This window comes from Cryobacterium sp. TMT2-42-4 (genome assembly GCF_004402645.1).
Classification (GTDB): Bacteria; Actinomycetota; Actinomycetes; order Actinomycetales; family Microbacteriaceae; genus Cryobacterium; species Cryobacterium sandaracinum.
The window spans coordinates 1-57,325 of sequence record NZ_SOFT01000033.1 but is presented as its reverse complement, the minus strand read 5'-3'; the positions used below and the strand labels follow the sequence as shown (position 1 = coordinate 57,325).

55 protein-coding genes, 2 tRNA genes and 1 riboswitch (1 of these 58 cut by a window edge) are annotated in these 57,325 nt (G+C 65.4%); of the genes, 27 read left to right on the top strand and 30 right to left on the bottom strand.

The window, feature by feature from the left end; translation table 11 throughout:
• On the top strand, positions 1-265 hold the 3' portion of the coding sequence (locus E3O18_RS11110; protein WP_174722058.1) for a globin. Its footprint begins 116 nt before the window's first position; only the last 265 of its 381 coding nucleotides appear in the window; its start codon lies off the left edge, out of view; it ends in the stop codon at positions 263-265.
• 26 nt (positions 266-291) lie between these two features.
• Here the strand turns inward: E3O18_RS11110 and E3O18_RS11105 are convergent, their stop codons facing one another.
• From E3O18_RS11105 to gabT, 3 genes are all read right to left on the bottom strand, one after another.
• Positions 292-1,650 (bottom strand): NAD(P)/FAD-dependent oxidoreductase, encoded by a 1,359-nt coding sequence (locus tag E3O18_RS11105; RefSeq protein WP_241976949.1) that lies wholly within the window; start codon positions 1,648-1,650, stop codon positions 292-294.
• A gap of 59 nt (positions 1,651-1,709) precedes the next feature.
• Entirely contained in the window at positions 1,710-3,173 is a 1,464-nt protein-coding gene (locus E3O18_RS11100; protein WP_134393938.1) for an NAD-dependent succinate-semialdehyde dehydrogenase, read from the bottom strand.
• A 164-nt stretch (positions 3,174-3,337) separates the two neighbouring features.
• Positions 3,338-4,699, bottom strand: a complete 1,362-nt coding sequence (gene gabT, locus E3O18_RS11095) for a 4-aminobutyrate--2-oxoglutarate transaminase (RefSeq protein ID WP_134418105.1) — start codon at positions 4,697-4,699, stop codon at positions 3,338-3,340.
• Between the two features lie 144 nt (positions 4,700-4,843).
• Here gabT and E3O18_RS11090 point away from each other — a divergent pair, with 144 nt between their 5' ends.
• A complete protein-coding gene (locus E3O18_RS11090) occupies positions 4,844-6,409 on the top strand; it encodes a PucR family transcriptional regulator ligand-binding domain-containing protein (RefSeq protein ID WP_134418104.1) in 1,566 nt (521 codons plus the stop codon).
• 70 nt (positions 6,410-6,479) lie between these two features.
• A complete protein-coding gene (locus E3O18_RS11085) occupies positions 6,480-7,559 on the top strand; it encodes a nitronate monooxygenase (protein ID WP_134418103.1) in 1,080 nt (359 codons plus the stop codon).
• An 85-nt stretch (positions 7,560-7,644) separates the two neighbouring features.
• Here E3O18_RS11085 and E3O18_RS11080 read toward each other — a convergent pair whose 3' ends face one another.
• On the bottom strand, positions 7,645-8,322 hold the full coding sequence (locus tag E3O18_RS11080; protein ID WP_134393942.1) for a hypothetical protein: 678 nt from the start codon (positions 8,320-8,322) through the stop codon (positions 7,645-7,647).
• Between the two features lie 78 nt (positions 8,323-8,400).
• Here E3O18_RS11080 and E3O18_RS11075 point away from each other — a divergent pair, with 78 nt between their 5' ends.
• The gene (locus tag E3O18_RS11075; RefSeq protein ID WP_241973545.1) at positions 8,401-9,276 is read left to right on the top strand and encodes an acyl-CoA thioesterase II; all 876 of its coding nucleotides are present in this window, start codon (positions 8,401-8,403) and stop codon (positions 9,274-9,276) included.
• 104 nt (positions 9,277-9,380) lie between these two features.
• Positions 9,381-9,794, top strand: a complete 414-nt coding sequence (locus tag E3O18_RS11070) for a Rieske (2Fe-2S) protein (protein ID WP_134418102.1) — start codon at positions 9,381-9,383, stop codon at positions 9,792-9,794.
• A 22-nt stretch (positions 9,795-9,816) separates the two neighbouring features.
• Here the strand turns inward: E3O18_RS11070 and E3O18_RS11065 are convergent, their stop codons facing one another.
• From E3O18_RS11065 to msrA, 5 genes are all read right to left on the bottom strand, one after another.
• Entirely contained in the window at positions 9,817-10,311 is a 495-nt protein-coding gene (locus E3O18_RS11065) for a thioesterase family protein (protein ID WP_104103299.1), read from the bottom strand.
• Positions 10,312-10,319: 8 nt separating this feature from the next.
• Entirely contained in the window at positions 10,320-12,002 is a 1,683-nt protein-coding gene (gene ettA / locus E3O18_RS11060) for an energy-dependent translational throttle protein EttA (RefSeq protein ID WP_134393944.1), read from the bottom strand.
• Positions 12,003-12,007: 5 nt separating this feature from the next.
• Entirely contained in the window at positions 12,008-12,541 is a 534-nt protein-coding gene (locus tag E3O18_RS11055; protein WP_241978176.1) for a hypothetical protein, read from the bottom strand.
• Positions 12,542-12,651: 110 nt separating this feature from the next.
• Positions 12,652-13,134: a single-stranded DNA-binding protein gene (locus tag E3O18_RS11050; protein WP_134418101.1), complete on the bottom strand. Its 483-nt coding sequence runs from the start codon at positions 13,132-13,134 to the stop codon at positions 12,652-12,654.
• Between the two features lie 395 nt (positions 13,135-13,529).
• A complete protein-coding gene (msrA, locus tag E3O18_RS11045; RefSeq protein WP_134393946.1) occupies positions 13,530-14,051 on the bottom strand; it encodes a peptide-methionine (S)-S-oxide reductase MsrA in 522 nt (173 codons plus the stop codon).
• Between the two features lie 17 nt (positions 14,052-14,068).
• Between msrA and mgrA the strand changes: the two genes are divergently transcribed.
• The 4 genes from mgrA (at position 14,069) to E3O18_RS11025 (ending at position 17,126) form a co-directional block, all read left to right on the top strand.
• A complete protein-coding gene (gene mgrA / locus E3O18_RS11040; RefSeq protein ID WP_134393947.1) occupies positions 14,069-15,076 on the top strand; it encodes an L-glyceraldehyde 3-phosphate reductase in 1,008 nt (335 codons plus the stop codon).
• A 5-nt stretch (positions 15,077-15,081) separates the two neighbouring features.
• Positions 15,082-16,038, top strand: a complete 957-nt coding sequence (locus E3O18_RS11035) for a DMT family transporter (RefSeq protein ID WP_166784621.1) — start codon at positions 15,082-15,084, stop codon at positions 16,036-16,038.
• 76 nt (positions 16,039-16,114) lie between these two features.
• Positions 16,115-16,354 (top strand): hypothetical protein, encoded by a 240-nt coding sequence (locus E3O18_RS11030; RefSeq protein WP_134393949.1) that lies wholly within the window; start codon positions 16,115-16,117, stop codon positions 16,352-16,354.
• Positions 16,355-16,427: 73 nt separating this feature from the next.
• A complete protein-coding gene (locus E3O18_RS11025) occupies positions 16,428-17,126 on the top strand; it encodes a hypothetical protein (protein ID WP_134393950.1) in 699 nt (232 codons plus the stop codon).
• Positions 17,127-17,187: 61 nt separating this feature from the next.
• Here the strand turns inward: E3O18_RS11025 and nadE are convergent, their stop codons facing one another.
• Positions 17,188-18,009 (bottom strand): ammonia-dependent NAD(+) synthetase, encoded by an 822-nt coding sequence (gene nadE, locus E3O18_RS11020; protein WP_104103276.1) that lies wholly within the window; start codon positions 18,007-18,009, stop codon positions 17,188-17,190.
• 596 nt (positions 18,010-18,605) lie between these two features.
• Here nadE and E3O18_RS11015 point away from each other — a divergent pair.
• Positions 18,606-18,953, top strand: coding sequence for a hypothetical protein (locus tag E3O18_RS11015; RefSeq protein WP_134393951.1), 348 nt, complete (start codon positions 18,606-18,608; stop codon positions 18,951-18,953).
• 828 nt (positions 18,954-19,781) lie between these two features.
• Here the strand turns inward: E3O18_RS11015 and E3O18_RS11005 are convergent.
• Positions 19,782-20,768: a hypothetical protein gene (locus tag E3O18_RS11005; RefSeq protein WP_134393953.1), complete on the bottom strand. Its 987-nt coding sequence runs from the start codon at positions 20,766-20,768 to the stop codon at positions 19,782-19,784.
• A gap of 410 nt (positions 20,769-21,178) precedes the next feature.
• Here E3O18_RS11005 and E3O18_RS11000 point away from each other — a divergent pair.
• From E3O18_RS11000 to E3O18_RS10975, 6 genes are all read left to right on the top strand, one after another.
• A protein-coding gene (locus tag E3O18_RS11000; protein ID WP_134418100.1) for an IS3 family transposase occupies positions 21,179-22,578 on the top strand; the annotation gives its coding sequence in 2 pieces (ribosomal slippage) (positions 21,179-21,506 and positions 21,506-22,578; 1,401 coding nt in all).
• 92 nt (positions 22,579-22,670) lie between these two features.
• Positions 22,671-23,417, top strand: coding sequence for a hypothetical protein (locus tag E3O18_RS10995; RefSeq protein WP_134396240.1), 747 nt, complete (start codon positions 22,671-22,673; stop codon positions 23,415-23,417).
• 326 nt (positions 23,418-23,743) lie between these two features.
• Positions 23,744-25,174, top strand: a complete 1,431-nt coding sequence (locus E3O18_RS10990) for an AAA family ATPase (protein ID WP_134396241.1) — start codon at positions 23,744-23,746, stop codon at positions 25,172-25,174.
• 13 nt (positions 25,175-25,187) lie between these two features.
• A complete protein-coding gene (locus tag E3O18_RS10985) occupies positions 25,188-25,892 on the top strand; it encodes a hypothetical protein (protein ID WP_134396242.1) in 705 nt (234 codons plus the stop codon).
• A 563-nt stretch (positions 25,893-26,455) separates the two neighbouring features.
• Positions 26,456-27,829 (top strand): glutamine synthetase, encoded by a 1,374-nt coding sequence (locus E3O18_RS10980; protein ID WP_134418098.1) that lies wholly within the window; start codon positions 26,456-26,458, stop codon positions 27,827-27,829.
• Between the two features lie 121 nt (positions 27,830-27,950).
• Positions 27,951-28,283: a LuxR family transcriptional regulator gene (locus tag E3O18_RS10975; protein ID WP_134418097.1), complete on the top strand. Its 333-nt coding sequence runs from the start codon at positions 27,951-27,953 to the stop codon at positions 28,281-28,283.
• 62 nt (positions 28,284-28,345) lie between these two features.
• Here E3O18_RS10975 and fdxA read toward each other — a convergent pair whose 3' ends face one another.
• From fdxA to E3O18_RS10960, 3 genes are all read right to left on the bottom strand, one after another.
• Positions 28,346-28,669, bottom strand: a complete 324-nt coding sequence (gene fdxA / locus E3O18_RS10970; RefSeq protein WP_134418096.1) for a ferredoxin — start codon at positions 28,667-28,669, stop codon at positions 28,346-28,348.
• Between the two features lie 111 nt (positions 28,670-28,780).
• A complete protein-coding gene (locus E3O18_RS10965) occupies positions 28,781-30,760 on the bottom strand; it encodes an aconitate hydratase (protein ID WP_134396246.1) in 1,980 nt (659 codons plus the stop codon).
• Positions 30,761-31,261: 501 nt separating this feature from the next.
• On the bottom strand, positions 31,262-31,690 hold the full coding sequence (locus E3O18_RS10960; RefSeq protein ID WP_134418095.1) for a GNAT family N-acetyltransferase: 429 nt from the start codon (positions 31,688-31,690) through the stop codon (positions 31,262-31,264).
• Positions 31,691-31,874: 184 nt separating this feature from the next.
• Between E3O18_RS10960 and E3O18_RS10955 the strand changes: the two genes are divergently transcribed.
• Entirely contained in the window at positions 31,875-32,471 is a 597-nt protein-coding gene (locus E3O18_RS10955) for a hypothetical protein (protein WP_134418094.1), read from the top strand.
• Between the two features lie 464 nt (positions 32,472-32,935).
• On the top strand, positions 32,936-35,209 hold the full coding sequence (katG, locus tag E3O18_RS10950; protein ID WP_198410918.1) for a catalase/peroxidase HPI: 2,274 nt from the start codon (positions 32,936-32,938) through the stop codon (positions 35,207-35,209).
• A 527-nt stretch (positions 35,210-35,736) separates the two neighbouring features.
• On the opposite strand, the gene E3O18_RS10945 is transcribed toward katG, so the two are convergent.
• The gene (locus tag E3O18_RS10945; protein WP_134394823.1) at positions 35,737-36,051 is read right to left on the bottom strand and encodes a metalloregulator ArsR/SmtB family transcription factor; all 315 of its coding nucleotides are present in this window, start codon (positions 36,049-36,051) and stop codon (positions 35,737-35,739) included.
• A gap of 96 nt (positions 36,052-36,147) precedes the next feature.
• Between E3O18_RS10945 and E3O18_RS10940 the strand changes: the two genes are divergently transcribed.
• Both E3O18_RS10940 and E3O18_RS10935 read left to right on the top strand, forming a co-directional pair.
• The gene (locus E3O18_RS10940) at positions 36,148-37,200 is read left to right on the top strand and encodes an SDR family oxidoreductase (protein WP_134418091.1); all 1,053 of its coding nucleotides are present in this window, start codon (positions 36,148-36,150) and stop codon (positions 37,198-37,200) included.
• A gap of 165 nt (positions 37,201-37,365) precedes the next feature.
• The gene (locus tag E3O18_RS10935; RefSeq protein WP_134418090.1) at positions 37,366-38,169 is read left to right on the top strand and encodes an alpha/beta hydrolase; all 804 of its coding nucleotides are present in this window, start codon (positions 37,366-37,368) and stop codon (positions 38,167-38,169) included.
• Between the two features lie 39 nt (positions 38,170-38,208).
• On the opposite strand, the gene E3O18_RS10930 is transcribed toward E3O18_RS10935, so the two are convergent.
• The 8 genes from E3O18_RS10930 to E3O18_RS10890 form a co-directional block, all read right to left on the bottom strand.
• Entirely contained in the window at positions 38,209-38,679 is a 471-nt protein-coding gene (locus tag E3O18_RS10930) for a GNAT family N-acetyltransferase (RefSeq protein WP_134418089.1), read from the bottom strand.
• Positions 38,680-38,864: 185 nt separating this feature from the next.
• Complete coding sequence (locus tag E3O18_RS10925) at positions 38,865-40,145, bottom strand: MFS transporter (protein WP_134418088.1); 1,281 nt, start codon at positions 40,143-40,145, stop codon at positions 38,865-38,867.
• A gap of 549 nt (positions 40,146-40,694) precedes the next feature.
• Positions 40,695-41,261, bottom strand: a complete 567-nt coding sequence (locus E3O18_RS10915; RefSeq protein WP_241978175.1) for an NUDIX hydrolase — start codon at positions 41,259-41,261, stop codon at positions 40,695-40,697.
• 582 nt (positions 41,262-41,843) lie between these two features.
• Entirely contained in the window at positions 41,844-42,245 is a 402-nt protein-coding gene (locus E3O18_RS10910; protein WP_134394817.1) for an AbiV family abortive infection protein, read from the bottom strand.
• Between the two features lie 566 nt (positions 42,246-42,811).
• On the bottom strand, positions 42,812-43,999 hold the full coding sequence (locus tag E3O18_RS10905) for a site-specific integrase (protein WP_134418087.1): 1,188 nt from the start codon (positions 43,997-43,999) through the stop codon (positions 42,812-42,814).
• Positions 43,999-44,235, bottom strand: a complete 237-nt coding sequence (locus E3O18_RS10900) for a helix-turn-helix domain-containing protein (RefSeq protein WP_134394815.1) — start codon at positions 44,233-44,235, stop codon at positions 43,999-44,001. Before E3O18_RS10900 ends, E3O18_RS10905 begins: the two co-directional genes overlap by 1 nt.
• 168 nt (positions 44,236-44,403) lie before the next feature.
• A tRNA-Arg gene (locus tag E3O18_RS10895) sits at positions 44,404-44,479 on the bottom strand.
• 41 nt (positions 44,480-44,520) lie between these two features.
• Positions 44,521-44,781, bottom strand: a complete 261-nt coding sequence (locus E3O18_RS10890) for a thioredoxin family protein (RefSeq protein WP_104103273.1) — start codon at positions 44,779-44,781, stop codon at positions 44,521-44,523.
• A 91-nt stretch (positions 44,782-44,872) separates the two neighbouring features.
• Here E3O18_RS10890 and orn point away from each other — a divergent pair, with 91 nt between their 5' ends.
• The 5 genes from orn to E3O18_RS10865 all read left to right on the top strand — a co-directional run bounded on the left by orn (position 44,873) and on the right by E3O18_RS10865 (position 48,374).
• Positions 44,873-45,493: an oligoribonuclease gene (gene orn / locus E3O18_RS10885; RefSeq protein WP_134394814.1), complete on the top strand. Its 621-nt coding sequence runs from the start codon at positions 44,873-44,875 to the stop codon at positions 45,491-45,493.
• 42 nt (positions 45,494-45,535) lie between these two features.
• A tRNA-His gene (locus tag E3O18_RS10880) sits at positions 45,536-45,611 on the top strand.
• A gap of 160 nt (positions 45,612-45,771) precedes the next feature.
• Positions 45,772-46,656, top strand: a complete 885-nt coding sequence (locus tag E3O18_RS10875) for an ABC transporter substrate-binding protein (RefSeq protein ID WP_158250309.1) — start codon at positions 45,772-45,774, stop codon at positions 46,654-46,656.
• Between the two features lie 42 nt (positions 46,657-46,698).
• The gene (locus E3O18_RS10870) at positions 46,699-47,049 is read left to right on the top strand and encodes a metallopeptidase family protein (protein WP_134418086.1); all 351 of its coding nucleotides are present in this window, start codon (positions 46,699-46,701) and stop codon (positions 47,047-47,049) included.
• 23 nt (positions 47,050-47,072) lie between these two features.
• Entirely contained in the window at positions 47,073-48,374 is a 1,302-nt protein-coding gene (locus tag E3O18_RS10865; RefSeq protein ID WP_134418085.1) for a hypothetical protein, read from the top strand.
• A 44-nt stretch (positions 48,375-48,418) separates the two neighbouring features.
• Here the strand turns inward: E3O18_RS10865 and E3O18_RS10860 are convergent, their stop codons facing one another.
• The 5 genes from E3O18_RS10860 to E3O18_RS10840 are packed head-to-tail and all read right to left on the bottom strand — an operon-like array spanning position 48,419 to position 52,262.
• A complete protein-coding gene (locus E3O18_RS10860; RefSeq protein ID WP_104103259.1) occupies positions 48,419-48,679 on the bottom strand; it encodes a hypothetical protein in 261 nt (86 codons plus the stop codon).
• Between the two features lie 9 nt (positions 48,680-48,688).
• Positions 48,689-49,330, bottom strand: a complete 642-nt coding sequence (locus E3O18_RS10855) for an ATP-binding protein (RefSeq protein WP_241976583.1) — start codon at positions 49,328-49,330, stop codon at positions 48,689-48,691.
• The gene (locus E3O18_RS10850; RefSeq protein WP_134394810.1) at positions 49,317-50,099 is read right to left on the bottom strand and encodes an energy-coupling factor transporter transmembrane component T; all 783 of its coding nucleotides are present in this window, start codon (positions 50,097-50,099) and stop codon (positions 49,317-49,319) included. The genes E3O18_RS10855 and E3O18_RS10850 overlap by 14 nt, the downstream gene beginning before the upstream one ends.
• Positions 50,096-51,619, bottom strand: a complete 1,524-nt coding sequence (locus E3O18_RS10845) for an ABC transporter ATP-binding protein (RefSeq protein ID WP_134394809.1) — start codon at positions 51,617-51,619, stop codon at positions 50,096-50,098. Before E3O18_RS10845 ends, E3O18_RS10850 begins: the two co-directional genes overlap by 4 nt.
• Before the next feature lie 10 nt (positions 51,620-51,629).
• Positions 51,630-52,262, bottom strand: a complete 633-nt coding sequence (locus E3O18_RS10840; RefSeq protein ID WP_134394808.1) for an ECF transporter S component — start codon at positions 52,260-52,262, stop codon at positions 51,630-51,632.
• A 37-nt stretch (positions 52,263-52,299) separates the two neighbouring features.
• Positions 52,300-52,409, bottom strand: a riboswitch (TPP riboswitch).
• Positions 52,410-52,769: 360 nt separating this feature from the next.
• Between E3O18_RS10840 and nhaA the strand changes: the two genes are divergently transcribed.
• Positions 52,770-54,143, top strand: a complete 1,374-nt coding sequence (nhaA, locus tag E3O18_RS10835; protein ID WP_134394807.1) for a Na+/H+ antiporter NhaA — start codon at positions 52,770-52,772, stop codon at positions 54,141-54,143.
• Positions 54,144-54,462: 319 nt separating this feature from the next.
• Here nhaA and E3O18_RS10830 read toward each other — a convergent pair whose 3' ends face one another.
• The gene (locus tag E3O18_RS10830) at positions 54,463-54,795 is read right to left on the bottom strand and encodes a hypothetical protein (protein ID WP_134343105.1); all 333 of its coding nucleotides are present in this window, start codon (positions 54,793-54,795) and stop codon (positions 54,463-54,465) included.
• 69 nt (positions 54,796-54,864) lie between these two features.
• A complete protein-coding gene (locus E3O18_RS10825) occupies positions 54,865-56,085 on the bottom strand; it encodes a DNA polymerase IV (protein WP_134394806.1) in 1,221 nt (406 codons plus the stop codon).
• A gap of 218 nt (positions 56,086-56,303) precedes the next feature.
• On the opposite strand from E3O18_RS10825, the gene E3O18_RS10820 reads away from it, so the two are divergent.
• Positions 56,304-56,867: a TIGR03086 family metal-binding protein gene (locus E3O18_RS10820; protein WP_134394805.1), complete on the top strand. Its 564-nt coding sequence runs from the start codon at positions 56,304-56,306 to the stop codon at positions 56,865-56,867.
• The last annotated feature ends 458 nt before the right edge of the window (positions 56,868-57,325 follow it).

The window sequence follows — 57,325 nt, the reverse complement described above, 5'->3', positions numbered from 1 at the left end:
TGACCTGGGCCCGGCCGCCGAGCGTCTGACCATGTTCCTCGAGCAGTTCTGGGGTGGCCCGACCACCTACAGCGAGCAGCGCGGCCACCCGCGGCTGCGCCAACGGCACCAGCCCTTCAAGGTGAACCCGGATTCCCGCGACCGCTGGCTGAACCACATGCGCGCCGCCGTCGACAAGGCCGCCTTACCACCGCTGCAGCGCGACCAGCTCTGGGACTACCTCGAGCGCGCGGCCTTCGCGATGCTCAACACCTTCGACGAGTAGCAGCGCACCCGCTCTCGGCGCCTGCTTTACGAGTCGAGCTCGGCGACGATCTCTGCGGCCGCTGCGCGTCCCATCCGAATTGCGCCGTCGACGTGCTGGTAGCCCTTTCCGGCGAGGTCGCTGCAGGAGAACAGGATCGGGCCGACCGGTGTGCGCAGGTCCGCGCCGAAGCGAGCCAGCCCGCCCAGGTCGAAGCTCGCCGCGTAGGCGCCGCGGGTCCACTCTTCCGTGCCCCAGTCGCTCTCGTAGTAGACGACGGGGGACAGTGCCTTCTCGCCGAAGTAGTGCGAGAGCGAGGTGAGGATGCGCTGCTTGCGCTCCTCCGCCGAGACGGTGAACACGCCGTCGGCGGCCTCGTCGGAGACGAAGCCGACCAGGGTGCCGCGCGGGTCGTTGAAATTGGTATTGTCGTAGGCCTCGTGGGAGAGCTCGTAGGGGCTGAAGGCCGTGCCGGAGAGGCCGTCCTCCCGCCAGAACGGGGTCTCGTAGACCGCGTGCACCTTGATCACGAAGCCCATCGAGAGGTGCTGGTGCATCATCTGCTGGCGGCGCGGCAGCGGCGGATCGAAGGAGATCCGGGTGTAGAGCACGGGAGGAACGGCAACGATCACGCGACGCGCACGCACCTCGAGGTCGTCGGTGAGCACACTCACGCCGGCGTCGCCCCAGCGCACTGTGCGGGCGGCCTGCCCGAGGAAGACGTCGTCACTGAGGTTCTCGGCCAGCAGGATCGGCACCCGCTGCAGCCCGCCCACGACCCGTTCGTCGAGGATGAAGTCGGCGTCGACGAGGTTGCTGAAACTGCCGGCGCTGGCCGCCATCAGGAGGGCCTGCAGCGTGGAAAAAGCGTGCGCCGGCTTGGTCAGCATGGCCCCGGCGATGAAAAGGCTGATGTTGTCGCGGGCCTCCTGGTCGTCGGTCTCCTGCTCCAGCCAGCGCCGGAAGGAGATCTGGTCGAGCTCCACCGCACGCGGGTGTGCCCAGGGACGGTCGGGGTCCATCTGGTCCACGAGCTCGTCGAGAGTGGCGATCAGGGCCACCATCTCGCGCTCGGTGTCGGCCGAGACCGGGAAGATCTCGCCCTCGAACCGGGTTCGCTCCCCCGCGGCGTTGATGTAGACGCTTTCGCCCTCGCGGTACCGCGCGAAGGTCTCGAGGCCCAGCTCGGCGATGGTCTCCTTGAGTGCGTCCTGATCGGGCGAAACCCACTGGCCGCCGATCTCGAGCATGGCACCGTCGATGTCGTCGGTGTGGAGGCGGCCGCCGACGCGGTCGCGCGCTTCGAGCACGGCCACGGTCAGGCCGGCCTTCCGCAGCTCGGTCGCCGCGGTCAGGCCGGATGCCCCGGCGCCGATGATGACGATGTCACGTTCGATGATGCTCACGGAGTGCTCCATTGCGTTCTGGTGGTGGGGAAGCAGGTGAAAAATAGGTACGTCGCCGGTCAGGAGACCGGGATGAGGGTGTACTTGGTGGACAGGTACTCCTGGATGCCCTCGAGCCCGCCTTCACGGCCCAGACCGGATTGCTTGACACCGCCGAACGGTGCCGCCGCGTTGGAGACCAGGCCCGTGTTCAGACCCATCATTCCGGTTTCAAGCTTGGCGATCATCCGCTGCCCGCGGGCGAGGTCCTGGGTGTAGACGTAGCTGATCAAGCCGTACTCGGTGGAGTTGGCCAGGCGCACGCCCTCCGCCTCGTCGGCGAAGGTGACGATGCCGACGACCGGGCCGAAGATCTCCTCGGTCAGGAGCGCGCTGGCCGGGGCCACGTCCGTCAGCACGGTGGGCTCGTAGAAGGAGCCGGCGCCTTCGGGGCGCTTGCCGCCGGCGAGCAGGGTGGCTCCGTGGGCCAGCGCGTCCTGCACGAGGGCGTCGGTGCCGGCGACGGCAGCCTCGCTGACGAGCGGGCCGATGGTGACGCCGGCTTCGGTGCCGCGGCCGATCTTCAGCGCGCCGACTCGCTCGGTCAGGCGGCGGGCGAACTCGGCGGCGACGGACTCGTGCACGATGAAACGGTTGGCCGCGGTGCAGGCCTGCCCGATGTTGCGGAACTTGGCGAGCATCGCGCCCTCGACGGCCTTGTCCAGGTCGGCGTCTTCGAAGACGACGAATGGGGCGTTGCCGCCGAGCTCCATCGAGGTGCGCAGCACACCCTGGGCCGCCTGCTGAATGAGCTTGCGGCCCACGGGGGTCGACCCGGTGAAGCTGAGTTTCCTCAGCCGGGGGTCGGCGATGATCGGCCCGGCAACGGCGGACGAGGTCGACGTGGTGATCACATTGACGACGCCGGCCGGTACTCCGGCGTCTTCGAGCAGCTGTACGAAGAAGAGGGTAGTCAGTGGGGTCAGCTCGGCGGGCTTCACGACGACCGTGCAGCCGGCGGCGAGCGCGGGGGCGATCTTGCGGGTGGCCATGGCCAGCGGGAAGTTCCACGGAGTGATCAGCAGGCACGGTCCGACCGGATATTGCGAGACAACCATCGTGCCGGTTCCCTCCGGGTTCAGCCCGAAGCGACCGCTGATGCGCACGGCCTCCTCGCTGAACCAGCGCAGGAACTCACCGCCGTAGGTGACCTCTCCGTTGGCCTCGGCGAGAGGTTTGCCCATCTCCAAGGTCATCAGCAGCGCAAAGTCATCGCGGCGCTCCTGCAGCAGGTCGAAGGCACGGCGCAGGATCTCGGCCCGCGCACGCGGCGCGGTGGCCGCCCACGACTCGGCCGCCTCGACGGCCGCATCGAGGGCACGGATGCCGTCGGCGGCATCCGCGTTCGCGATCCGTTTGAGCACAGCACCGGTCGCCGGGTCGGTGACCTCGATGGCCTTACCGCCACCCTGCTGCCAGGTGCCGTTGATGTAGAGGCCGTCCGGGACGCGGGCGAGCAGTTCGGTTTCACGAGTGGACACGATGAGTCTCTTTCCGATGCGATACGGGAGATGCGAATGAGATTTTTATCAGGGGTGAAGGCCGTGCAGAAAGGGCGTTTCCGCCACCCTCCCCGCGGCGTTCCCCCAGTATGACTGATCGCCCTGTGCCCCCGTCGGGTTCGGGCAGGAGACCGCGGAGCCAGGGCTCAGGCGGCGGCGAGCACACTCGCCAGCACCTGCAGGCCCTCGACGAGGAGGTCGTCGGAGATGCTCAGAGGCGGCAGGAAGCGGATCACGTTGCCGTAGGTGCCGCAGGTGAGCAGCACGACGCCCCTGACGTGGGCGGCGGCCACGACGCGGCCGGTGAGGGCGGCATCCGGGACTCCGGTCACCGGGTCGACCAGTTCGATGGCGATCATGGCGCCTCGCCCGCGCACATCGCCCACACGCTTGTCGACGGCACGGATGGCGTTCAGCCGTCCGGTCAGGATGGCGCCGATTTCACGGGCGCGCTGGGCCAGGTTCTCGGTCTCATAGCTGCGCATGGTGGCCAGGGCCGCGGCGCAGGCGAGCGGGTTGCCGCCGTAGGTGCCGCCGATGCCGCCGACCTGCGGCGCGTCCATGATCTCGGCGCGGCCGGTGACGGCGGAGAGCGGCAGGCCGCCGGCGATGCCCTTGGCCATCACCATCAGGTCGGGCACGATGCCCTCGTGGTCGCTGGCGAAGAGGTCGCCGGTGCGGGCGAAGCCGGTCTGCACCTCGTCGGCAATGAAGACGACCTCGTTGGTGCGGCACCAGTCCACCAGGGTGGGAAGGAAGCCCGGTGCGGGCACGATGAAGCCGCCCTCACCCTGGATCGGCTCGATGATCAGGGCGGCCAGGTTGTCGGCGCCGACCTGCTTTTCTATCTGGGAAATGGCGCGCCGGGCGGCCCCGACCCCGTCGAGTCCGGCGTCACGGTAGGGGTACGACGTGGGTGCCCGGTAGATCTCCGCGGCGAAGGGGCCGAAGCCGTTCTTGTACGGCTGGTTCTTCGCGGTGAGGCCCATGGTCAGGGTGGTGCGGCCGTGGTACGCGTGGTCGAAGGCGACGACGGCCTGCTTGCCGGTGTAGTGCCGGGCGATCTTGACGGCGTTCTCCACGGCTTCGGCGCCGGAGTTGAACAGGGCACTGCGCTTGGCGTGGTCGCCCGGGGTGAGCCGGTTGAGCGTCTCAGCCACCTCGATGTACGAGTCGTAGGGCGTCACGGTGAAGCACGTGTGCGTGAACTGGGCCAGTTGGGCTGCCACGGCGGCCACGACCTCGGGGGCGCTGTTGCCGATGCCGGTCACGGCGATGCCGCTGCCGAGGTCGATCAGGAAGTTGCCGTCGACGTCGACAAGCACACCGCCGCCGGCCGCGACGATATAGGCAGGCAGGGTCACGCCCACCCCGGCGGAGACGGCCTCGACCTTGCGACGTCCGAGCTCTTGAGACTTCGGCCCGGGGATGGCGGTGACCAGGCGGCGTTCCTGGGGAAGGGACGGTCCACCGACCGGGATCACAGAAAGGGCGTCTACGAGGGTCATTGCTGCTCCAGTTCGCTGGCTGTTGCATCGGCGCGGGGCCGGCGACGATACCGATTCCAGAAGGCTACTCAGGGCGGCCACCCGCGACATCCGGCACCGTGTACAACGCCCGGGTGAACTTTCGCCACGTTGTACACTCGTCGCATGGCTCCGAACCTGGCCCCGCCGCTCCTGCCCACCGTGCGCCGCCTGCTGGCCCAGCCCGGCCTCCAGCTGCGCCTGCTCACGGCCGAGCCGCAGCTGCCGGCACACGCGCTCGACCAGCCCGTGGAGTGGGTGCACGGCTCCGACCTGGCCGACCCGACGCCGTTTCTCTCCGCCAGCCAGGTGCTCCTCACCACCGGCACCCAGTTCGCCGACCCGATGACGGATGCCGACTACCGCGACTACGTGCGCCGGCTCACGGCCCGCTGCATCGCCTGTCTCGGCTTCGGCACGGAGGTCGTGCGCGCCGGCACGCCGGAGGCCCTCGTTGCGGCCTGCCTTGCCGAGGGGCTGCCCCTGATCGAGGTGCCCTATGACACTCCGTTCATCGCGGTGGCGCGTGCGGCCGGCGACCTGGTCGCCGAGTTGCGCTACGCCCGCAACACCTGGGCGCTGGACGCCCAGCGGGCCATCTCGCACGCGGCCCTCCGACCCGACGGCCTGAGCAACATTCTCAGCGAGCTGTCCCGGCAGCTGGGCCACTGGGTCGCGCTCTTCGACGCGAGCGGCGCGCTCGACCGGGTCTTCCCCCGCGACGCGTTCTCCGGTTCCGCCTCCTCCCCCGCGCTGCCGCAGGTGCAGGCGGAGGCCGGCCGGCTGCTCCGCCGAGGGCAGCGGGCCGGCACCACCCTCGACGAGGGCGGCGAGACCCTGACCCTGCAGACCCTAGGGCGGCAGGGCCAGCTGCGCGGGGTGCTGGCCCTCGGCGGCGTCACCCTGCTCGACCAGGCCAGCCAGCAGGTGGTGACCAGCGTCATCGCCCTCGCCGGGCTCGCACTCGAACAGAACAGCGCTCAGGGTCGCGCCCGCGGCCACCTGCGGTCCGGGCTGCTGCAGGCGCTGCTCGGCGGCGACCTGCCGCTGGTGCAGAGCATCTCCCGGGAGCTTTGGGGTGCCCTCCCGGCCGAGCCGGTACGGGTCGCCGTCGTCTCCCCGCCGCCCGAACGCTGGGACGCTCTGGCCGAGCTGCTCGAACTGCGGGTCGAGGAGCGCCCCGGGCACCTGTTCTTCGCCCGCGACGGCGGCCAGGTGCTGCTCGTCGTCGATCTCGCCGCCGATCCGGTGCTCGCCGAGCTGGTGGGCCTCGGCCTGCACGTGGGCGTCTCCGACCGGAGCGCCTACCGTGCCCTGCCGCACGCGGCGGCCCAGGCCCGACAGGCGCTCGAGCGCGCCCACGAAGGCGCAGCGGGCATCGTCGAATTCGAGATGATCTCACGGCAGGGCGTGCTCGCGTTCCTGGCCCGAACGGATGCCTCGGAGGTCGGCCGCGCCACCCTCCGGCCGGTCTCCGACCACGATGCTGCCCACGGCACGGCGCTGCTCCCCACCCTGCGGGTGTGGCTCGAGCACAACGGCCAGTTCGGCCCGGCCGCGTCGGAGCTCGGCGTGCACCGACACACCGTGCGCGGCCGGATCAGCCACGCCGAGCAGTTGCTCGGGCGGGACCTCGGCGCGTTCCACGCCCGCGCCGACCTCTGGGCGGCGCTGCTGGCGTCGGCGGGATAGGCCCGAAACACCGAACGCACGAGGCGCCTCGCACACTGTGACGTACGCACCCACACACCGGAAAGAGACAATGTTCAGCCTGAAGGACCTTCGCATTCCGATCATCGCGGCACCCATGGCCGGTGGCGCGTCCACCCCGGCCCTGGTGCGCAGCCTCAGCGCGGGCGGCGGCCTCGGGTTCCTGGCCGCTGGGTACAAGACCCCGGATGCGCTGGCCCGGCAGATCGCCGACGTGCATCAGGGCTCGCGAACGCCGTACGGCGTGAACGTGTTCGTTCCCGGGCCGCCACTGACCGACCGGGCCGGAGTCGATGCCTACCGCCGGAGCCTGACAGCGACCGCGCTGGAACACGGCGTGGAATTGCCCCCGACACTAACCGCGGACGATGACTGGTTCTCCGCCAAGGTGGCCCTTCTCATCAGGCACCGAGTCCCCGTGGTGTCGTTCACCTTCGGGTTGCCGCCGGCCGAGGCCGTGGACGGTTTGCACGCCGTCGACGCGTGCGTGATCGCCACGGTCACCTCGGTTCGGGAGGCGGTACTCGCGGAGGAACGCGGAGTCGATCTGCTCTGCGTTCAGGGCCCGGAAGCAGGCGGACACCGGGCGACCTTCACGACGGCCGAAGAACCGGAGACCACCCCCCTGATCGAACTGGTCCGCGCCATTTCGGACCTGGCGGTTCTGCCGCTCATCGCGGCCGGGGGCATCCACTCCGGTGCTGGGATCGCGACGCTCCTGGCGGCCGGCGCGGACGCCGTGCAACTGGGTACGGCGTTCCTCCGCACCGCGGAGTCCGGCGCCCATCAGGCGCACAAGGACGCGCTCGTCGACCCGAACTTTGATCGCACCGTGGTCACGCGCGCGTTCTCCGGGCGTCCGGCACGGGGTCTGCGCAACGCGTTCATCATCGAGCACGACGCCACCGCGCCCCGGGCTTATCCGCAGGTGAACCATCTCACCAGTGGCCTCAGGGCGGATGCGGGTCGACGCGGCGACGCCGACGGGCTCGCCCTCTGGGCGGGCACCGGTTTCCGCTTTGCCCGCGAGGAACCGGCGGCCGACGTGCTCACCCGGCTGTGGCAGGACGCCCGCGTGTCGCCGAGTCAGCGCCCGGTGTCGAACCAATTCGACGGAGATTTTGATGTTTGAGCCGATTCTCGGCCAGTTTAAGGCCGATCCGGGCAAAATCTCCGTCGAATTCGTTCGGGGCAGGGTGCGAACACCCAGCGAATAGTCAGCGGCTCAGCGACCAGGGCTTGCGACGCACGAGGATGTGGCCGCGGCTCGTGCTCAGCCGGGTCCACAGGCCCGTCTCGAACAGGCGCACGGGCTCGTTTTTCGGCAGGAAACCGAGGCTGACGGCCGCGAAGGCGGCGCCGGCCGGCACGATTTCCAGGCCGGGGATCGGGCGGCTCCAGACTTCGGAGCGCACCCGCTGCACGATCTGCCCGCCGGTTCCCGCCGGGATGACGGCGGCGACTTCCTCGATGCCTGCCTGCGCCGCACCGTCGAGCAGGACGGCATCCGTTTCACCGAGCAGGGTCCAGCCGCCCTGGGGCGGCGAGATACCGGCCCAGGTCACCGTGGTCACTTCCAGCGGCACGGTTACGGTCACTGTCGCCTCGTCCTCCCGCACGGCCGCGGTGAGGCGGGCGAGGCGGTCCAGCAGGGAGCGCACGGGAACGACCGCGTCGAGCTCGACCGGGGCGGTGAGCGCGAAGGTGCGCAGGCCCAGCACGGTCGGGCTGGAGTCGAGGAGACCGCGCGGATAGAGGATCGCGGTGTAGACGGCGAGCACCCCCGCGGCCTGAATGAGGCGCACGGAACCGTCCTCCACCCGGCTGGCGCGGGACAGGTAGACCTGGAGGTCGCGAAGGGACAGGGACTCTGGGAGAGAAAATGACTTACTCATCTGCTCCTAAACTACCAAGGTACGGCGCGCGTCACACCGGCGCGCGCGTCTGCACCGCCACGCGCCTGAGGAGGCCACATGGACTTGCCGATGGAGGGCCTTCTAGCCGCCCTGGACCTCACCGACACGGGCGCCCGCACCAGCGAGGACATCTTCACCGGGCCGTCGCAGTGGATGCCGCTCGGCCGCGTTTTCGGCGGGCAGGTGCTCGCCCAGTCATTGGTCGCCGCGATGCGCACGGTTCCCGACGACCGCCATGTGCACTCGATGCATGGCTATTTCCTACGCCCCGGCGACGTGGGCCAACCGATCACCTTCTCCGTCGATCGCATCCACGACGGCCGCTCCTTCTCCACCCGCCGCACGCAGGCCTATCAGGACGGGCACCCGATCCTGTCGATGATCGCCTCGTTCCAAGACGATGATGAAGGCCTCGAGCACCAGATCGAGATGCCGACCGATATGCCCGACCCGGAGTCCTTGCCGACGGCGGCGGATGCCCTGGCCCAGGTCGACCACTCCATCGCCCGCTACTGGGCGAACGAGCGTCCGTTCGACATGCGGCACCTGCCGTCACCGATCTACCTCAAGGTGGACGGCGAGCACACCTCTCGCCAGGCCGTGTGGATGAAGACCATGGGCCCGTTGCCCGACGACCCTGACCTGCACCGCGCCGCGCTGGCATACGCCAGCGACTACTCGATCATGGAGCCTGTCATGCGCCGCCACGGCGTGGCCTGGGCCACCCCCGGGCTCAAGGTTGCGAGCCTGGACCACGCCATGTGGTTCCATCGCTTCGGCAGGGTCGACGAGTGGATGCTCTACGTACAGGATTCCCCGACCGCCCAGGGTGGACGCGGGCTCTCCACCGGCAGCATCTACAGCCGGGCGGGCCTGCTTCTCGCCACGGTCGCCCAAGAGGGCATGCTGCGCGTACCCACGAACGCGGAGTAGCCTCCTTCACATGGTCTGAGCGTCTACTGAGCAACTCCGAACGTGTTCGAACGTGTCTGAACGTGTATGAACATCCCTGAACGCCCGCCTGATCGAGGAGAACCATGACGAACGCCACCGACATCTCCCGCCGCACCGCGCTTCTGCTCGGCACCGCCGGCACCGCCGTCGCGCTGGTCGGCTGCAGCACCGACGGCGCCGAGGACTCCGGCACCGGCAACATTGGCCCGGTGGAGGTAGCCAAGCTCGCCGACATCCCCGTGGGCGGTTCGATCGAGGCCTCCCTCGATGGCAAGCCCATCCTGATCAGCCAGCCCACGGCCGGCGCCGTGGTGGCGTTCAGCGCGATCTGCACCCACCAGGGCTGCGTGGTCAAATCGGCGAAGGACGAGTTCGGTTGCCCATGCCACGGCTCGAAGTTCGACCGTGCCACCGGCGAGGCCCTTGCCGGACCGGCGACCGAACCGCTGGCGCCGGTGAAGGTCACCGTCACCGGCGACGCCGTCACCGCAGGCTGAGGCGGACTGCGTCCGGGCCGGCCTACTCCGCCGGCAGGGACGCGCGCCGGGTGAATCGGATGGGTTCGTCGACGTATGGAGCCCACGCGGCGCGCTCGACCTCGTTGATCTTGCGTGGCCGCTCGGTCGCGGCGTCCACCAGCACGATTGTGGTGCTCGCCTGCGCGAAGAGAACCGCCGGCTCCAGGCCGATCGGAGTCCAGACCTCGTAGCAGACCTCGAGGCTGGCGCCGCCGAGCTTGCCGAGCCAGAGACGGATGTCCAGAGGCTGCCTCAGATACGGAATCGGCGCCAGATACTCGGCCTCCATTCGCGCGATCAGGGTCAGCGTCGCCGCGCCCGGGCGCCCGTCCAGCACGGCGGTGCCGGCGAACGCCCCGGGGCCGTCGCCGTCTTCATCCGGCCAGAACGCCTGGATGCGCGCGTCCTCGAGCACACGCAATAACTCGGCGTTGTTGACGTGGCCGTAGGCGTCCAGGTCCGACCAGCGCAACTTCACCGGAACGCGCAGCTTCATCGCGGGCCCTAGTCGCGGGTCAGCTTGCGGTACGCGGACCGGTGCGGTTTCGCGGCATCCGGGCCAAGGCGTTCGATCTTGTTCTGCTCGTACGACTCGAAATTGCCCTCGAACCAGTACCAGTTCGCCGGGTCTTCGTCGGTGCCCTCATAGGAGAGGATGTGCGTGGCGATTCGGTCGAGGAACCACCGGTCGTGGGTGATGACCACGGCGCAGCCGGGGAATTCAAGGAGCGCGTTCTCGAGCGAGCCGAGGGTTTCGACGTCCAGGTCGTTGGTGGGCTCGTCGAGCAGCAGTAGGTTGCCGCCCTGCTTGAGGGTGAGCGCCAGGTTGAGGCGGTTGCGCTCACCACCGGAGAGCACGCCGGCCTTCTTCTGCTGGTCGGGACCCTTGAACCCGAATGTGGACACGTAGGCCCGCGACGGGATCTCGGTCTTGCCGACCTGGATGTAGTCCTGGCCGTCGGAGACGACCTCCCAGAGCGACTTGTTCGGGTCGATGCCCGCGCGGCTCTGGTCGACGTAGGAGATGTCGACCGTCTCGCCGATCTTCAGCTCACCCTGGTCCAGCGGCTCGAGTCCGACAATCGTCTTGAACAGCGTGGTCTTGCCCACGCCGTTGGGACCGATGATACCGACGATGCCGTTGCGCGGGAGGGTGAAGGAGAGATCGTCGATGAGGACCCGGTCGCCGAAGCCCTTCTTGACCTTCTTGGCGTCGATGACCTGGGCGCCGAGGCGCGGGCCGACGGGAATCTGGATCTCTTCGAAGTCGAGCTTGCGGGTGCTCTCGGCCGCTGCCGCCATCTCTTCGTAGCGGGCGAGACGCGCCTTCGACTTAGCCTGGCGGCCCTTCGCATTCGAGCGCACCCATTCGAGCTCGTCTGCGAGGCGCTTGGCCATCTTCGCGTCCTTCTTGCCCGCGATGAGCAGTCGTTCCTGCTTCTTCTCGAGGTAGGTCGAGTAGTTGCCCTCGTAGGGGTACAGGTGGCCGCGGTCGACTTCGGCGATCCACTCGGCCACGTGGTCGAGGAAATACCGGTCGTGGGTGACGGCGAGAACGGCGCCGGGGTACTGGGCCAGGTGCTGCTCGAGCCACAGCACGCTTTCGGCGTCGAGGTGGTTGGTGGGCTCGTCGAGGAGGAGCAGGTCGGGCTTCTGCAGCAGCAGCTTGGTCAGCGCCACGCGGCGCTTCTCACCGCCGGAGAGCTCGGCGACGGAGTAATCGCCCGGCGGGGTGCGGAGGGCGTCCATAGCCTGCTCCAGCTGGGAATCGAGGTCCCAGGCGTCGGCGGCGTCGATGGCCTCCTGCAGCGTGCCCATTTCGGCCAGCAGTGCGTCGAAGTCCGCGTCGGGTTCGCCGAGCGCGAGGCTGATCTCGTTGAACCGGTCGACCTTGGCCTTGATCGGGCCGACGCCCTCCTGGACATTCTCGAGGACCGTCTTGGTCTCGTCGAGTTCGGGCTCCTGCATCAGGATGCCGACCGAGTAGCCGGGCGAGAGCTTCGCCTCGCCGTTGCTGGGGGTGTCCAGCCCGGCCATGATCTTCAGGATCGTGGATTTTCCGGCGCCGTTCGGCCCCACGATACCGATTTTGGCGCCGGGGAAGAACGACATGGTGACGTCGTCGAGGATCAGTTTGTCGCCGACCGCCTTGCGAGCGCGGACCATCGTGTAGATAAATTCAGCCATAGTACTTACCAGTCTATTTGCCGAGTGGCCCCGACCAGACACGTTCCGGATGCGAGGATCGCCGTGACCGCGCTGTGGTACCCGCCCGTGGCCGGTCCGTTCTGCCCGATCAGGCATTCGCCGTTGAACCGAACGGAGAACTGGATCGAGTCCGCTGCGAGGTCGATGTTCGTCTCGTCGAAGGTGACCTCCATTTGGGCCCGGTCGAAGCCGGAGGCCCCCAGCGCGTCCACGAATGCCCGCCCGCCGGCATTCTCGTCAGCGGTGACGACCGCCGTGGCGACGCTGTCGAAGTAGGCCAGGTTCGCCGCGGCATCCTTCTCCGGCTGTAGCTGCGGCGCGGGTATGGGCGCCGCGCTCGCGGTCGGACGAGCCGACGCCGACGCCGTGGCCGTGCTCGAGGAAGTCGCGGCCGGTGCCGCCGAGCAGGCCGCGAGGCTGACCGTGACGGCCAGCCCGAGCAGCAACGCGCTACCGGTACGTGGGGAACGGATGCCGGTTCGACGTCTCCGGGTTTCCCGATCTGATCGTGCCGGCACGTGGTCCTTCCGCGACCGCGGTGCGGTCAGACCTCTGAGTCTGCCAGATGCCCCGTGTCCCCGAACGTTATTCCGGTGACTGTGCTGATGATCGTGCCGAGTTGCCGCCGTCAGGAATCGACCCCGACTAGCGCCGCGGACTCAGCCTCGTCGCGCATCGGGGGTGCATCGCGAGTATCGGCAGGTAGGAAGCCGTCCGTGGGCTCGGTCGGGTGTGGCGCCGACGCTGCGCCGGGCGACGGCGAGCGCGTGTAGACGGTGCTGCACCAGGCCAGGTCGTGCCCGACGGTCTCTGCCTCGACCTCGACCGAGGTACCGTTGCGGTCGGCATTTTCCCACGGCCGGATGCGCAACCGCCCCGCCACGACCACGTGCTCACCCTTGCGCACCGAGCGCTCCACGTTATGGGCGAGCTGCCGGAAGGAGGACACCGTGTACCAGTTGGTCTCGGCGTCAACCCAGGTCTGTTTCACACGGTCGAAGCGACGCTGGCTTGACGCCAACCGAAACGACGTGATAGCCAGCCCCGAACTGGTCACGAGGTGACGGGGCGTGGTGGCCACGATTCCGGTCACGGTGATGCTGTCGCTCATTACGGTCTCCCTCATCCTGTGAGCCCCGGACGACTGCCCGGAACACGCGACCTGAAGCGACGGCTCGTGCCTGGCTCCGCCGCCCCAGATCGCGTACTCCGAGTGTGCGGCGGCACAACGACGCTCGGCCGCGGCATCCGGAACCTGTGCCGAATGACCGCCCCCCACATCTGGGGAGGGCTGGCGCGCTTCTGACGGAGAGGGTCCGGGTGCGCGCCGCGGTCGGTGTCACCCCACAGCTTCTAATGCCGCTTCGGGCACATTCTCCGTCGAATTCGTTCGGGCCCGGGTTTCCCCACGGCGGTCTCGGCAGCGCTGGCACGGCAGCTGGACAACCCGTTCATGTCGCCGCGCCGAGCGACACTCGGTGCCGACGAGTACACGACCTCGCGCCGTTACAGAAGGTATTCGGCGTAGGACTTGCGGATCTTGTTCACCTTGGGCAGCGCGACGGCCATGCAGTAGCCCTGACCCGGGTTTTTGGCGAAGAAGTCCTGGTGGTGATCCTCGGCCACGAAATACTCGCCCAGCGGCTCGATCGTGGTGACGATGCCGCCGCCCCACCATTCGGAGGCGCGAGTGCGAGCGGTTTCGAAGAGCCGCTTCTGCTCGTCGTCGGTATAGAACATCGCCGACCGGTACTGGGTGCCCACGTCGGCGCCCTGGCGGTTCAGCTGGGTCGGGTCATGCAGCGTGAAGAACACGTCGAGGATGACACTGGCCGGGATGACCTCCGGGTCGAACGTCACGGCGATGGCCTCGGCATGGCCGGTACGGCCCGTGCACACCGATTCATACGTGGGCCGTGGAGCCCCTCCCCCGGTGTACCCGGAAATCACCTCGCTCACGCCACGCAACACCCGATACACGGCATCGAGACACCAGAAACATCCACCTGCGACCACAAAAGTTTCCACACCCCTAGAGTAACGGCATGACCTTCGTTCCAGCTCCGAACCGCTATGCCGACATGACTTACCGACGCGTCGGACGGAGCGGCCTCAAACTGCCGGCGCTGTCTCTTGGCCTCTGGCACAACTTCGGCCACGAGCGCCCGATCGAGACCCAACGCGCCATCCTGCGCCGTGCCTTCGACCTGGGGGTCACCCACTTCGACCTGGCCAACAACTACGGTCCTCCTCCCGGAGCCGCCGAGACCAACTTCGGCCGCATCTTCGCCGAAGATTTCCGCGCTTACCGCGACGAGATGATCATTTCCAGCAAGGCCGGCTACGACATGTGGCCGGGCCCCTACGGCGATTTCGGTTCCCGTAAGTACCTGCTCTCCTCCCTCGACGCGAGCCTGGGCCGGCTCGGCGTCGACTACGTCGACATCTTCTACTCCCACCGGCCTGACCCGGAGACTCCCATCGAGGAGACCATGGGCGCGCTGGCGTCGGCCGTGCAGCTGGGCAAGGCCCTCTATGTCGGCATCTCCAGCTACAGCCCCGAGCAGACGCGGGCGGCGGCGGCGGCGCTGGCCGAGCACAAGATCCCCCTCTTGATCCACCAGCCGCGCTACTCGATGTTCGACCGCCACGTCGAAGACGGGCTCTTCCCCGTGCTCGACGAGCTCGGCATGGGCAGCATCGTCTTCTCGCCGCTCGCACAGGGACTTCTCACCGACCGCTATCTGGACGGCACCGTTCCGGCAGGCTCGCGGGTCGCGACGAGCGATTTCCTATCGGAGCACGTTCTCACCGACACCTACCAGGGCCGAGCCCGCGCCCTCAACGAGTGTGCCGCCGAGCGCGGCCAAACGCTGGCCCAGCTGGCGGTCACCTGGATCCTGCGCCAGCCGTCGGTGACCAGTGTGCTGGTCGGCGCGAGCAGCGTGAACCAGCTCGAGCAGACCGTGGCGGCACTGGATGCCCCGCCCCTCACCCAGGTCGAAATCGACGAGATCGAACCGTACGCCGTGCACGGCACCGGTCTGGGCTGAGCGAAGTGGGCTACCTCTACGCTCTCCTCGCGTCGCTGCTCTTCGGCCTCAACGGCAGCACCACCAAGGTGATCGTGGAGGCGGGCCTGTCCCCGGCCCAGCTGACCTTCTTCCGGGTCACGGTCGTGGCCTTCCTGGCCGGCGGTCTGTTGCTCGTGACCAACCGGCGGGCGTTCCGCATCAGCCTGCGCCAGCTCGCGGTGATGGCCGTGCTGGGGGTGGCCGGGGTCGCCCTGATCCAGTGGTTCTACGCAGTGGCGATCAGTCTGCTGCCGGTGGGCATCGCGCTCATGCTCGAGTACACCGGGGTGCTGATCGTCGCCTTGGTCGCCCGGTTCGTCTTCAAGGAGCGGGTCAAATCCCGCATCTGGCTGGCCATCGGCTGCGTTCTGATCGGCATGGCTGTCGTCGCCCAGATCTGGGCCAGCACCCTTTCGGGCCTGGGTGTGCTGGCGGGAATCCTCGCCGCAATCTGCCTGGCCGTGTACTTCCTGGTCGGGGAGCGGCAGGTCGCCGCGACCTCGCCACTGGCCGTGTCGTTCTGGTCCATGCTTTTCGCCAGCGCGTTCTGGCTCGTGTTCAGCGCCTGGTGGCGAATCGAGCCGCAGACCCTGGTTCAGGATGTCGCGTTGACGGGCAACCTCGGGGCGGTGTCTCTCCCGCTGTGGCTGTTGACGCTGTGGAACGGCGTGTTCGGCTCCTTCGCCCCGTATCTGTTCTCGTACATGGCGCTCGGCCGATTGACTGCCACGGCGGCCGGCATCGCGTCTGCCTCGGAGGTGATCTTCGCCTTCGCGTTCGCGTTCCTCTGGCTCGGCGAGTCCCTCGACGGGCTGCAGATGGCAGGGGTGGTCCTTGTGCTCGCGGGCATCGTCGTCGCCCAGACCGCGCGTCCGAACCGGGTTGTGGACCTCGACCTGGCCAGCCAGGACATGGTTCTGCTGAACGGACCTCTGCGGTAGCGCCGAATCCACTGTCGGTGGCTCTCCGTAGCCTGAGGGGACCCTCACCCGCATACGGTCGATCTCGGAGAATTCCATGTCCACACCAGCGTCCCCAGCACCCCGACTGCCGGTCATCCGCGGTCTTCAGTTCGTTCCCGTGAAAGACGGCCTCTGGCGGGTCTCGAACCGGTCCGGCATGGTGCTCGGGCACATCGAGCGCCGCACCGAGGCCGACGGCGACCACTTCGCCGCGCGGCGCCTGCTCGCCGCCACCCGCACAATGAACGTCGGTTCGTTCTGGCGCATCGACGACGCGGCCGACTGCTTCCGCTGACGGCGCGCACCTCTCCGCAGGGCACGCCGCGCCGCTCCCGGAGATCGGGCCGAGACGCCGGTAAAGTGCGCTCATGCAGTGGTGGAATAGTTTTGTATCCTGGCTCACGGCAGCCAGCAATCAGTCCATGGTTTTCAGCGCCGTGGTGCTCATCGTCTCGATCGTCGTCGCCAGCCTTCTGGCAACGGTGATCTCCCGCGGGGCGATCAAACGTCTCCTGGCTCAGAACGACCGGGCTCTCAAGGCGGCCGTGATCGGCACCCTCGTGGATGCCGCGACCGAGGCATCCGTCTGGAACTCGCTCACGCCACAGGAGCAGGTCATGGCCGACCGCGCGGTGGGCCAGGCAGACGTGCAGCTGCGCCTCCTGCCGATCAAGGGTTCGGGCGTCGCCGCGAACTGGGCCGCGCATCAGCTCGCTGAGCTCAAGCGCACCTCGGCCACGTTCGGGTACCAGCTCGAGCCCGCGCTGCTCGAATTCCGCGACCGCCTGGTCGAATGGCAGGACAAGCCGGGCCGCACCCGCAAGATCTTCCAGAGCGACCTCGACCGGTGGAAGGTCTCCCAGAACAGCACCGAGAAGAACCTCCTCGCCGAGCAGGATGCCTGGACCGCCCAGCAGCACCACGACCAATTCACCGCCGCGCCGGCCGCGCCCGTGCCTGCCCCGCTCCAGTACGCCTCTGGAACGGCCTCGGCGTCGACGGAGACCCAGCGCCTCCTCGACGACGTGCAGGCACTGGAAGTGCGCCCCACCCCGCTCCAGAGCTAGACGTCCGTGAGCCGCCGCCGCGCTCCCGAGCGAGGCGGCGGCGGCTCACGTCTCTCACGAGTCAGCGCCACCACTCGTCGAACATCGATGCCGGGACCTGGCGCTTGTGCTCGGTGCCGAGGTAGCGGTTCTCGATCGTCTCGGCGACGAGATCGTCGACGGGAAGCCCCTCCAGGAAGTCGTCGATCTGCTCGTACCGCAACCCCAGGTTGGCCTCGTCGGTCTGGCCGGGGTTGTCGTCGAGAAGGTCGGCAGTCGGCGCCTTGAGGTATAACCGGTCCGGCGCCCCCAGCTCGACCAGAAGCGCTCGCCCCTGACGCTTGGTCAGTCCGGTCAGCGGCAGGATGTCCGTGCCGCCGTCGCCGTACTTGGTGAAGAATCCCGTGACCGCCTCGGCGGCGTGGTCGGTGCCCACGACCAGCAGGCCGGCCGAGCCGGCGAGGGCATACTGGGCGACCATGCGCACCCGGGCCTTGACGTTTCCCTTGTCGAAGTCCGGCAGCGGGCGGCCCGTCGCATCGGCGAATTCCGCTTCGATGCCGTCGACGGCGCGCTTGATGTCGAAGGTGACGGTCGACGCCGGACGAATGAATTCCAGGGCGAGCTGCGCGTCCTCCTCGTCCCGCTGCACCCGGTACGGCAGGCGCACGGCCTGGAAGATGGCCGAATGTCCCGCCTCGGCGAGCTGCTCCACGGCCAGCTGGCACAGACGGCCGGCCAGGCTGGAATCCTGACCCCCGCTGATGCCGAGCACGAGGCCCTGTGCCCCCGTTCGGACCAGGTAGTCCGCGAGGAACTGCACTCTGCGGCGAACCTCGGAGGATGCATCGATATGGGGGGACACGTTCAGCTCCGCGATGATTCGCGCCTGTAGTTCTCGCATTTCCCGAATCTACCAAACCGAGGGTAGAGCAACAGGATTCACGGGTGTTGTGCGGTGCCCCCGGTAGGAATCGAACCAACGACAAGCGGATTGCGGCGGGCCCTTTTGGGCCGAGGGACTCTCGTTTCGAAACCTAGACCTATCTCGTCTGATCTCGATCTGATCAGGAGTTCCCTGCGATATTTGGCACATTTCTATCGCAACCCCTCGGCCCGCCTCGGCCGGTCTCGACGCAATAAACGTTGAATAAACGTGCGCGAATCAAGTCCCAGTCTTCTGCCCTAACCACACCCGTTTGACATACGATACCCAGCGCGAGCCGGACTCCTGGTCTCGGGCTGAACACCTGATGTGGTGACCGGATGTAACTAGCCCAGAGCTTCCGTACCGCGCTCACGACGGCGCTTGACCGATCTGGGCAGGCGTCCAAGAAGATCGCGAATCCGCCCACCATGCTGGCCATGCACGCGAAGGAGGCTACGACGATGACCAGTTGGGACATCGAGTACGAGGGCGATTCTTTCGGCCGCTTCTACTCTTCACTCGGCGAGTAAAGGCAGGCAGTCCTGACTGCTGCAATCGAACATGTCCTCGCCATGCACGGCATCGATATCTGCAGCGGAGAATGGGGCAAGCCCCTCTCTGGCGGACTCTACGAGTTCCGGGTTCGTAGGTCACTGCAGGCGACCTTTTCTGAGGCGAATGTCGACCTGCCGTCCGATCTTGCCATCGTTGACCGGAAGGTGCTCATCCGCGTGTTCTGCGCCTTTCACGGAGAAAAGATCGTTCTGCTCTACAGCGGCTACGACAAGAAGAAGGACCCGTCCGACAGGCGCCAACAGCGCGAAATCGCCAGGGCGCGGAAGATTCACGAACAGTGGAAGCGCACCCACCGTGACCGCCAGAAGAAGACTTCACCATTTATGTGTTGGACCACATACTGAAGTTCGGAGGAGGCATCATGTCAAGGAACTTCAAGGACCTCGCAGACCGTGCGAAGGCGGGATGGTCTGAGGATACGCGCGCCGTGTACGAGGCGGCCGGCACGACATTTGACGCGGAGATCGCTAGTCGCGTTGAACTGGGCGCAATGCTTGCCGCAGCACGCAAGGCCCGCGAGCTCACCCAACCTGCCCTGTCCAGCGCTACCGGGATTCAAACAGGCAGAAATCAGCCGGATAGAGCGAGGTCTCGGCAACCCGACAGCAGCCACGCTCAGTCGTCTCGCTGCCGCCCTCGGCCAGAAGATTACTCTGACGCGAGTTCCATAACTCCCGCACAACCCTGGGTTCGGCCGCCGGCGTGCTCATATCGCTGCGACTCTCGGGACATCGAGACGAGGCTTGTGAGGCGGCAATAGCCACCAGCTTGGAGCAGCCCGCGGGAGTTTGTGCGTAGATGCAGACCCTTGGCTTCCGCAGAAACTCTGGGGCTAGCGCTGGGGACTCGAACCAAGAACAACTGAAAGTCGTCTCGGCCGGTTCACCAACCCGCAACTGGGGCTGAATTCCGCGGATTTCCGCGGTTCTCATGGGACCTATTGTACGCACCGTTACGGATGAGTACGGCCCGATTCTTGTCACATTGCGGGCTTTTGGCGCGCTTCTGGTCACAGCCATGAGTTCAGCACAAGTCAAGCCTTCGTTTCTTCGGATGCCACGCTGGTTGACGGCGAACGCGTTGCCGGCGGCCTAGCGATCATCGTCCGACGCAATGCGTTAGTCAGGGCTAGCATTTGCTTTCGGAACTTTTTCAGCCCTTCGTGCTTCCGCTTATCTCCGGTGATCCCCCTCGTCGGCTTCTGCTTTCGCTGCCGCTTCGGCGCTGGATCGAAGTCGCGCACGGTACGCCGCGATCGGCCATTCGACTATCAGGGCTGCCGCGACACCAAAAAGTACACCTGAGAATAGAAGACTCCATTGCGGGAACGCCTGGCCCTCCGGGAGCGTCCACCTCGCTATGCCCGTTTCCAGAGGCATGGTCAAGGTGTTTTCGTCCTTGGCTGTGGTCTCCCACTGAACGGCGGCGGTTTCGCGGTTCCCGTTCTGGTCCATGATCGGCCATCCGGAGCCGTAAACCACGCTGCCTTCGACCGATTCCGGCGGGGTAGCGCTGTCGAACTGTTCAGTTACTGGCGCGGTCAAGACCGTTCTTGCAGTCGATAAGGCCGACGCCTCGATGAGTTCACCTTTCGTGCTGGAGTACCCCACGAGGGGTGTCCGGGCGATCCGTTGGCCAGCTCTTGAGTCGCTCCATCGTCCCTCCGGAATCCCACTGAACCAGGCTGAGCCGACCACACGAACGACTTGACGCTTTCGTTCCTCAGTTTCCCCACGTTCGGAAGCGTTGCAGGCCGCCTCGTCACCGGCGCTTCTGATGTCCTGAATCCCGGTACCGTCAGAATGTTTAGCAGCACCATCAAGCGAACTGAGCTGAGCGCCGCAGTAGAGGATGATTGTGAACGCGGAGTTTGAGAGACCTCCAGCGCTCGAACTATTTGCTCGGATCTCAACGAGACCGTCGGAAGCCATGGCCCACGAGAACCACACGATGACATCCCGTTGCGGAGCAACACCTGGCGCACCGTCGACTCCCGTCTGGGCGATCTCGATATCCCAGCCCAGTCGGGTAGGGGAATCCACCTTGGCGACAGCCGTCCCTTGTACGCCGAACCACACACCCGTGGCGACGAGCGCAGCAATCAGGAGCCACTCGAGGCCGGCCAGCCGTCGCCGTACTGCCATTGCCGATCGGACCATGGCGCCCCACCTTCGTCCGACCACCATAGTGGCCGGGTACTGAAACCGATAGCTCATCAGTCACGAGCCCCACCCTGCCGCTGACTCCAACTCTTAGCGGCCGGGCCAAACTAGCGCGAACGACAGCACGCGTGACGGGCTGAACTCCGTCGGTAGAGATCCACCAAGATCAGAAGCGATCGTCACAAGGCCCACTGGTCGGCAGGACGATGCCAGATTCGGCGCACGGATTGCCCCCAAAATTGCCGCTCTGTTCGGAGTCGGTCAAGCTCCTCGCTATCGACGCCCTACGTGTCAGGGTGAGTTGAGGCCAGTAGCTCGGAGCAAGTCCGCCGTTTGACGTAGGGCGAGAATCAGGAAGTCCCACCATGTCCAGCCCATCGTTGATCGCCGTGCGCGACGATAGTCCCATGAACAACAGCAGTCCCGGCCCGCGCGCGGGCGGCCCCACGCCCCGGCGTTCGTTCACGCCGAAGCAGAAACTCGACCACCTCGCCGCCTACGAGGACGCCATCTCCAGCAACGGGGGCGGCGCGTATTTGCGGGTGCAGGGCATCTATTCCTCCCAGATCACGGAGTGGCGAAAACTACGCGATGCGGGGGTGCTGCAGGGCAAGAAACCTGGGGAGAAGATCGGCCGGCTCACGCCCGAGCAGGCCGAGATCGCCCGGCTCCGCCGCCAACTTGAGTTGACGGAACGGAGGTTGGAAACGACGGGGGTGGCGTTGGAGATCATGTCAAAAATGCACGAGCTACTCGAAAATCTTTCGAAGAGCTCGCGGGACGAAACACCGCACACGAAACCGTGATGACCACCTACCGCGATCTCACCGGCCGCGGCGTTCCGACCCGGACGGCCGCCAGCCTGGTCGGGTTGCCTCGGGCGACCGCGACCCGCACGCCTCGCACCCGGGCCGCCCGGCAGGTGGTGGTGCCGGCGAATCGGCTCGATGTCCTCGAGCGGGCCCGGATCCTGGCGGTGGTGAACTCGGCCCGGTTCGTGGATTTGCCGCCGATCCAGATCTACGCGCAGCTGCTCGACGAGGGCGTGTATTTGGCGTCGATCTCCACGATCTACCGGGTGTTGGCCGAGAACCAGCAGGTCAAGGAACGCCGCCGATTGGCCCGCCACCCGGCCCGCGCGATCCCGGAACTTGTCGCTACCGGCCCCGGCCAGGTCTATACGTGGGACATCACGAAACTGCCCGGCCCGATCAAGGGCAAGTACTACGACTGCTACGTGATGATCGATATTTACTCCCGCTATATCGTTGGCGTGAAGGTCCATCCGGCCGAGTCCGCGATCCTCGCCGCCGAGATGATGACGGAGACCTTCTCCATCCATGGCACCCCGCAGGTCGTCCACGCCGACCGAGGCACGTCGATGACGAGCAAGACCGTCGCCGCGCTCCTCTCAGATCTCGAGGTCACCAAGTCGCACTCCCGGCCCCGGGTCAGCAACGACAACCCCTACTCAGAGGCGTGGTTCAAGACCCTCAAATTCGCCCCCGTGTTCCCGGAACGCTTCGGCACCCTCGGCGACGCCCGACGGTTCATGAACACCTTCGTCGAGGGCTACAACCACAGCCACCGGCACACGGGCATCGGGCTCAACACCCCTGCCGACGTCCACTATGGCCTCGCCGCCGGCAAGGCCGTCGAGCGGGCGGCGACCCTCGCCACCGCGCGCGCCCGGAACCCCGAGCGCTTCAGCACCGGCTGCGACCCGAAGATCCTCGCCACCCCCGACGCGGCCTGGATCAACAAGCCAGCCGAAGCTCAAAACGTGGAGCCGAAACTAGCCGCCTAAACTCACGCTGGCCTCATTCACCTTGACAAATTCCGAAGGACTCGAGAGAAACGAACAGACTGAGGGTCAGTGGTCCCCGCGATACTGAGGCAATGACTGAACTCGCATATATGATCCGCGAAGACTGGGCACAGCACGGAACCGCCATGGTTCCTCAGAGCGCTGCAATCCGAAGGTGGGTCGGTGAAGCACCTTACCTATTCGCAGTTGCCGATGTTGGGAAGTTCAACGCAGACGACCGTAGTGCTGATCTTGAGGCTGCTGAATTCATCGCACCCAACTTGAGTGACCGCACGGTCGTCAACATCAGCGAGCTCCGAAATCTCACACCCGGAAACGAAACCCGCCCTCATGCCATCATCGTGCTCCACCCCTACGAGCAGAGAGAGTTGGAAGCGATTCGTGCGGCAGTCGCTGCCGGCCTGGTCTCCCGGCTTTTTGTCTTGATCTCGTCGCCATGGGACATCATTCGCCTCTGGCTGGACGGACTCTGCGCCCTCAACCTTCACACACAGGAGGAGGTACCTGCAGCTGATCCCCTCATGGTCGCCGCAGCAGAAATGATGGTCAACGAGGAGTACAACGGGCTCAGCTCCGGGCGTGGAAAGGACGCTGTCGTGCAACTGGTTCGCGCCTTTGCCGCGAAGGGTTACGCGGTGGATACCGTTGCTTGGCTGAGGGCCTACTTCGCTGCCGGGGGTGGATTCCGTCATGCCGAATCAATCGAGAAGCTCGTGAAGGAGATGGAGGCCGGCACGAAGCATCGGACCTCGGCGCGCTACCGTGAGGACATATTCGAGGTCATCCGTGAGCGCGCCGAAGCCGCCAGCCACGTCTAATGTCGATGCATCTAGCAGCTGCCCGCATGTAGAAGGCCAGTTCCTGACCCCCAGCTTGTGACTTATGGCGCCCTATGGCGGCGTTCTGTGATCGCTATTTGGCGCATTGAGCTGTATGCCCACGTCGATCCGGAGCAGTCGTCAGTGTCTTACATCCCATGGGTCATGAGGCACACAGGATACGAGACACTCGGACAAACAAGGTGCAGCCCGCGCACTGCATTTCTCGTCAGCGGGCGTCGCCGAGGAGGCGTCGGGCCTCTTGGGGGGAGCCAGTCAAGAAGGTGCTCAGCTAGTCTCAGTCCAAGATCAATGGGGGAAAAGCTATGAGGCTTTCTAGCGTCAAAATCAAGAACTTCCGTGCACACGTCTCTACGGAGCTATCGCTCTCGTCGTTCGGGTGCCTCATCGGAGAAAACAACGCTGGCAAGTCATCGGTGCTGCACGCCCTCCACTTCGCCTTGAAGGGTTCTCCGCCCGGGAAGCTCGATGCCTCGGATTTCTACGATCCGTCAAAGCCCTTGAGCGTAGAAGTTCATTTCGACGAGGTGACTGAATCAGACCTCGCCCGTATAGCTGACGACGAACAACGCTCACGAGTCGCCGCGATGCTGGTCGAAGGTTCCCTCACTCTCGTTCGCATTGCTACGCCAGGTGAGAAAGTCGTCTTGCGGACGTTTGCTCAGGCACCGCGCGACGAGCGATGGTCAGAAGATGCCCTGAACGCAGTCATGATCGGGAAAAAGAACCCTGCCCTGCGCGCCGCGATTATTCAGCACCTTCCTGAAATGAATGCGCTCCTCCCTGAGAAGGCCACGATGGTCGATGCCCGCGCCAAGCTAGCCGACCTCATAACCCAGTTGCCCGCGGAAGAACTGGAACGACGGGTCGTTCCGCTTAAGACGGGTATCGATGCCGCGCTCAGGCCAATGTTGCCGGAAGTCATTTATATCGAAGCCGTCAAGGACGCGACCGCTGAAACCAAGACTTCAGAAACGGCTACCTTCGGGAAGCTGCTCAAAATCCTGCTCGATGCGGTCTCCGACGAGTTTCAGGACATCGAAAAATCCTTTCGGTCCATTCATAAACGGCTGAGTCGGCACCTGGATGATAGCGGAGAGACGATCGACGCCCGACTCGATGAGGTCAAGCTCATTGAAAGCACGATTCAAGGCTTCGTGCGCGAGAGCTTTCCCGGTGTCGGTCTCGAAGTTAGAGTTCCAGCACCTGAGCTGCGTTCGATCCTAGGAAGTGCTGAGATCGACATTGACGACGGCCACCGTGGCTCTATAGCCAGCAAGGGAGACGGGCTGAAGCGCACTGTGGCCTTTGCGATCTTGAGGGCCTACACCGCGTTGAAAGACAGTGGGCTCCGCGAAGCTGATGAGAGCACGGCCGCGCGCGCAAGCTATTTGCTCCTGTTTGAGGAACCGGAGCTGTATCTGCACCCTCGCGCTCAGCGCCAGCTGTTCGACACCTTGGTTAGATTTTCCACCGACCATCCGGTGCTCGTTACGACTCATTCTCTAGTTTTCTTGAACTCCAGCACCACAGCAACTTTCGCTCGTTTACGAAAGTCCCCTGCGGGAGTTGAAGTGGTGGATTTGGACCTACGGTCGAACATGTCCGAGAAAGACGCGCTTCAACTCATCTGTCACGAGAACAACGAAGCTGCGTTGTTTGCGCGCGCTATCGTGCTGGTTGAAGGTGACAGCGACGCCGTCGTGCTCCCCCTATATTGCGCAACTTCTGAATAAAGACTGGAATCACGTGGACCATGGAGTGGTCTTCGTCCGTACGGGTGGCAAATCCAGCATTCAGCGCTATCGAGATTTCTTCGGCCGTTTTGAAGTGCCGGTATTTGCCATTGGCGACTTGGACGTCCTACTCGACGGATTTACCAAAGTCTCGAAAGACCACCAAGCCGCCGTGATGCGACAGAGAATCCTTGAGGATGTCGAATGCCTGCTGGCATCCGAACCAGCGCCTCTGTCCGGCAAGGCGGTGGATAGTTTCAAGCGTAAGGCCAGCGCCCGCGAGCTATGGGTTGAGGCGCAGAATGACTTCGACGAGCTTGACGAATTCCCGGAGCGGGGAGACCTCCAGACTCTCGAAGGACTCCTGGGTCAACTATTCGACCTGTCGCGTGGCCGAGAGCGTTTAACAGTGTTGTCGAACGGCACAGGCGACATCGCGGTCGAAAAACGAAAACTCAATGTGCAGCTGCACGCCTCCGGGGCACATATTCTCGAACGCGGAGCCCTTGAGTCCTACTACGGTGTGCCATCTCTCGGACCAGACAAGGTTCTGGCCGCAGGTAGATTCCGAGAGGCCACAAAGACCCTTGACCAATTCCGAGAACGTCACGGGGCGGATGCAGACGGAGTCACCCAAGAGCTGAACTTGCTTTTCGCCGTCATCTTTGGGCACCTCTCCACTCCCGTGGTCGAACCTGCTGTCGCCGGCCCGTTCTAGGAGGTGACAAGGCTTCGTTGAGCGGCTCAAGACAGCGTGCGTGGCGACGTCGCTGTCTCGAAACCCTACGGATATAGGGCGTCTCACGACGCCGGAATTGACCGGAATTGTGACTTTTGGCGCTCTGTGGCGGCGTTCTGTGAACACTATTTGGCGCATTGAGATCTATGCCCGCGTCGCTCCAGAGCAGGTGTCAGTGCCTTGTATCCGCCGGTTCTGAAGCACTCAGTTCAAGAGACAGATGCGCGCAGTCGACATCGACGGGAGCGTCGACATGCCCGCCGCATTCGATGAGTTCCTGCGCGGCTACCTGTTGCCGCCGTCCTGACCGCCTTTGACCCCGGCGAACGATGAGCGGTTCCGCCGGGTTTGTAGGTTGCTGGGCGGGCAGTCAGAGCGTCGTGCGCGCTCCCGGCCCCGCGAACTCCGGCGGCAGATCATCGCCGCGTTTATCCTTCCCTCTGTGCGCCAGGTCCCGACCAGCACTCACTCACCCGTTGGGACCCGTGGCCGGATGTCAATGCGAGTTTCCTAACAACGCTCAGTCCTGCCAGCATGTCGGTATGGCGACAGAGTCTATTCTCCCCGAGTTCAGCGACTGCCGGATCGGCGAGGTGGCCGAACGGCTCTCCGAAGCCGGCGTCGGCATCATCGTAGGAACGCTGGCGAACCCAGCCGGCATCTACCTGGCCAAAACCATCCCGGTTGATCGACTGGCGACGTTCGCTTCATCCGGTCTCGGCGCCCCGCCGGTGTGGAACATCTTCTGCATCGACGGTGGCATTGCATTGACACCCGACCTCGGCGTCGTCGGCGATATGAGACTGAGACTCGATCTCGACGCTCTCCGAATCCTCGATGGAGGTCTCGCTTGGGCTCCAACGGAGATCTTCGACCAGAACGGCGCACCACTCGCCATCGATCCGCGGGGGCGGCTTCGCCGCATCCAACACGACATCGAGGAAGCCGGGCTTGAGGCGCTCGTGGGGCACGAGATCGAGTTCACCATCACCGCCGCGGACGGAACCCCGCTCCCACGCGCGGGCTGGACACCGTACGGTCTCGGTCCGGTACTCGACCACGAGGCCTTCATCACCGAATTGCTATCCGCCACCGCCGCCGCCGGAATCCCGCTCGAGCAACTACACGCCAAGTTCTTTGCCTCCACGGTCGAGTTCTCGCTGCCACCGGCCACACCACTTCAGGCGGCCGACGAGGTAGTTCTCGCCCGCCTGATCACCGGGAGGCTGGCGCGCAAACACAACCTGCGGGTATCATTCTCTCCCTTCCCTATCAGCGGGGGCGGCGGGAATGCGGCGCACGTCCATTACTCGTTCAGCCGCAATGGTGAACCTCTCTTCTCCGGCGGCGACGGACCCCATGGCATGACCACCGATGGAGCGTCTTCCATCGCCGGGGTGATCGCCGCACTCCCCGGTATCCAGGGCGTTCTCGGCGGATCGATCCTCTCGGGGGCGCGGTTGCGCCCCCGACTCTTTTCGGGCGCATATGCCTGCTGGGGTCGGGAGAATCGCGGGGCGGCGGTTCGTTTCCTCGAAGCCACCCGCGGCAATCCGCAAGGCGCCAACGTCGAAATCAAGATTGTCGATCCGTCGTCGAACCCTTACCTGACGACCGCGGTCATCCTCGGCGCCGCGCTCGAGGGCATCCGGTCATCGACGGTGCTTCCAGCGGAGGTCACCGCGAATCCGGCCGACCAGACCGAAGAGCAGCAACTCGCCTCGGCGACGGTGCTGCTTCCCTCCGCTCTGGGAGCAACGCTCGATGCTCTCGCCGCTTCCGAACTCGCTGCCCACATTCTCGGCCCTCAGATCATCCAGGCCGTGCTTGCAGTTCGACGCTGGGAACTCGATCACTACGGGTCGGCCGACGCCGACCAACTGCCAGAGAAGTTCCGGTTCGCCTGGTCGATCTAATCACAGAAGGGGCAGAGGGTTCGGTTTCTGTAGCCGTGCTCGCGACATGGGAATGTCTGGAGGCGACAGTATGCTGGGGATCACATCAGCAAGCGCAGTGCCGCGCGAAGAGAGGTGCCTCATGATGAAGTCGTCGTTGACTGCTCTTGTGCGTCACGAGTTGGATCATGCCCGGCAGGTCAGCAGCGGCCGAAGTGCGAAGACCGTGTATGGAGGCAGCGAACGCACGCTCCGCCAGACTGTGATCGCCTTGCGTGCGGGCGCCAAGTTGGATGCGCATGAGAATCCCGGTGACGCGACCTTTTTCGTGCTGCACGGACGCGTCGTCCTCATCTCGGGTGTGAACTCCTGGAGTGGCTCACCGGGCGAGCTGCTGATCGTGCCGGAGGGTCGACACGCACTCGAAGCAGTAGAAGACGCGGCGGTACTGTTCACGGTGGCAAAGACTCGGTGATGAGTTCCCCAAATCGATGACCCATAGGAGTTCGGGGGGCGCACGATCGAGAAAGGGGTTCCTCAGGCGGCAGCCTGCGGCGGTAGTACAGCAATCAAGGGGTGATCCTTGGCAAATGTGCCCACCTTGGCGGCCCCGCCCGGGGAGCCGATGTCGTCGAAGAATTCGACGTTAGCCTTATAGTACTCGGCCCAGTGCTCCGGCACGTCATCCTCGTAGTAGATCGCCTCGACTGGACATACCGGTTCACAGGCACCGCAGTCGATGCACTCATCGGGGTGGATGTAGAGCATCCGTTCGCCCTCGTAAATACAGTCGACCGGGCATTCTTCGATGCAGGCCCGATCTTTCACATCGACGCAGGGAAGAGCAATAACGTACGTCACAGTGGCAGGGCTCCCTTCACGAAGAGATGACTTTGAGCCTAGGACAACCGGGTCATCAAATCCAGATCACGCTGTCGGGCCCGCTGGGGACGGGCCTGCAAACGGCACGGTTCAGTCTCGATCGCGGGCCGTGTTCGCGCTCCTCTCGTTCAGCCAGGCAATGAGTCCGCCCGCGAGCAGCATGTTGATCTGCCGCTGTGAGAAGTTCTGCCGGGCGGGGTAGTCCTCCTTGCGAGTCTCATTGTGCACGGTGATCTCGGTGCCGGCAGCCAGGGAATCGCGAATGCCGGTGAGCACGAGCACGTCGTCGCGCTGCACTCGATCATGATCGGACGGATTCACGAATTCGAGCGCGAGCACACCGAAGTTGGCAAGATTCTGCCAGTGGATCCGGGCGAACGACACGGCGAGCACCGCGCGCAAGCCCAGGAAACGCGGAGTGATGGCGGCGTGTTCGCGTGAGGAGCCCTGCCCGTAATTAGCGCCGGCGACGATGATGTGTCCGGTCGCCTCGCGCGTAACCTCCGCGCGAGTCGTGTAGGACTCATCGACTTGGTCGAAGGTGAATCGGGCGAGCTTGGGAATGTTGCTGCGGTAAGGCAGCACCCGCGCGCCGGCCGGCAGGATCTCATCCGTTGAAATGTCATCGCCCACCTTGAGAATGACCGGTGCCGCGATGCTATCGGCCAGCGGAGTGAACATAGGTAGCGACGAGATGTTGTCGCCCTTGACCAGGGCAACCTTCAGCGCCTCTTCGATGGGTAATGGCGCCTCGAGCATGGCCAGGTTGACGCTCGACGTCGCTGGTAATTCCAGCCTGGGATAGGTCAGGGCGAACAGTTCTTCCAAGTCGCGTGGGTCGGTGATCTTTCCGGTGAGAAGGGCCGCAGCGGCCGTTTCCGGTGAACACAGGTAGACGGAATCTTCCTTGGTGCCTGAGCGACCGGGAAAGTTCCGCGGCATCGTGCGCAGGCTGATGCTGCCGTTCGCGGGGGCCTGACCCATTCCAATGCAGCCCATACACCCCGACTGGTGTAGCCGCGCACCGGCACTGATCAAGTCCAGGGTGGATCCCATGCGGGTCAAATCCTGCAAAATCTGCCGGGAGCTCGGATTGACGTCGAAGGAGACTCCCGTGTGGGATTGGCGTCCCTTGACGATAGCGCCGACGATCGCGAAGTCGCGCAGCCCTGGGTTGGCCGAGGAGCCGATGACGACCTGCGCAACCGGGCGACCGGCGACTTCGCTCACCGGTACGACGTTGCCTGGGGAGCTGGGTAGCGCGATCAGCGGCACGATCGTCGACAGATCAATCTCTTCGTTCACGTCGTAGGTTGCATCCGCATCGGCGAGCAGCGGGACGAAGTCACCCTCACGTTGTTCGGCCTTCAGGAACGTTCTCACCTGTTCATCGGCCGGGAATACCGTGGTCGTAGCCCCCAGTTCGGCGCCCATGTTGGCGATCACGTGCCGGTCCATCGCGGTGAGGTTCATCAGGCCCGTGCCGTAGTACTCGACAATGCGATTCACCCCGCCCTTGACGCCGTGACGGCGCAGCATCTCGAGAATGACGTCTTTGGCGCTCGTCCACGGCGGAAGCTGGCCAGTGAGGTGCACGCCCCAGATTTCAGGCATACGAATGTAAAGCGGCTCTCCGGCGATCGCGAGAGCCACTTCGATGCCGCCCACCCCGATAGCCAGCATGCCGAGCGAACCCGCAGCGGGGGTGTGGCTGTCCGAGCCGACCATTGTCTTGCCGGGAATGCCGAAGCGCTGCATATGCGTGGGGTGCGAGACGCCGTTTCCGGCCTTGGAGAACCACAGACCGAAGCGCTGGCAGGCTGACCTGAGAAAGTCGTGGTCCTCAGCGTTCTTGCTGTCGGATTGGAGCAGGTTGTGGTCGACGTATTGCACGGACACTTCGGTGCGGGCCCGATCCAGGCCGAGCGCTTCCAGTTCCAGCATGACGAGAGTTCCCGTTGCATCCTGAGTAAGGGTCTGATCGATGCGCAGACCGATCTCGGACCCCGGCGTCATCTCCCCGCTGAGCAGGTGAGAAGCAATTAGTTTCTGCGCAACGTTGTATCCCACCGCGAACCTCCTCGTTCGAATGCCGCCGAGAGAATATCGATGTGCAGCCCTGCGCAGAATTCCGCGGCAGATTAAAATCTAGGTCACCGCTCCACGAAACGCCACCCTGCCTGTCCGGACGACCGGCGCCCGGGCATAACGCTGGCCCCCAGAATCGCAAATATATAAGCATCGGTGCCGCTTCGGCATGGATGATGAACGGTTCCTGTCGCGCGGGACACACCGACCTCGAAGTGCCCGCGATCACCCGCCGGTATTAGGGCCGCAGCTTTAGTGGCTGGACCAACGGCTACGACAAGAGGTTGGCGCTCGTCGCGTTCGGCGCAGCCTTGCCTTAGGCCCCCGCGTTGCAGGCACTTTCAGGACGACCACTACAGCCCCGTCCAGATTGCCCAAACAATCCGCTATCGGCACCGTGAAAAGTCCCGCAGAAGGTTCCCCCGTGACACCCAACAGGAAAGGACGGAATAGGTGAGTTCCCGACCCGAAGTCTGACGGTGACTAAGCGCTTGGGTTGCCGATTCTTTCCATCCACGTCTCGGGGATACCCAAAGCGGTGAACCCTGACTTGGAATACAAGCCATGCGCATCGTTGGTCGAGAGAGCGATGCGCCGCAGACCAAGCGGCTCGAACTCTTCCAAAACTCCCTCGATGAGGACAGCGCCAATGCCGCGGCCTCGAACCTGGGGGTCGACGAACACATCGCAAAGCCATGCAAAAGTCACTCCATCCGTGACGACCCGCGCGTAGGCGACTTGCTCGTTCGATTCGGTGTCGTAGACGCCGAAGTTCCGTGAGCCGTCTATGGCTGCATCCTGCCGGGCACGTGATCTCCCTGGCGCCCAATAAGACTGTTCGCTGATCCAGCGGTGCACTTGGTCACGGTCTATATCGGCAACGTCGGCTGAGAACCGATAGTTCCAATCCATCCCTCCATCTAATCGGTCTTGGGCGGACTGCGCCCGACCAATCGCCGTGTTTTGTAAGGAGTATGCTCGCACGTCGTTCCCTCCATCGAGCATTGCGCGGTGGGAGACTGTCGGCAGTTGATGCTCGATGGAGGGTGCGATGCGTTCATCTGTTCCGATCCCAGGGAACCCCTGGCCGCACGACATGTTGATCACCGTCGAGGACAATCCGCACGCTCTTATCGACCTGCTCTGGATCCGGGAGGCCTGGAATCTGCAGCCAGCTGCGAACGATCTCCCCCCTCTGCTCTCGGACGAATCCGTCAGGACGCATGCTCAAACGGAATTGTCAGACAGAACCCAGACCTGGCAGAACGCATGGTCCTCCATCTGGGACGCGTGCGTGCACCATGCCGGAATACTTCACGATGAAAACATCTTCGACCAGCTCCGGGGAACCGGCGACGGGTCGATTGAGCGCGCCGAACTCCTGAAGTCGCTCATAGGGCCATCATGGCGCGACGATTTCGGGGACGAAGCCTTCACGGACCAATACGAAGTTTGGAATCAGAACAGGGCCGAGACTCAGTTCGGTCATTTCCATATCCCCCTGGACGAAGAACCGGAGCGCGTGTCGCTCACTGCCCTCATCCCCGCATGGCGCGCCGGGCTGAGCAAGATCGTCAGCATCCCGTGCCAGGGCTCATACACGCGAGTAGTTGGACGCCACGCACTGCTCGTGACAGATGAAACCCGCGGTGACCCTCGACGCTACAGCGACGCCCTCAAACAGTTCCGGTGAAGGTTCCCCACTAGGAGCCTCTGGCGGGGGTGCTCCCAGGTCACCGCGAGCGGAACACGATTCGCGGAAATCAAGCTCTCGACAGCCCCCATCCTCCGGCGTCGGTTTCACCGGGCTTCGCATCGCCCGCACCGCAGCAATCGGCGCAGGGCTTTATTTGGTTTGGCCGTCGTGCGCTCGGCCACCGCACCACCACCGCCGTCTAGAAGTCAGTCACTTTCTTGGCATGCCACGCGCACCTTGCGGGAATACGATCTTTCTATCGGGCTTCCCGTCACGTCGGCAGCCCGCGACGCACCGCCTCACAGCAGCGTCGAAGCATCGCTGCACCACAGATTGACGCTGCTGCGATGCGGCGCTTGATCGTTAAATTGTGACCTCGACGATACCGTTTCTCATCCAGCTAAAGTACACAGGGAGCATCAATGGGCACTGACGACCAGACCAACACATGCAGTTTCCACATGAGCGGTGCGCTGCCAGCAGGTGGCGACCACCTCGGCGGCACCTTCGGTCGGTCGCCGACCCTGGACAGTTGGTACCCGCAGCGTCTCCGGGTTGAGCTTCTCCACCGGAATGGCGTAGACGCCGACCCGCTCGGCGCGGACTTCGACTACGCGGCGGCTTTCGCCACGATCGACCTCACGACGCTCAAGTCGGACATCAAGCGACTGCTCACCACATCGGTCGACTGGTGGCCGGCGGACTACGGCAACTACGGTCCACAGATGATCCGAATGGCGTGGCATGCCGCCGGCACGTACCGAATTGCCGACGGCCGTGGCGGAGCGGGCACCGCGATGCAGCGGTTCGCACCAATCGGAAGCTGGTGGGACAACGGCAACACCGACAAATCACGACGACTCCTACAGCCGATCAAGCACCAGTACGGCAACGCTCTGTCGTGGGCCGACCTGATGGTCTTGACCGGCAACTGCTCCCTCGAGTTGATGGGCCTGCCGACGTACGGCTTCGGTGGTGGACGACTCGATGCGTGGGAACCGGACGACGGCACCTGGTGGGGCCCGGAGGTCTGGAACCCGCACGCGGTCGCGAGCCCCGACGAGATGGTCAGCCGCGACGAACGCTGGCATGGTCAGAACGGCGACGCGGACTACGACCTGCAGAGCCCCCTGGCCGCGTCGCACCAGGCGCTCATTTACGTCAACCCTGAGGGGCCCTATTCGAACGGCGACCCGCTGGGCTCAGCACGCGACATTCGCATCACGTTCACGCGGATGGCGATGAACGACGAGGAAACGGTGGCATTGATCGCCGGTGGCCACGCGTTCGGTAAGAGCCACGGCCAGGTACCCGCATCCGACATCGGACCATCACCCGAGAAAGCCCCGATCGAGTCGATGGGGCTCGGTTGGCACAACCCGGTGGGTACCGGCAGTGCCGAGCACACTTCGACCAACGGCATCGAGGGCAGCTGGACTCCGAACCCGACACAGTGGGACAACACCTACCTCGAGAACCTGTTCGCGTACGACTACGAGCAGACGAAAAGCCCTGCCGGCGCGCTGCAGTGGACACCGACTGACCCGGAGGCGCCGAAGACTCCGGACGCCCACGTACCTGGTCAGATGAACCCGCTCATGATGATGACCTCGGACATCGCACTCAAGGTCGACCCGGAGTATCGGGCCATATGCGAGCGTTTCCTGGCCGACTTCGATCTGTTCACCCTCGCGTTCTCGAAGGCCTGGTACAAGCTCACGCACCGCGACATGGGGCCGAAGCACCGGTACCTCGGCCCGGAGGTCACCATCGCCGACGACCTGCTCTGGCAGGACCCGCTCCCGGACGCAGCAGGATCCTCACTCGACGAGGCCGACGTGGCAGCGCTCAAGGAAGCCGTCCTCGCGACCGGGCTGTCCGTGCCCGACCTCGTCTACACGGCGTTCTCCGCCGCCTCGACCTACCGCGACAGCGACAAGCGCGGAGGGGCGAACGGTGCCCGCCTGGCCTTGTCGCCGCAGAAAGACTGGGCGGTCAACCGACGCACCGTCCCAGTCATCGACGCGCTGCGGAACGTGCAGGCGGCTTTCACGGCGACGTCGGGCGGACGGAAGGTATCTCTCGCCGACCTCATCGTCCTCGCCGGCAGCGCCGCCGTGGAGCAGGCGGCACGGGCGGCAGGATCTGACGCCAGCGTGCCGTTTACGCCAGGCCGTGTCGACACGACGCAGGAGTTGACCGACATCGAGATGTTCGAGTGGCTGCGACCCATTGCGGACGGGTTCCGCAACTTCGTGTCCGAGCGCTTCGAAGAGTTTGCTCCGGGCGTCGCGCCCGAGGCGGCATTCCTCGACAAGGCGAACCTGTTCACTCTCACCGCACCGGAGTGGACCGTCCTGCACGCCGGGCTCCGCGTGCTCGGCAGCAACTGGGACGGGTCCGACGTAGGTGTGCTCACGGATCACGTCGGAGCCCTGACGACCGACTTCCTCGTGAATCTGACCGACACCGACCTCATCTGGACGAAGGACGACGAGACCGCGATGACCTTCACTGGTCGGGTTCAGGCGACCGGCGAGGCTCGCTGGAGGGCCTCCCGGAATGACCTGGTATTCGGCTCGAACGCGCAACTGCGGTCGATCGCCGACGCCTACGCGGGCAGCGACGAGCAAGAGCGGTTCGTCCGCGAATTCATCCGCGTCTGGTCGAAGGTCATGATGCTCGACCGCTACGACGTCAAGGGCCACAAGCGTTACGGGGCGATGGCCGCCTGACCCCGGAGGTCGCGTCCCGGCGAGCTGACGGCGTGGAGGCACGGCGCGGTCACGCGCTGAGCCTCCAAGCCGTCGAGGCCTTGACCGAACGACGCTTGAGGCCGCGAGCCGAACGTTGCACGGATTGATCAGGCTGGGGACGGCCAAGGAACCTCCGCGGGCAGCACGTGGTCGACCACACTCGCACCTCGACGGCCTGCGAGGGTGGACGGGCCGCTATGCCCTGGAAGCCGTTGCCCCCCACTCGTAGAGACGCCGGCCGGATTTGCTTTGGCCTCGGGTCGCGAGAGGGTACCGCTGATGTTCTCTGTGGCGGCTCGTAAGGCCTGAGCCTTCCGGGGTCATGTCCCGCTGAGGAATGCGCGTGACCGGTAGAGGTTCCCAAACGCCACTCCCCCGAAACGTCGGAGTCTCGGCGAATTGGCGCCAAATCTGCGTCCGTAGACGTCCGCCATGGTGGCGTACATCAGAGCGCCATAGTGGTTCCGGTTCGCCCGGGGCTTGCGGCGAACGGGGCCGCAATGTGGCTAGATATCGCCGCCGATGGCCTCGCCGAGTTTGGCAATGGTCTGCTCGTTACGACGGTAGTGCGAGAACTGGCCGATGCGAGTACAGATCACAAGATCTGAGCGTTGCAGCGTCGCCATGAACTGTGAGGCGGTGGACTGCGACACGTTTGCACGCGCTTGAATGTGCTTGAGGCACACTCCGACCTCGTCCGCTGGCCGATCCTGCGGCGGAAATGAGTTGCCCTCCTTGAGCCAGCCCAAGATTGCCAAGCGAGTTGGGTGGCCGAGCGCTTTGAAGGCGCTCACCAGTTGATCGTCGCTGAGGTCTCCCATGACTCCAGCATAGCGTCAAATCGTGATATCGCGATGTAGCGATGTTGTGCTAGAAATGGAATCGATAAATCACGATTTAACGATGGAAGGGGAACCATGGCGCTGAGAACTGCATTGGTCGCCGGAGCACGGGGTGTGATCGGCGGGAACTTGATCGAGCACCTTGATCGCGTGGGAGGCTGGACGATCATCGGGCTTTCTCGGCGGGGAGGGTTGAGTCAGGGATCGATTCGGCATATCGCCGTTGACCTTTTGGACAAGGACGACACCGCTCTGAAGCTCGCCAGCCTGACTGAGGTCACCCACGTCTTCTATGCCGCCTATCAGGATCGCGCCAGCTGGGCGGAACTGGTGCCGCCCAACTTGGCGATGCTCACAAATGTTGTCGATGCGATCGAACCCGTGGCGCCGAAGCTAGAGCACATCAGTTTGATGCAGGGGTACAAGGTCTATGGTGCTCACCTGGGGCCCTTCTCAACGCCGGCCCGTGAGGACGATCCACCGCACATGCCGCCGGAGTTCAATGTGGACCAGCAGCAGTTCCTTGAGCGCCGTCAGGCCGACGCCGCTTGGTCATGGTCGGCATTGCGCCCCTCGGTTGTGGCCGGCATTGGGCTCGGTAACCCCATGAACCTCGCCATGGTGATTGCGGTGTACGCCTCCATCAGCAAAGAGCTCGGCGTCCCGTTTCGGTTCCCTGGCAAGCCCGGGGCCTACACAAGCCTGATCGAGATGACGGACTCGGGTCTGCTGGTGGAAGCCACCGTCTGGGCGGCAACGAGCCCCGGTACCAGGAACCAAGCATTCAACATCACTAACGGGGACATGTTCCGCTGGTCGTCGATGTGGCCGAAAATTGCAGCGTTCTTCGACCTCGAGGTAGCGCCACCGCTGCCGATGACTCTGAGTGACGTGATGGCAGACAAGTCTGACCTCTGGGACGCAATGGTTGCGAAGCACGATCTGGCAAAGACTCCCTACTCTGATGTGTCCTCCTGGCAGTTTGGCGACTTCGTCTTTGCATGGGATTACGACGTCATCGCCGACACCTCAAAATCGAGACGTGCTGGCTTCCACACATATGTTGACAGCGAAGCAATGTTCCTGAGAATCTTCCAGAGCCTCCGAGACCAGCGACTGATTCCCTAAGCGGAAGGCGGGAACGCCGCAGCCAAAGCGCCTGCCCGGACGATGCCCCGAACTGACGCGGCCGGTGGTCGGGTTGCGGCTGCGGCCGCGCTAATCATTCCCATCGACGTTCAGCGAACGACACGGACCTGACCGCGTGTCAGACTCGCTCAATATCCTGAACCCATGACGTCCCCGCAATCACTCAAGTCCGACTCCGACCTGCATTCGTCGATCGTGGACGGCATCCCTGTCCTTTGGTCCACGCCCAAACCCGTCTTGGCGCTTGGTCGCCTCGCGCTCTGGCTTCCATTCCTCGGCGGAACCAAAGAGACTGTCGCACCGTTCTTGCACCGCCTGTCCAACGTGGGCTACTTCGCTATGAGCCTTGACCCGTGGCAGCACGGCGAACGATCGACCGAAGCCCCCCACGACTTGATGGCGCGAGAGTTCGGTGGATTCCGCATGCACATGTGGCCCATCCTCGGACAGACCACGCTCGATGCCCTCCGAATCGTCTATTGGGCAATCGATACACACGACCTGAGCAGCGATGTCGTCGCAGGCGGCGTGTCCATGGGCGGTGATATCTCAGTCGCGCTGGCCGGTGTCGACCCGCGCGTTAAACGGGTTGCCGCTATCGTCGCCACCCCCGACTGGACCCGGCCCGGCATGACGCAAGTTGGCCAGCCCGAGGAATTGGTTGACCAAGGTAGCCCGTCGCCGTACGGCGAATGGCTCTACACGCGATTGAACCCACTTACCAACCCGATTGTGTACCGACATGCGCCAGCAATAGCGTTTGAGCTTGGTGGCGACGACACTCATGTTCCGCCGTCTGGGGCGGCCCGATTCAAGGAGGTCCTCACTGCCGAGAACCCCGCGGCCGCCGCGAACATCACCATCACCGACCACGAAGGACTCGACCACCTCTCGGCCGCACGCAACCCAAAACTCGAAGACCGAGCCTTCGACTGGCTCATAAGCTGAGAACATCGGTTCCCGCAGAGGTTGGCGCTTTCGGAACGCTCAGTCAAGCTTCTTGAGCATCTTCACCGAAGTAATTTCGTAGCCGAGTGATTCGTAGAGACCGCGGGCGCCGGTGTTGAATGCGAAGACGCTCAGGCCGAGAGTGTGCGCGCCTTGTATGCGGGCATACTCTTGGCCGAGGAGCATGGCGGCCCTCCCGAATCCGTGGCCACGTTGGTCGGCATTGATGACAATGTCCCAGACCCACCACGCACCCGGGTCGGCGCTGACATCCTGGCCGATCCAGAGATATCCCACAGGCCAACCCGCCTCACTCATGACATGAAAGATCTCATTGCCAGGGCTCAGAGCACCGTCCGGAAATGAGCGCAGCATGCTCGCGACCGCCATGAGCCGAGCTTGTTCTGGCGATGCGCCCTGGACAACCAAGTCTCCGATGTACTCGGTGCAGCTGCGGTCCAGCCATGAAGGGAATTCGCTGGTGAGGATTCGCTGAAGAGTGGCGGTCATTTCATGAATCTTCCAGGAGTGTGTAGACGAGCAATTCAGGGGCGTTTATTTACTACGGCGCAACCGGCGCTCGAACCGTCCGAAATTAGCATTCATCGTCGCACCGAACAGTGCCGCTGCATCCGCCTTCGCCCGGAAAGGGTTCCTCTTGCGTGAGGCTGCACGACGATCCCAGTCACTCGGGTCTAACTCTTGATAAGAGCCCTGGCCCCCTGGTAGTGGGTGTACCCAGACAGGCGCAGGAGAGGCAGCGCCACAACGGACAAGACAATTCCGAGTCCGGCGACAGCCACGAGGGCTCCTCGTAAGCCCGTCGCTTCTGACCAGAGACCAACGTAGACCGGCCCGAGGAGAAACCCGATGTACGAGACCGTGGTCACGATCGCGGTGGCCCTGCCGCGATAGGCCTCGTCCACTCCGCGGGAGATGAGGCTGAGCATCGTTGGATACAGCGCTGCGGTGCCGGCCGCAGCGACGATGAGGCCAAGGATGGCGATCGGGAGGGTCGGGGACATCGCGATGACGAGAGCGCCCACGGCCGCCGTAATCGATCCAAGTATCAAGATGGGGCTCTCATTGCCCTGTTGAATTCGTCCCACAGAGAACCGGGCGATGGCGACGACACCAGCGAAGACGGCTGGCCCTACGGAGCTGAAGCCTGGCCCGGCACCGAGCTCGTCCTCGAGGAAGACCGCACCCCAGCTCTGGTGGGCGTTCTCGCTCGCAAACGCGAGTGCACCCAGCACACCAACCAGCAAAAGTGGGATGTACCGGAGTCGTGCGTTGACGTCAGGCAACCGGGGCCTCTGCTTCGCCTGGCCCCCAGTGATCTGCGTCGAAAGTGACCGTAGAACGCTCGCGCTGGCGGCAAGAGACAAGGCAGCCACAACGAGGAAGGGCATGAAGACTGGTGCGCCGATCCAGGACGAGAGGCCGGCTGCAATGCTTGACAGGACGACAAAGCTGGAGAACTGGCCACCCGAGCGGATGATGATTGAGACTCCTGACGCCTGCTCGGCCCGGCCAGCGATCGAATTCATGGCCACATCCGTGGCTCCACTGGCCAGACCGACGACGACGAGCCCCACGCAGAGGGACGCGAACCCGTGCGCGATTATCGCCACTCCGAATCCAGCCACACCGAGCGCAAGGATCGCCGCCGCAGCGAACCAAAGCCCCCACCTGTCCAACGCCCGGCCGGTGAGCAGCATGGCCGGCAGGGCGCCGGCGCCCGTCGACCCGCAATCCTCAGCTTCCCCCTCAACGCCGCGCGCACGACGGTGCTGGTCACGGGTATCGACCCCGACACCGTGCAATTCCCCGTAACCCGGCAGCGCCTCCTCGGGTATCGAGATGCCGTTGAGGCGCTGGGGCTCAATTGGAAAGACGTAGTCGTCGGTGCCACCGCAACCAACGATGAGGGCGAAGCCCGCTCGCTCGCCCAACGGATGCTCACCCTCGATCATCAGGTCGACGCCATCGCCGCGATGAGCGACGAACAGGCAGTCGGTGTCTTGAAGGCTGCGACCAGCGCGCTTCTCCGTATCCCCGAAACGCTCTCCATAAGCGGATGGGACGATTCTAAAGCGGCCGCTGAGAATGACTTGAGCTCCGTGGCCCAGGACCTCCGAGCCCAGGGGGCATCAGCTGCGCGACTGGCACTCGGCGACCGGGCTGAAGCCGGCGCCCACGACTGGTCGGTGGTCGTCCGAACTTCCACCAGGACCCCTCCACCGCTCCTGCGGCCTGGAGGGACCAGATGAACCTGCCGATCGGCGTTGTGGCGGCTCCCGACCTGCCAGCCAGCGATGTCGTGCGATTCGCTCACGAGGTCGAGCTTCGGGTATTCCTCTGTTCACGAACCGGGAAGAGGCTGCGCCTGGACCGGTACCGGTCGGCGGCCTTGGAACCGCCGAGAGAATGCAGGGGTCAGAGTGCAGGGGTCACTGAACTGTCCCGTTCGCGCACCTAGACCAAACGATCACCCCCATCCGGAAAGAGGACACAGGGGCTATTTACTCGGCGCGCGACAGTCGCTCTCCGGATAGGCGACTACTTCTGTCAATTGTGAAATAAGCAAAGGCCGCTATCGTCGCTGCGTCAACGACGTCTCCCGCCTGGATCATCAGCACGAAGTCGATCTCACTGAACCAGCTATGGACCATGTCCTGCTCCGTATCCTCGCGCTGCGGAACGCCCTGGGTCAGAGACGTTGCGACGTACACGTCACAGCCTTGACTGCTCATGCCATGCGCCCCATATAGGTGCCCAAGATGACGGATCGTGTGTGCTTCTATCCCGGTCTCTTCTTGCAGCTCTGTCCGGGCTAAGTCGAGTTGACTTCCCTCCTTCTGGGTACCCCAAGACCCCTGTGGGAACTCCCAGGCACGTCTAGCGACTGGATAGCGGTACTGCTCCACGAGCCAGAACCCGTCGTCACAATGCGGAATTACCAGAGCGAAATCTGGCTTCTCGATATAGCCATAAATGCCCTCAAGGCCGTTGGCCCTAAGGACCACGTCTTCACGCACAGTCATCCAAGCGTTACGGTATGCCTCTCGGCTCGACAGCGTCTTAATCACAGCTCCCCCTCATTTCGCTAAATCGGGCAGCTTCCAGCTGCCGGTGCAGAATGCGCGGTCTGTTGCCCGCCGACATCCTCGTGAGCAGATCATCTTCCTTGCGCCCAAGAAACTGTGGGTAGATCAGGTCGCTGGCCGTCGAGGACGGCAAATTCATCGTCGTCGTCTTCGAATGCTCTCTATCAACAGTAGAGCCAGGCTTAAAACGATCACTGGCTTATGGGCGATTTCCCGCGGTGCGGCTTGCAGTGCCCCCGATACCGCCCGTTCATCGTTCCCACATGGCACCCAGCTGCCCAACGCCGGCTCGAAGCCATTGCGTCGGATTCTGTGCCCCATGAACGTCCGGGTTACGGACGCCCGCTACAACGGGCGGTTGCATGTCACATGGGCATAAGCGGATATACCCATGTGACGTAGGTGAGCCGACCTAATCGTCCGAGCCGCGAGCCAAGACAGCTACGAGCAGTGTCTCAACGTCCTCGGTTGGGGAGAGCGGCTCTTTGCCCGTCAGGCTGGCTCGCATATGATCTTCGACGAGGAACCACTGGATCATGTCAGCGGCCTCCCAGATCTGAAACCTCAGGAGTGGCCTGTCGATCTCATGTGGCACCGTGAACGAGCCATCGCTCGGAGATCGACGTAGAAGCCCCTCTTCTTCGCCTCGTTGTCCTCCTGGGCGAGGCCCTTCAGATAGGCGGCCAGCGCATCGGGTGCGTGGGCCTTCGCGATTTCGATATCCACGGCCTCCGAAAATCCCGGGACTTCGACCATTGCGGATAAGAAGTCGGTGGCCTCTATGAGCTTTGCGAGGTGATTAAGCCCCTTGTTGCGCAGTTCAGGCACCTCGCGAGGCGTTTCGTCACCGTCGTTCCAGGCGTTATAGAACGACTTGTAGACCCAGACCGCCTTGCCCACTTCCTCCTGTGCAAGTACAACCAACGACTGCGCGCGCGGTGATGGGGGTTGCGATAGTGATGCCAGTGATGAAGCAGCGCGTGATCATTCCATACCCATGACCACATCTTGCCACCCGGCGGGGTGCTACTCGACATGTACCGGGATCGGGTCTTTCGGCACGCGTTACCGATGGTTAAGAATGGGCAGGACGCTGAACACGGCACGGCGACCACGTTTCGGGAGCTCTGGCACGACCGGGCGGAGGTGAGGCTGGTCGAGGCTCCCGTGCTGCCCTTGCAGCTGGTTACCGCGACGAACGCCGCACGGAATCTGCGTCGTTCAGCCCGGCGCTATCGACGTCTGTTGAACGTGCTGCCCCGGCCCGAGAGCACCGCGCCGGATGCTGCGCGTTCTTCTCTTGACGCACCAGAAAACAGCATCGACACACAGGGCCGTCGCGGGATTGGCCGCGGATTTCGTCCCGCTGACCGTTCCATATGTGGGACGGCAGCAAGGGGGCGACGTCGGTGGATGAGTTCCGCAGTCAAATGCGGAAAGTGCGTCGCTCCGACCGCGCGAAACTGCCGCGGTGCCCGTCTGGCTCTTCCGACATTGAGCCCGATGACCGGGGGTCACACGCACGAGGTTGTCTACGCGGGCGGCGCCAGCTGCTGGAGCACCGTCGCCGGCTCGGGTTTTACTGCGCGGTCGGGCTCCGCGTAGTGCGCCTTTGTCGTCGACGTCGAGGTGTGTCCGAGCACGTCAGTCGCAGCCTGCATGCCGAGTTCGTTGGCGAGCAGCGTCGCCCCCGTCCGGCGAAAGGCGTGTGGGGTGATCCCCATGGCGTCGAGGCCAGCGTTCCGGAGGATCTCGCGGAATGTGCGCCTGACGTTGTGCGGCGCGAGTGGCTTGCGGTTCCGCGCGAAGAACAGCAGATGTTCACCGTCTTCCGCCTCGATCAGTGTCAGACGTCGGCGTATCACCTCTGCCGCGAATTGTGGCACGGCGACGGACCGGTTCGACTCGTGCGTCTTGGGATGAGCCTGGCGGAGCACGCCGACACCACTTTGCACGACGAGCGTTCCGCGGATGTGCACCCAGGGCGGATCGGCGGTCATGTCTACGTCGCACTTTCGAAGCGCAAGTGCCTCGCCGATCCGCGTTGCCGTGCCGAGCATCACCTCGATGAGGTCCTGCACCTGGCCGTCCGGCTTCGGCCCCATCCGGCCCTCCCCCATGCGCCAGTCGCGGGCAGCGAGACGGATTGCGGATATCTGATCCGCTGTGAGCGCTTTCGGGGTGTGCTGGGGCTTCTTCATCCGTGAGGTCTCCTTCACGGGATTGCGCGGGATGACCCCCCGCCTCACCGCAAACCCCAGCACCATGCTGAGGATCGTTCGGGAGTGCCTGGCTCGCGTGTAAGAGATCGCGCGCTGCACCTTCAGGAAAAGCTCGATGCGACCGACGGTCACCTCGCGAACCGTGAAGTGCTCGAAGAAGGGAAGCACGAGCCCGCGCAGCTCATACTCGTAGACGGCTTTTGTGCCGTTCGCGCGGTCGACGTCGAGCCTCAGGTCCTCCAGCCAGGCCTCGGCCAGCATCCTGAACGGCGAGCCCGCGTTCACTGTGTCGCCGACGTTGGCGGCGCTCATCCGCGCGGCCAGCTCGACCTTGAGCGCGGTCTTCGCCGCATTGCGACTCGAACCGGTCGCGGTGACTTGCCTCGACTGACCGTCCCAGTCGCGGAAGCGAGCCATCGCCCGGAAACGCCCTACACCGACCTCCGTCGCCTTGATCGCGCCGAACGTACTGATCGGAAGTCGTGGCCGGCCGGCCATCAGCGCTCGCCCCCGCGACCAGTCAAGGACGGAACGGGCTCGTGGAGTCCGTTCCGCCAACGGAGAACATCGGAGACACGATAGCGGATCTCCCGTCCGACTCGAATACCGGATGGGCCGCGGCCGTCGGTGCGCAGGTCGTAGATGGCCTGCACGTGCACGCCGAGATACTCGGCGAGCTCACTCGTCGTGAGTACGGGCTCGAGGCCGAGCCCCAAGAGACTTTCAGCATTCATAACTCGTAGGTGCCCAAGGCCACACCAGGTCAATCGAACTGGGTCGCGTACCTTCTCTCCGCGCGCCCATAACGGGCGGGCACAGTGGAATAAGCGTTGAATAAACGTTGAGTGCATCAAGTCTTGCCCTTTCAGTGAGGACAAGAAACCCTGATCAGACGACGTGCGTGGTGCCCCCGGTAGGAATCGAACCTACGACAAGCGGATTAGAAGGCCGCTGCTCTATCCACTGAGCTACGGGGGCGAAGAACGGTCAACGATACCGCAGACCCGGCCCGCCGGCGCTCAAACGGCCTTCGCGGCCGCCACGAGCACCTGGGCGAGTGTCGGCACACCCGTGGCTCGGAAGACCTCGATCCCGGCCGCGTCCCGGATGATCACCGTGGGGGTGATCCGGATGCCGTCGGCCTCGGCTTCCGCGACGTCCCGCACCACGTCGAGCTCACGCACGGTCGCCTGGGGCACGAGGCGTTCGACCTCGGCCAGGACTGCCCGGGTCTGCATGCAGGGCTCACAGAAGGCGGAGGAGAAGTACGTCAATTCCATGCGAGGTAGTCTACGGAGCGCGCGTCTCAGTCGCACCGCTGCCGGGATCAGCGCAACAGGGCCGGTCGGCGTCCGCCGTTAGACTCGACACATGAAAAAAAGTAGTGACCGGTTGGTTTGGATTGACTGCGAGATGACCGGTTTGGACATTGATTCCGACGAGTTGGTGGAGATCGCTGTAGTGATCACCGATTACGACCTGAACATCATCGACCCGGGACTCGACCTCATCATCAAGCCGAATCAGGCGTCGCTGGAGAACATGAACGACTTCGTGCGCAACATGCACGAGACCAGCGGGCTGATCAACGAGATCCCGAACGGAATCAGCGCCGCCGAGGCCGAGACCCTGGTGCTGGAATACGTACTGCAGTTCATCCCGGCCGAGCAGAGGGCTCCGCTGGCGGGAAATTCCATCGGCACCGACCGGGCCTTCCTGATGAAATTTATGCCTCGCCTCGACGCCCAGCTGCACTACCGCAACGTCGACGTGTCCTCGATCAAGGAACTCGCACGCCGCTGGTACCCGCGGGTTTACTTCAACGCCCCCGCGAAAGACGGCGGACACCGCGCCCTGGCTGACATCCTCGAATCCATCCGCGAACTGGCGTACTACCGCCAAACCGTGTTCGTGGCCGACCCCGGGCCGTCCAGCCAACAGGCGAAGAACAGCGCGGCCGCAGCCGTGAACATTTTCGCTGCGAACATGTAATACACTTGTCAAGTTGCCTTCTCTGTGAGAAAGCAGCGCATGGTGGGTATAGCTCAGCTGGTAGAGCATCCGGTTGTGGTCCGGAAGGCCGCGGGTTCAAGCCCCGTTACTCACCCCAATTGAAACACGCAGAAACAGTCCATCGAACGCGCGACCGGGCCCTCGGATTCGGCCGCGCGTTCGCATTTCCGGCATCGAAACGCCGCACCGAAATGGTGTCCTCGCCTCGGCCTCCCCGCGGTCCAACGGCGTCCGGGACAGCTGAAAGGGATCTCTCCATGCGTGCTCGTTTCGCCCTCCCCGCCGTCGCTGCGGTGGCCGCCCTCCTGCTCACCGGCTGCGTCGACAACACTGTGCCGGTTCCCGGAGCCGACGCCACCGCGCCCGCCAAGACCGTGACCGAAGATGCCGCCGCCTCGGCGCTGCTCCCGGAGAAGGTCCGCGCCTCCGACACGCTCGTGATCGGAACGAGCCCGAATTACTCCCCCAACGAGTTCAAGGACGATTCCGGCAACCCGATCGGCTGGGGAGTCGAACTCGGCGCCGCGGTTGCCGCGAAGTTGGGTCTGACCGCCGACTACAAGGTCGCGAATTTCGACACCATCATCCCGAGCATCATCGGCGGCGAGATGGACCTGGGAAACTCGTCCTTCACCGTCAACCTGAAGCGCCAGGAGCAGGTCGACTTCGTCAACTACTACACGGCCGGCATCCAGTGGGCCTCCGCCACCGGCACCACCGTCGACCCCGACGACGCCTGCGGCCTGAAGATCGCCGTGCAGTCCACCACCTACGAGGACACCGACGAAATCCCGGCCAAGAGCGCCGCCTGCGTCGCCGCCGGAAAGCCCCCGATCGACAAGCTCAAGTTCGACACCCAGGACCTGGCCACGAACGCCACTGTGCTCGGCCAGGCCGACGCCTTCAGCGCAGACTCCCCGGTCACCCTCTACGCGATCCAGCAGACCGCGGGCAAGCTGCAGAAGGCCGGCACCTCCTTCGACGAGGCACCGTACGGCATGGCCGTGGCGAAGGACTCCGGGATGGCAGCGGCCGTGCAGGCTGCCCTGCAGTCCATGGTCGACGACGGCTCCTACGGCGAGATCCTCAAGACCTGGGGCGTCACCGACGGCGGCCTGAGCACCATCACGATCAACGGCTGACCGGCTCCCTGAGAGGCTGAACGAATGTGAGATGCTGAACGGATGCCGCAGCTGACTCACAAGGAGTTCGAGCGTCTCGTCGTCGACGAGCTCGACCTCCTGCCCGACGACATGGTCGACGGCCTGGACAACGTGATCTTCGTGGTCGAGGACCGACCCGAAGACGGCACGATGGACACCCTCGGGCTCTATGACGGGGTTGCCCTGACCGAGCGCGGGCAGTACGGCTTCGGTGAGATGCCGGACCGGATCGTGCTCTACCGGGAGCCGTTGCTGGAGCTCTGCGCGGATCTCGAGGAGTTGCGCGACCAGGTGCACATCACTCTGGTGCATGAGATCGCCCATTTCTACGGCATCAACGACGACAGGCTGCACGACCTCGGCTGGGGATGACCAACCACCGTTAGCCTTGCGTCATGAGTAGATCCCGGCCTGCCCGCGTCATCGGCGCCACGGTCGGCGCCCTCGTCATCCTGTCCGTCGGCGTCTACGGGCCGGCCACCCTACTGGGGCCGTTGCCTGAGGCCACCGCCACGCTGGCCACGCCGGCGGCCGGCGAGTCGGTTCCGTTCCCGCCCGCGCTGCCGGCCACCGGCGGCAGCGCCGTCATCGGCCTGGCCACGGTCACACCCGATCTGGCCTTCCCGGAGACGACGGCGCTGGACGCCGACGCTCTCGCCACCACCCTGCCTCTCGCCGTGGCCGGCACGGCCGAACCGCTGCCGATGGCCGCGGCGACGAAGATCGTGACCGCCCTGGTCGTGCTCGACGCGAAACCGCTGACCCTTGGTGAGACGGGGCCTCAGATCCCGATCACGGCCGCGGATTACCAGGACTACATCGACTACGGCAATTCCGGTGCGCGCACCGTCGTGGTCTTCCCGGGCGAACTGTGGACCGAGACCGAGCTGCTCCAGGCGATGATCCTCGGCTCCAGCAACAATCACGCCGACACGCTGGCGCGTTGGGCCTTCGGCTCCCTCGACGCCTACAGCGCCGCCGCCAACGCCTGGCTGGGCAAGCAGGGCCTCGACGGCACTCGTGTCGCCGACGCCACCGGGCTCAACGACGAAAGCGTCGGAACGGCCACCGACCTTGCCCGGCTGGCCGGCCTGGCCGCCGCCGACCCGGTGATCAATGCCATCCTCTCCCAGCCGGCCTCCGCCCTGGTGGGCCAGCGCGGCGTGGACAACACCACGGCGTTCCTGGCCGAGTTGGGCGTCACCGGCATCACCCGCAGCTACACGGACGGGGCGGGCGTCTGTTTTCTCTTCACCGGTCAGGTGCAGGGCCCGGACTCGACCTACACCTTTGCCGGTGCCCTGCTCGGCGAACCCGATTACGACACCCTGACCAGTGACGTCACCGTCCTGATGGAGAGCGCCCGCGCCGGGGTACGCGAGCTGCCAACCCTCGCCCAGGGTGACGCCTACGTGGAGTTCAGCACACCGTGGGGGGCCGAGGCCTCCGGAACCGTGCGCACGGCCACGACGACGTACGGCTGGCTGGCCCAGGCGCCGGGCGACGCGGAGGTGATCCTGGAGACGGTGTCGACCGGCCGGGCGGGCAAGACCGTCGGCCGGGTCACGGTGGAGACCGGGGGCACCGAGGTGACGTCGACGCTGGTGCTCGACCGCACGATCAGCGCGCCGGGCCTCGGTTGGCGGCTCCTGCACCCCGTGCCGATGATCTCGGCGCTGATCGCCGCGGACCGCTAGCGGCGAAAGGCTGCCGCGACCGCCCGCCGGCTACTGGTCTGCGGCTACTCGCGCTCGCCGGTCGGCAGGAACGGGTCGCTCTCGCCCGCGTCGAACCGGTAGCGCACGTGCACGCGGCCCTGCACATCGCGCACGTCCTCCTCGTCGTACCAGAACAGCGTTTCGACCCCCTCGACGGCGGCCATCATGCTGACCCGGGCGTCATGTTTGCCCTGGATCAGCACCCGGGTGTCGACCTGGCCCGCGAGGGGACCGTCAATGAATTCCGCGGTGTAAACGACATTTTCAGCACCTTGATCAGCCATACCTCCAACCTAGTCCCGGGCACCGACTTGCGGGCGACGGATGTCCGGGGTCCCGGCCAGCCGGATCGTCGCCTGCCGCTCGGGCGCCTCCCGCTCTCGGTAAGCGTCCCAGCCCGCTTCCCACTGGTCCCAGTGCGACCGGAACAGTTCGCCGTCCCGGGCGAGGGCCCGCTGCTTGCGGATGCGGTCGTCGGCGGCCAGCCAGACCCGGATGTCGCTGAGTGGCGCGTGGGCGGCCGCCAGGGTTCCGCAGCCCTCCACGATCAGCGGGCGGGCCGGGTCGACCGGGTGCCATTCTGCCAACTCGCGCCGCTCCCAGTCATAGCGCCGCCAGGCGGCGGGCCGGCCCAGTCTTCTCGGGGCGAGCACCTGTTCGCGCAGGTGCGTGACGGCGGCGTCCAGCCCCTGCCAGCCGGGGTAGATGTCGTCCAGCCGCACCAGGGTGGGCCGGAGCGGTCCCGGCCAGGCGACGACGAGCGCGTCGGCGAGGGTGCTCTTGCCGGCGCCGCTCGGCCCGTCGATGAGAACGACGGGCGCCACCCCGGCGGCGGCAAGGTCGCGGAGCACGGGGGCCAGCAGCATCCGTCGGTCACCGACCGGATCGGGGGCGGCCGGTTCGAGGGCGGCCGTGGGCAGATCAGGTGAGGACAAAGTTCCAGCTTCCCGTCGCCACGGAGACGCTCACCGAGAGCAGGGCCACGGCCAGACCGATGCCGACCAGGGCCACCTCGCGCCCCCGGAAGCTGGAAGGGCGGGCCCAGGTGCGCCGCACCGAGGCGCCGAACCCGCGGGCCTCCATCGCCGTCGCGAGTTTGCTGCCGCGCCGGATCGACAGCACCAGCAGGGCGAAGGCCTGGCTGAGCAGCCGGCGCAGGACGCCGCGGTCCGCGATGCCGCGGGCCCGCCGGGCCAGTTCGAGGGCGCGCCAGTCCTCGAGGAACAGGCCGACCAGGCGCAGCCCGGCCAGACCGCCAAGCACGAAGCGGGCCGGCAGTTTCACGACTTGGCCGAGGCCGTCGGCCAGGTCGGTGGGGTCGACGGTCACGAAGAGCACGACCGACGGCAGTCCGATGGCGAGGATGCGCAGGGTCGTGGCGATGGCCAGCTCGAGTGATCCCTCGGTCACGTTCACCAGCCCGAAAGACCAATAGACCTCCCCGGCCGCCTGCCCGTAGAGCAGGGTGGTGACGCCGGCGGTGGGGGCGGCGATCCAGACCGGCAGGGTGCGCACCGCGAAGGCCTTCAGGGACAGCCCGGCCCAGAAGAAGAGCACGAACTCGCAGGCGAGGGCGACGACTGCGGAGACCCAGTCGATGGTGAGGATGAGCACGCCCGCCAGCAGCAGCGCGGCGGCCAGCTTCGCGACCGGGTTGATCCGGAAGATGGCCTGGGTTCCCCGGGCAGGCGTCAGCACGCTCACCGGGACACCGCCGCCCGCGGCGTGACGCTGCGGCCGGCCCGCCCGGCCAGATGGTACTCCCGGTCAGCCAGGGCGACCACGAAGTCGGTGTCGTGCGAGACGGCGACCACCGCGGTGCCCTCCCGCAGGAGTTCGTCGAGCAGGGCCACGATCTCCCGCCAGGTGCGCAGGTCCTGGCCGAAGGTGGGCTCGTCGAGCATGAGCAGTCGTGGCTGGGTGGCCAGCACGGTGCCCACCGACAGCCGACGTTTCTCTCCGCCGGAGAGGGTGAACGGGTTCGCCTCGGCCAGGTGGTCCAGGCGCAGGCGCTGCAGCACCTCGTCGACCCGGGCATTGATGTTCGCCTCCGGCCGTTTGAGGGCGCGCGGCCCTATTGCGAGTTCGGCCCGCACGGTGGCGGCCACGAACTGGTGCTCCGGGCTCTGGAACACGGTGCCGATGCGGGTGAGCAGCTGGCGGGACTTCCAGCGGATCGGTTCCTCGTCGGCCCCGCCGGCGAACTCCGGGCTCGCGAGAACCGCTCCCCCGGCCGGTTTCAGCAGGCCGGCGAGGGTGAGCATCAGGGTCGATTTGCCGGCGCCGTTCGGTCCGGTGACTGCCAGAGCGGTGCCGGCGTGCACCGTGAGGTCGATGTCCCGGGCGAGCACGTCGGCGCGCGTGCGCGCGACCGCGAGGCCGGGCGTGCGGAGCAGAGGGACCGAGCCGGGCGCCGACGCCGAGCTGGTCTCGCGCCGCGATGCAGTCAGGCCGTTGCCCCGCCCGGGCACCCAGACACCCGCGGCCGCGAGCCGTTCCCCCTGCCTGGTCAGCACGTCGTCGGGATGGCCGTCGGCCAGCACTCCCCCGGCCGCGTCGAGCACGATCACCCGGTTCACAAGGTTCTGCCAGACGGCGACCCGATGTTCGATCACGATGAACGTCGCCGTGGAGTTCTCGAGCACGCGGGCAACGGAATCGCGCACATCCAGCACGCCTCCAGGGTCGAGATTCGCTGTGGGTTCGTCGAGCAGCAGCAGCCCCGGCCGCATCGCCAGCACCCCAGCGAGGGCGAGGCGCTGCTTCTGTCCACCCGACAGCGACGACGTCGGATGGCTGAGCGGCAGGTTCAGGCCGACCATGTCAAGGGCGTCGCTCACCCGGCGCCAGATCTCTTCGCGGGGCACCCCCAGGTTCTCGCAGCCGAAGGCGACGTCGTCGCCCACCCGCGCCAGGATCACCTGGGAGTCAGGGTCCTGCAGCAGCAGCCCGGCCTGGCCGCGCGCTGCGGTCGGCTCGGCGCCGTTTACAAGCAGCTGACCGCGCTGCTCGCCCTCCTCGTCGCCGCCGAGAACCCCGGCGAGGGCGTGCAGCAGAGTGGATTTGCCGGCCCCGGAGGCGCCGAGCAGCAGCACGCGCTCGCCCGGCTCGATTCTCAGGTCGAGGCCGTTGACGGCCCAGCCCCGCCGCCCGGCATGCCGCCATCCCCAGCCGCGGGCCACGACGGACGCTCCCGAGACGGATGCCGCTGCTGCCGGTGTCATCGCCGTCCCCCTAGACCTGGGTGCGGTTCGATCGCCCGGCGGCGAACCGCGACAGTGCCCCGGTGCGGGCGAGGCCACGCATGGCCAGCCAGGACAGCAGTCCGGCCACGACAATGCCGGAGACGATCGAGGAGGCGGTGTAGATGGTGATGAAGGGAACGGCCGATCCGGGGTACCAGAGCAACAGGTCGTTGACGGCGAGGGCAAGGCCGGCACCCGCGCCGGCGAGCAGGGCCACGACGAGGCGGTAGTTGGCGTAGAAGAACAGCGCGAAGACCAGCTCCGCGCCGAGACCCTGCACCAGGCCGGAGACCAGGATGGTGGCTCCCCAGGCGGTGCCGCCGACCAGAGTCGACACGACCGCCGCCAGCAGCTCGGTGTAGAGCGCGGCGCCGGGTTTGCGGATGATGAGGCCGCCGAGCACGCCGGCGAACAGCCATCCGCCGCCCAGGAGCGCCTGCAGGCCCGGCAGCAGCGGGGTGAGCAGGCCGCTGAGCGGGTTGTACGCCTGGTTCCAGACGACGAAGATGAGCCCGCTGGCCACGCCGATGACACTGGCGATGACGATGTCGACGACCCGCCACCGGAAGTTACGCGGCTGGTGGGATGTGGTGGGGGTGAGAAGGGTTGTTGTAGCGTGCACTGGTCGTGCCCTTTCCGTAGATGGTTCCAGGGCACGGGAACGAGAAAATCTGCCTCCCTGCGCTGGCATGATCCAGATCAGGTTCGACGGTCGAAGCTTCAGAAGCTTCCTCTCAGCCCGGTTGACCGGACTCCCGTGTTCGAATTCAGTATAGACCTCGGCCTAGACTCGCGGGATGGAGTCCTCGCCTCGCCCCCGAATCACTGTCGGGCGCGAATGACGTTCACCGTTCCCCTCATCCTCGCCGGGCTGTTGCTGCTGTTGCTGCGCCACTTCATTTTGCGGCGACGACGGATGCGACGCGGGCTACCCGTGCGCGGTCCCTGGCATATCCCCCGGAGCTGGCGGGAAGGGCCGGGCTCCCGCCAGCGGCTGGGCCGCTGGTGGCGTAGCTGACGCGGGCGGCGATGAGCGCCCGAACGCGGTACGCTCGAAGTGGTGAGTCGGGAAGTCTGGTCGACAGCTGTGTTCGTGTGCCACAAAATCCCGATTGACTGAGGCTTGTCCATGCCGAAACCACCACCACTTCCGCCCACCCCGAGACTGAACGTCTTTCGCCGCAGCAGCTATCCCGAGTATTTGCACGTCTCGACGATCCTGCGCAAAGAGACCGTGGGCGGCGCTCTCCTGCTGGTGGCGACGGTTCTCGCGCTGATCCTGGCGAACACCGGGGCCTCCGATTTCTACTTCTCCGTGCGGGACTTTAAGATCGGCTACGAGCCGTGGCACCTCAATCTGAGCCTCGGAGCGTGGGCCGCCGACGGACTCCTGGCGATCTTCTTCTTCATTGCCGGCCTCGAACTCAAACGTGAGTTCGTCGCCGGCGATCTGCGCACCTTCAGCCGCGCGGTCGTCCCGGTCGCCGCGGCCGTCGGCGGCGTCATCGTGCCGGCTGTGATCTTCACCGCAATCGCGTTCAGCTCGGGGCCGGAAATGTTACGAGGCTGGGCCATCCCCACCGCCACCGACATCGCCTTCGCCGTGGCCGTGCTCGCCGTGATCGGCTCCAAACTGCCCAGCGCCCTGCGCATCTTCCTGCTGACCCTGGCCGTGGTCGACGACCTGCTCGCCATCGCCATCATCGCCTTCTTCTATTCCGGCGACCTCCAGCCTGTTCTGTTGCTGCTCGCCATCGTGCCGCTGGGCCTCTTCGCCTTTCTGGCGCATAAGTACTCCTACCTGTTCGGCACCACCACGTGGGCCGCGGGCGCCGTTCTGCTGCCGCTCGGCATCGCCACCTGGGTTCTCGTGCACGGCTCCGGCATCCACGCCACGGTGGCCGGAGTGCTGCTCGGCTTCGCCGTGCCCGTGCTGCGCAGCCGACGTGGCGGCGGACCCGACGCCGGCCCGGGCCTGGCGCAGAACCTCGAGCACCGCATGCGCCCGCTCTCGGCCGGTTTCGCCGTGCCGGTGTTCGCGTTCTTCTCCGCCGGGGTCACGATCGGCGGCGTGTCGGGCCTGACCACAGCCCTCACCGACCCGGTCGCGATCGGAATCGTCGTCGCCCTGGTGGTGGGCAAGCCAGCAGGCATCATGCTCGCCACCTGGCTGGTCACCAAGACCACCCGGGGCGCCCTCGACCCGGACCTGGCCTGGGTGGATGTGATCGGCGTCGCCATGCTCGCCGGTGTCGGCTTCACGGTGTCGCTGCTGATCAGCGAGCTGGCTTTCGGGCAGGGTAGCCCGCACGACGACCACGCCAAGGTAGCTATCCTGACCGGGTCGCTGCTGGCGGCACTACTGGCGACGGTGGTGCTGCGCAGCCGCAACCGGCACTACGGGCGCATCGCCGACAAGGAGGCGCTCGACGCCGACAACGACGGCGTCCCCGACGTGTTCGAGACCGATCCGGCTCGCGACGAGCGGTTCGGCGGGCACTGACAGGGCCGGAGCGCAGCCAGCCGCCCGACTCCCTCAGTTGGAGTAAATGCTGGCCGTCACAGGCGGAACGGCGTGCCCGGCGCCGCACCAATTCGACGGAGATTCTTCGGTCAACACCCGTTTTCGAGCCCCAACCCCTGCGCACTGTTCAGGGCACAATTGCCGTCGAATTCGTTCGGGACGGATGTGCCGCAGATCCTCGGACTCGAAGGACGCGACGGTGAGAGCGCACATTCATCCACCGCGTCGAAGCGCAGTCAGCAGCCCGACATCCTCAGCCGGGGTGGCTGGGCGACCGGGCGGCTGGGCACCTTCGCTGCTAGCGTTTGAGGGCGCGGACGACGCGGGATATCGCCTTGCCGGCCACCCAGAGGAACGGAATGCCGACCGCGAGCAACGAGATGACGTTGGGCTCGAAGCGCACCGTCGTGCCCGATTTGACGTAGGCGCCGATCGGCAGGGATGCCCCGCCGCCCCCGCCGCCGGACCCGCTGCCGGTGGCGGCGGAGTCACCCTCGCCACCGCCGAAGCCGTAGTACACGAGAGCAACGGGAATCAGGGTGACGCCGTCCACCTGGACCGGATCACCGTAGGCCGACCTGACGCCGGCGGTACGAGAGATATCTGCGAGCTTCTCTGGAAGGCTAGTCATGGATTCAGGCTACCCCCTGTCTGGTTTGCGGTTGCCTGATCAGTGGGGGCCTGGTCAGTGGGGGCCTGGTCAGGGTGTGTCCGGATGCAGTAGCGACGCCGGGCGCACCGTGCCGCGCCCGAACCGTGCGGTGACCGAGTCCACGGCCCGTTCGGCTCCCCGCCAGTCGTCGTCGGGGTCCCAGAGGCCGGCGCCAGTGCCGTCGCCATCGCTGAGCTGCTCAACGCGCACGCCGATGAGGCGCACCCGGATGCCGGAGACCGCCAGAGCCTCGAAGCTGGCAGCCACCTCCTCGTAGATCCGGCGTCCGACGCTGGTCGGTTCCGACAGGGTGCGGGAACGGGTGACGGTGCTGAAGTCGGTGTAGCGCACCTTGAGCACCACGCAGCGGCCCACGAGGCCCGCGCGGCGCAGCCGGGCAGCCACCGCAACGGACTGCCGCAGCAGTTCGCTCCGGAGTCGGGCGACATCCGTCACGTCGTATTCGAAGGTGACCTCGTGGCCGACGCTTTTCTCCGCGTGCTCCACCGTGACCACCCGAGGGTCCCTCCCCCAGGCCAGCTCGTGCAGCTTGCGGCCCGACGCGTCGCCCACGCACTTCTGCAGCACCGCGAGCGGGGTGCGGGCGAGGTCACCGATCTCACGCAGGCCCTGCCCGAGCAGCGCCTGTTCGGTCGTGGCGCCGACCCCCCACAAGGTGCCGACGGGCAACGGATGCAGGAATGCGAGGGTCTCTTCGGCGGGAATCACGAGCAGGCCGTCGGGTTTCGCCCGGCCCGACGCCATCTTGGCGACGAACTTCGTGCTCGCCGCACCGACCGAGCAGGTGAGCCCGGTTTCGGCCTTGACCCGGGCCCGGATTTTCGCGCCGATCTCGGCCGGGGTGCCGTGCAGGCGACGGGCACCCGCCACGTCGAGGAAGGCCTCGTCGATGCCCAGCTGCTCGACCAGCGGCGTGAACTCTTCGAAGATGCGCATCACCCGGTCGGAGTATTCCCTGTACCGGCCCATGTGCGGTTCGAGCACCACAGCCTCCGGGCAGCGCCGAAGGGCGAGCGCCATAGGCATGGCCGAATTGACGCCGTAGCGCCGGGCCACGTAGTTCGCCGCCGTGACCACCGAGCGCCCGGACCGGTGCCCCACGATCACCGGGCGGTGCACCAGTTCGGGGTGATCGAGCAGTTCGACTGACGCGAAGAACGCGTCCAGGTCGATGTGGAGCAGGGTCGCGGCGCTGTCGTCTACCGCGTCGGTCGAGACCGTGCGATCGCTGCCGTCCTGCCTGCTCATGCGTCCTGCCTGCTCATGGTCCTTCGACTCCTGGAGAGACCCTAACCCGGACCGGCGACAGGCCGCGACCGATTCCGCGACGGGAGAACGTGAACAGCGCCCGGGCGGAATGCACGGTGATGGAATGCACGGCGACGGAATGCAGGGCGACGGATGCCGGTTGTAGCGTTGCAGGGGCATCCGTTTCACCGTTCCACCCGTTCGACCAAGGGAGTCCCATGACATATGACTGGCTTGCGCTGCAGAAACAGGCCGCCGAGGAGTTCGGGGCCCGCGTCGACCTGATCACCGACTGGGCCGCCGCCACACCGGACACCGAGTGGACCGTGACCGAGTTGGTGCGCCACGTGGTGTTGGAACAGCAGTGGGTCCCCGCGCTGCTGCGCGGCCTCACGGTGCTCGACGCCCGGCGCTCACTCACCCCGCTGGGCCCGGACCTCGCGAAGGAATGGGCCGTCTATTCGGCGCTGGCGGCCGCAGCCTGGGCAACGACCCCGGCCGACGCACCGGTGACCCTGTCGTATGACACGGTGACGGCATCCGACTACCTGCGCGAGCAGGTCTCCGATGTCACGATCCATTCCTGGGACCTGGCGCGGGCAACGGCCGCCGACGAGTCCCTCGACCCGGCCTTGATCGAGGCGGTCTGGACGGTGTTCGAGCCCCAGCGGGACACCCTCGAGGCCAGCGGACTCTTCGCCACCCCGGTACCATCCGACGAGAACGCGCCGCTGCAGACAAGGCTGCTCGCCCTGACCGGCCGGGATCCGCGCAGGCCGTAGCCCGCGGGCCGCACCTGCCAGGCCTGGGGCTACCGGTTCACCTTTTCCGCGCCGGCGATGCGTTGGGACGACGACTCCTTGCTCGGACAGGTCTGGGGTGCGACTATTCAACGCTCCGCCGGGTCATTATGGACCCATCGGGCATTTCTCTCGGTTTCGGTCTGGTCTCGGTGGTCGAGCCTGTCGAAACCCGGTAGTCGAGCCGCCTCGGTGGTCGAGCTTGTCGAGACCCGGTGCGCCGACGTCCGGAGGTTCGCCGGGCATCCGTCGCGGTCGAATTCGCTAACTGCGGAGATTCTCCCGACACGCCGCTTCGGCAGGCGCCGCACCAGGCGTTTACCGAAAAATTGCCGCGTCTACGTGACGACGGATGCGTGCCGCCGGCCCAGTAGCGGATGCCCGCAGCGGGCCCAGGGCGCGTTGCTCTGCTCCTCCACAATGCGGGTGTGATCAGGTTA

Coding starts and splice junctions, on each gene's coding strand:
- E3O18_RS10820 (WP_134394805.1), top strand. CDS start 56,304: ATGACATATGACTGGCTTGCGCTGCAGAAACAGGCCGCCGAGGAGTTC.
- E3O18_RS10975 (WP_134418097.1), top strand. CDS start 27,951: ATGATGAAGTCGTCGTTGACTGCTCTTGTGCGTCACGAGTTGGATCAT.
- E3O18_RS11005 (WP_134393953.1), bottom strand. CDS start 20,768: ATGGTCCGATCGGCAATGGCAGTACGGCGACGGCTGGCCGGCCTCGAG.
- E3O18_RS11015 (WP_134393951.1), top strand. CDS start 18,606: ATGCACGGCATCGATATCTGCAGCGGAGAATGGGGCAAGCCCCTCTCT.
- gabT (WP_134418105.1), bottom strand. CDS start 4,699: ATGACCCTCGTAGACGCCCTTTCTGTGATCCCGGTCGGTGGACCGTCC.
- E3O18_RS11030 (WP_134393949.1), top strand. CDS start 16,115: ATGTCCACACCAGCGTCCCCAGCACCCCGACTGCCGGTCATCCGCGGT.
- E3O18_RS10875 (WP_158250309.1), top strand. CDS start 45,772: ATGCGTGCTCGTTTCGCCCTCCCCGCCGTCGCTGCGGTGGCCGCCCTC.
- E3O18_RS10845 (WP_134394809.1), bottom strand. CDS start 51,619: ATGACACCGGCAGCAGCGGCATCCGTCTCGGGAGCGTCCGTCGTGGCC.
- E3O18_RS10905 (WP_134418087.1), bottom strand. CDS start 43,999: ATGGCCGGCCGGCCACGACTTCCGATCAGTACGTTCGGCGCGATCAAG.
- E3O18_RS11090 (WP_134418104.1), top strand. CDS start 4,844: ATGGCTCCGAACCTGGCCCCGCCGCTCCTGCCCACCGTGCGCCGCCTG.
- E3O18_RS10825 (WP_134394806.1), bottom strand. CDS start 56,085: ATGAGCAGGCAGGACGGCAGCGATCGCACGGTCTCGACCGACGCGGTA.
- E3O18_RS11080 (WP_134393942.1), bottom strand. CDS start 8,322: ATGAGTAAGTCATTTTCTCTCCCAGAGTCCCTGTCCCTTCGCGACCTC.
- ettA (WP_134393944.1), bottom strand. CDS start 12,002: ATGGCTGAATTTATCTACACGATGGTCCGCGCTCGCAAGGCGGTCGGC.
- E3O18_RS10925 (WP_134418088.1), bottom strand. CDS start 40,145: ATGATCGAGGGTGAGCATCCGTTGGGCGAGCGAGCGGGCTTCGCCCTC.
- E3O18_RS10900 (WP_134394815.1), bottom strand. CDS start 44,235: ATGAATGCTGAAAGTCTCTTGGGGCTCGGCCTCGAGCCCGTACTCACG.
- mgrA (WP_134393947.1), top strand. CDS start 14,069: ATGACCTTCGTTCCAGCTCCGAACCGCTATGCCGACATGACTTACCGA.
- orn (WP_134394814.1), top strand. CDS start 44,873: ATGAAAAAAAGTAGTGACCGGTTGGTTTGGATTGACTGCGAGATGACC.
- E3O18_RS10935 (WP_134418090.1), top strand. CDS start 37,366: ATGACGTCCCCGCAATCACTCAAGTCCGACTCCGACCTGCATTCGTCG.
- E3O18_RS10870 (WP_134418086.1), top strand. CDS start 46,699: ATGCCGCAGCTGACTCACAAGGAGTTCGAGCGTCTCGTCGTCGACGAG.
- E3O18_RS11075 (WP_241973545.1), top strand. CDS start 8,401: ATGGACTTGCCGATGGAGGGCCTTCTAGCCGCCCTGGACCTCACCGAC.
- E3O18_RS10890 (WP_104103273.1), bottom strand. CDS start 44,781: ATGGAATTGACGTACTTCTCCTCCGCCTTCTGTGAGCCCTGCATGCAG.
- nadE (WP_104103276.1), bottom strand. CDS start 18,009: ATGCGAGAACTACAGGCGCGAATCATCGCGGAGCTGAACGTGTCCCCC.
- E3O18_RS10990 (WP_134396241.1), top strand. CDS start 23,744: ATGAGGCTTTCTAGCGTCAAAATCAAGAACTTCCGTGCACACGTCTCT.
- E3O18_RS11070 (WP_134418102.1), top strand. CDS start 9,381: ATGACGAACGCCACCGACATCTCCCGCCGCACCGCGCTTCTGCTCGGC.
- E3O18_RS10995 (WP_134396240.1), top strand. CDS start 22,671: ATGACTGAACTCGCATATATGATCCGCGAAGACTGGGCACAGCACGGA.
- nhaA (WP_134394807.1), top strand. CDS start 52,770: ATGCCGAAACCACCACCACTTCCGCCCACCCCGAGACTGAACGTCTTT.
- E3O18_RS11065 (WP_104103299.1), bottom strand. CDS start 10,311: ATGAAGCTGCGCGTTCCGGTGAAGTTGCGCTGGTCGGACCTGGACGCC.
- E3O18_RS10940 (WP_134418091.1), top strand. CDS start 36,148: ATGGCGCTGAGAACTGCATTGGTCGCCGGAGCACGGGGTGTGATCGGC.
- E3O18_RS10945 (WP_134394823.1), bottom strand. CDS start 36,051: ATGGGAGACCTCAGCGACGATCAACTGGTGAGCGCCTTCAAAGCGCTC.
- katG (WP_198410918.1), top strand. CDS start 32,936: ATGAGCGGTGCGCTGCCAGCAGGTGGCGACCACCTCGGCGGCACCTTC.
- E3O18_RS10830 (WP_134343105.1), bottom strand. CDS start 54,795: ATGACTAGCCTTCCAGAGAAGCTCGCAGATATCTCTCGTACCGCCGGC.
- E3O18_RS11085 (WP_134418103.1), top strand. CDS start 6,480: ATGTTCAGCCTGAAGGACCTTCGCATTCCGATCATCGCGGCACCCATG.
- E3O18_RS10955 (WP_134418094.1), top strand. CDS start 31,875: ATGTTGATCACCGTCGAGGACAATCCGCACGCTCTTATCGACCTGCTC.
- E3O18_RS10860 (WP_104103259.1), bottom strand. CDS start 48,679: ATGGCTGATCAAGGTGCTGAAAATGTCGTTTACACCGCGGAATTCATT.
- E3O18_RS10960 (WP_134418095.1), bottom strand. CDS start 31,690: ATGGATTGGAACTATCGGTTCTCAGCCGACGTTGCCGATATAGACCGT.
- E3O18_RS11050 (WP_134418101.1), bottom strand. CDS start 13,134: ATGAGCGACAGCATCACCGTGACCGGAATCGTGGCCACCACGCCCCGT.
- E3O18_RS10980 (WP_134418098.1), top strand. CDS start 26,456: ATGGCGACAGAGTCTATTCTCCCCGAGTTCAGCGACTGCCGGATCGGC.
- E3O18_RS11025 (WP_134393950.1), top strand. CDS start 16,428: ATGCAGTGGTGGAATAGTTTTGTATCCTGGCTCACGGCAGCCAGCAAT.
- E3O18_RS10865 (WP_134418085.1), top strand. CDS start 47,073: ATGAGTAGATCCCGGCCTGCCCGCGTCATCGGCGCCACGGTCGGCGCC.
- E3O18_RS10930 (WP_134418089.1), bottom strand. CDS start 38,679: ATGACCGCCACTCTTCAGCGAATCCTCACCAGCGAATTCCCTTCATGG.